Genomic DNA, 57,671 nt, shown 5'->3' on the forward strand with positions numbered 1-57,671 from the left:
CAAGACAATGTCGCCTTCGGCCTGAAACAGCGCGGCGTCTCCTCTGCCGACCGCGCCAAGCGGGCAACGGCGATGCTGGAACGCGTCGGCCTCGCAAACCTTGCCGATCGCCTTCCCGGTGCGCTTTCAGGCGGCCAGAAGCAGCGCGTCGCGCTCGCCCGCGCTCTGGTCATCGAGCCGCCGCTTTTGATGTTCGACGAGCCCCTCTCCAATCTCGATGCCAAACTGCGCGTCGACATGCGCGTCGAAATCCGCCAGTTGCAGAAGGCGAACGGCACGACCTCGCTCTACGTCACCCACGACCAGGAAGAGGCGTTTTCGATCTCCGACCGCGTCGCAATCATGAATGCCGGCCGCATCATGCAGCTCGATACGCCGGAAGTGCTTTACCAGAAGCCCGCCAACGCCTTCGTCGCCCGTTTCGTCGGCTTTGAAAACCTGATCCCGATGAAGACCGTTGCCCGCGACGGCGCGATCGTCACCGCGGAAGCCGCAGGCGGCGCAAAACTGCACCTGTCGCAGGATGTCTTCGGTCCGATCGCGGACGATTTCGTCCTCGCTACCCGCCCCGACGGCCTCGTTGTCCGCAGTCAGGGCGAAGGCATCCCGACGACGCTCGGCACCCGCACCTATCTCGGCCGCGCCTACCAGTACAAATGCGAGACGGCTGCCGGCGAAATCACCGCCAACGGCGCGCTGTCGGAACTCTTCGAGCCCGGCGCAAGCGCAGTCCTCGTTCCGGTGCCGGAACAGTGCTGCATCCTCTCCCCCGAGAACTGAAGCAATTCCAGCAAAAGTGGGAACCGGTTTTGCCTCCGGAATTGCGTTAAAACAAAGAGATAGAGCGGTTTCGCGTTTCGAAGAAAGGCGAAATTGCTCTAAGACCGCTGCTCGCGTCATAATTGAACCTGCGCCGCGCAAGCTTCGCTCAATATCGTGTCCTCTTGCCTTCCGCAGATGGAGGCATCGGGATACCGGCAAGGCTTTGTCTCCGGTATCCCCGATAACAAGGGAGAAAACATGGTCTACGAGTGGAATGCTCAAAAGGCGCGCCGGACAAAGCTCGTCAGGACGGCGATCGTTTGCCTTGCAATTACGATTGCTTTCCTGCCGCTGTCCTACATCACCCTGGGGTGAATGCGGCATCTATTGCAACCAAATCACCTGTTTGGGTGACGATTTCCTTATGTAACTATGCTGTCATAAAGGCGGAGTTACCTGAACTCCGATCTGACTTTCCAGCCTTTAGCCCCTTGCCTGACCAGCAAGGGGCTTTTTCTTTGCCGCCATCAGGGCGAATGGCCGACAGATTGCATTGGCAGAATATGCGCATATAATCTGCGTATGTCCTGGAGGTTCTCATGCCGACATCCGCACGCAAAGCCGCAAACCTTTCGCTCGACAGCGAACTGCTCTCCCAAGCCCGTGAGTTGGATATCAATCTCTCCCGCGCTGCCGAAGACGGCATCGCCAAGGCCGTCAAAGCCGAGCGCGAGCGACGCTGGCTGGAGGAGAATGCCGATGCGATCCAAGCCTATAACGAGTATATCGAGAAGAATGGCCTGCCACTCGAAGAATACCGCACGTTCTGATGGCTCGTTTCCATATCCATAAGCTCAAGAACCGTGATGGCTTTATCATGGATCTGCAGGCTGATCTTCTAGACTCCATCGAGACCCGCGTTGTCGCGCCCGTTGTTCCTATCGCCCAGATTGGGTCTTTATTCGTTAAATTGAGTCCTCGTGTCGAGATAGAAGGGCGGGCTTATTACATCCTTATCCCTTCGATGGCCTCATTACCGAAACGGCTCATTGGTGAATCCGTCCTTGATCTCTCTCAGCGGCGTGACGAAATCACCGCAGCCACGGATTTTCTTTTTCAGGGGTTTTGAGGGCCGTAAGCGGAAAAATTATCCCCTCACCGACAAAATCCAAGACTTGGCATGCGGCTAAGATCTTGATTTTGTATCCTCTCCCGCAAGGGGTGAGGACTGGTCGGCCAAGCCGACGAAACGATCCAGTGAATCGTTTCGAAGGACGAACGCTTTGAGCCCCAGCGAAAGGCCGGGGACGCTCCAGACCTCTCCCTCAACAAATCCAATCCCTTACATAAAATTTCATCCCCGCCCTCCAATCTCATGCCTACAATCCCCCCCGTCCCGCCACGGATACACCGGCAGTCGTGCCGGCGAGGCGGGATCGGCACTGGTAGTGGAGAGAGGACGTAAATCTCAACCACCGGAGTCCGCGGAAAATGGTCTCCCTCCGACGACACGGGGGAAGCGGATGAGGTTTCGGACCGGCCTTTCCGCTTCTGATGCCCGAACGGCGCGTCGGATGTGCCTGTGCGGCACACATGGTGGCCTCAAGGATGGTTTCACCGGGCATGCAAGTCCGTCCGCGAAAGCGGAAAACCCGGCGGTAAAGGTCATCCGGCAAGGCAACGGCAGAGGGACCGGAGTTGCGGATAAAAACTGCCGAACGGGGCGCTGAGAGGTGTCACCTATAAACTAAACTCAAGAGGCAGCTTTCAGCGCCCCGTCCGAGTTCTGGCCTAGGCCACAGACAAAAATCCCATGATCGCCAAGGGCTATTCCGTCTGGGAGCTTACCGGAAACAAAGCCTCCGCTCACTCCGCGCCACGCCGATAAGTATGACTTTATTGACATTTGTTCTCGACAGCCGCCCCGCCCGCGCGCTATCGAGGGGCGCAATCAATCTCGGGAGGAGATCCGAAAATGCCGAAGCCTGTGTCGATCATCCTTGACTGGGGCACGAGTTCGCTCAGGGCAGCGCTCGTGTCGGAAACAGGCGAAACGCTCGACACCCGAGACACGACAAGCGGCGGCATCCAGTTCGTCAAGGACGGCGCATTCGAAGCTGCCCTGATGGAAACCGTCGGCTCCTGGTTTGCCGAACACGGCCCCCTTCCGGTCATCGCTTCAGGCATGATCACCAGCCGCAACGGCTGGATCGAAGTGCCTTACGTCGATGCACCTGCCGGTGTCGCGGAGCTTGCCGCCGGCACGAAACAGCTGACGCTCGGCAATGGCGCGATCATCACCTTCCTGCCCGGCATGCGCGATCCGGCGGCAAAGCCGTTTCCGGATGTCATGCGCGGCGAGGAAACCCAGATCGTCGGCTTCGGGCTCGATAAGGATTACACCGTCGTCCTGCCCGGCACCCACAGCAAATGGGCACGCGTCGAGAATGGCCGTATCGCCGGTTTCCAGACCTATGCGACCGGCGAAGTCTTTTCGCTTCTGACCAAGCATTCCTTCATCGCCAAGGCGGTCGAGTCGGCTCCCGGAGCCGAACCCGTCTGGTCGGCCTTCGCTCGCGGTGCGGATTTTGCAGCCAGTGACGCCCGCGCAGCCGATGCCTTCCTGTCTTCCGTCTTTTCCGCCCGCACCGGCGTGCTCGCCGGCGTCCTGAAGGCTGAAGATATCGGCGATTACGTCTCCGGCCTCGTCATCGGCTCTGAATTCCGCCAGGCCCGCGCCGCCGGCTGGCTCATCCCCGGCGAAGCGATCGGCATCGTCGGCAACAATGTCTTGAACAGCCGCTACGGCCGTGTCGCACCGCTCTTCAATCTCACCGTGATCCCGAGCCCGGCGGATGCCGCCAAGCGCGGCGTGCAGCTGATCGCCAGCCAATTGCAATTGACGAAATAAGGACGTTTCCCATGAACCTCCACGACGCGCTGAACGAATGCAACCTGATCGCCATCCTTCGCGGCATCAAGCCGGAAGAGGTCGAGGCGGTCGGCGAGACACTGATCGAGGCCGGCTGGCGCATCCTCGAAGTGCCGCTCAACTCGCCCGATCCGCTGAAAAGCATCGAGAAGCTGCAGAAACGTTTCGGTGACAAGGCGCTGATCGGCGCCGGCACCGTGCTGACGCCTGCCCAGGTTGCCGATGTCGCCGCCACCGGCTCGAAGGTCATCATCTCGCCGAATGCCAACCTGTCGGTCATCGAGGCGAGTGTCGCCAAGGGCATGGTCAGCCTTCCCGGCGTCGCCACCCCGACAGAAGCCTTTGCCGCGATCGGCGCAGGCGCAACCGGCGTCAAAGCCTTCCCGGCCGAAGCCATTCCGCCGCATGTCATCAAGGCCTGGAAGGCCGTGCTGCCGAAGGATATTCCGGTGCTGGCCGTCGGCGGCGTCACGCCCGACAACATGAAGGCTTTCGTCGATGCCGGTGCTGCCGGTTTCGGCATTGGCGGTTCGCTCTACAAGCCCGGCGACAGCGCAGAGGTGGTCGGCGCGAAGGCCCGTCAGTTCATCGAGGCGATGCGCGCTATCAGATAGTCGTTTCAGCTCGCGCTTCCTTCTAGCTTCCGACGCAATCGGCGGATAATTTGACAGCCGATTCGTCGTCCTAGAGAGACGACAGGAAGATTTGAAGGAGCCTGAGCTTGACGGACATGAAAAGCGGCCTGGTCGAACTGAAACCGCAGATCACCGTCATCGGTGTCGGTGGTGGCGGCGGCAATGCCATCAACAACATGATCGAAGAGGAACTCCGCGGCGTGGAGTTCGTCGCCGCAAACACCGATGCCCAGGTTCTGGCGACATCGAAAGCTTCGCGCCGCATCCAGCTCGGCGCCCAGATCACCGAAGGTCTCGGCGCAGGATCGCTGCCCGATATCGGCCGTGCAGCCGCTGAAGAGTCCATCGACGAGATCATGGATCATCTTGCCGGCTCGCATATGTGCTTCGTTACCGCCGGCATGGGCGGCGGCACCGGCACGGGTGCGGCCCCTGCAATCGCCCGCGCCGCCCGCGCCGCCGGCATCCTCACCGTTGCCGTCGTCACAAAGCCCTTCACCTTCGAAGGCCAGCGGCGAATGAAGACCGCAGAAGCGGGCATCCTGGAACTGCGTGATGCGGCCGATACCGTCATCGTCATTCCGAACCAGAACCTTTTCCGCATCGCCGATGCCAAGACCAGCTTTGCCGACGCCTTCATGATCGCCGACCGCGTGCTTTATTCCGGCGTCGGCTGCATCACCGACCTGATCGTCAAGGAAGGCCTGATCAACCTCGATTTCGCCGACGTCAAATCGGTCATGCGCGGCATGGGCCGCGCCATGATGGGCACCGGCGAAGCCTCGGGCGACAATCGCGCGCTGGCTGCAGCGGAGCTGGCGATCGCCAATCCGCTTCTCGACGATATCTCGATGCGCGGCGCAAGAGGCGTGCTGATCTCGATTTCCGGCGGTTCCGACATGACCCTGTTCGAAGTCGATGAAGCCGCAAGCCGCATTCGCGACGAGGTGGAAGCGGATGCCGACATCGTCGTCGGTGCGATCTTCGACCGCAATCTCGACGGCAAGTTCCGCGTCTCGGTGGTCGCCACCGGCCTCGATGGCGATCGCGGCCCGGCGCCTTATCCCGCCGCGTAAAAACAATCTTCGTGGCGTCCCCGGACGTCACGCCCGTGATATTCTCTCACACCGAACAGGTCCCGCATCTGTTCGGTGTTTTTGTTTCGGCTTCTGTCCGCCGCTTGCGGCCGGCAGTTTCCTATTCAAGAATGACCGAGCCTGCCGAGGCAGGCCTGATGGGACAAAAACAAACGGGAACGTCCATGCCATTCGATGACAAGAAACTGGAAGAGCTGCGGGCAAAATACGAAAACAGCCCGGGCGGAGAGATTTTCGATCCGAAGTTCAAGAAGGTTGCCGACAAGATCTTCAACAAGGCCGGAACGCGCGTTGCTCCCTATGCCGGCATCCCTACCCTGCTCGATGCCCCCTACCTGCCCGTCGATGCGGAAAGCCCGGATTTCGGCGACCTGCAGGTGGCGATGATCGGCATGCCGATGGATCTCGGCGTGACCAACCGGCCTGGATCGCGCTTCGGGCCGCGGGCATTGCGCGCGATCGAACGGGTCGGCCCCTATAATCATGTGCTGGAATGCGCCCCGACGCATGAATTGCGGGTGGCCGATATCGGCGACGTTGCGTTCCGCAGCCGCTACCGGCTGGAAAAGAGCCATGACGACATCGAAAAACGCGTCAGTCAGATCGTCGATGCCGGCGTCATCCCGCTTTCCGTTGGCGGCGATCACTCGATCACCCATCCTATCCTCAAGGCAGTCGGCAGGAAGGCCCCGGTCGGCCTCATCCATATCGACGCCCATTGCGATACGAGTGGGCTTTTCGACGAGACGAAATTCCACCATGGCGGGCCGATGCGCAATGCCGTGCTGGACGGCGTTCTCGATCCGACGCGCACTATACAGATAGGCATTCGCGGCGCTGCCGAATATCTCTGGGAATTCTCCTACGAGTCCGGCATGACGGTCATCCATGCGGAAGAGGTCACAGGCTTGGGCATACCGGCGATCATAGAAAAGGCGCGCGCCATCGTTGGCGACGGGCCGACCTATGTCTCTTTCGATATCGATAGTCTCGACCCGAGTTTTGCGCCCGGAACCGGAACGCCGGAAATCGGTGGACTGACGACGAGAGAGGTTCTGGAGCTGATCCGTGGCCTGAAAGGCATCAACATCGTCGGCGGCGACGTGGTCGAAGTTGCCCCTCAATATGACGCAACCAACAACACCGCCCATGCCGGCGCGCAGATGCTGTTCGAAATCCTCAGCCTGATGGTTTTCAGTCCTTCATTGCGAACGACATGAATATGCAGGCTATCTAATTCTTCCTGTGGATGAGGCCTAAAAGACACCTCAACCGAACATGACTGTGAATTACAAAATCTTCATTTGACGCTGGCGCGCCAAATATCCACCGTTTGTTCCAGCCGCCATGATGGCGGTTAGAGGCCCGCACGATGTCATCATGTCATCGTGCGGGCTTCGTCCTCTGACCGCCTTCCAGCGCAGGTCAGATTTCCTTGATCAACTGCTCTGCAATGCGAACGCTGAGTGCCGCTCCCGTCAGTGTCGGGTTCATGCAGGATGCGGACGGCATGACGCTGGTGCCGGCGATGAACATGTTCGGATGGTCATGCGTGCGGCAATCGCGGTCGACGACCGAATCCGCCGGATCGTCGCCCATGCGGGTCGTGCCCATCACGTGCTGGCGGTTCTGCCATTTGACGTCGGTCGACAGCACTTCGGCATCCAGCAGTTCGGCGATCTTGTTCAGATCCTGCAGGCCACGGTCACGGCCGGCATTCCAGTAATCGGTGACGGAGTAATACAGAACCGGAACCGGGATGCCGAGCGCATCGAACTTGGTCTTCGACGGCGTGACGCGGTTTTCTGCGAGCGGCAGCGGTTCGAAATCGATCGCCCAATTGAGCGAGCGGGCTGAATATTTGCGGATCTGCTCGTCCAGCTTGGAGCCGAGAATGCCCTTCTTGATAAAACCCTCGGTCATCTGGGCGGTCGGCACGGTGTTGCGCACCTTGATCTTGTAGCTCGGATAATCCTTGCGGAACTCGCCGTCGCGCTGGTTCAGATACACCAGAAGCTCGGTCGGGCCTTCGCCCGGCCACATGTCTTCCTTGGTCAGCATGTTCATGCTGATGCCGGTATGGTCCATCAGGTTGCGGCCGACCTGATCGGAAGAGTTGGCGATGCCGTTCGGATATTTTTCCGAAGTCGAGATCAGAAGAAGCTTGGCGCTCTCGATGCCGTAAGCGGCAAGAACGAAATACTTTGCCGTCAGCCGATGTTCGGAATTGTCCGGCTTCTTGTACCAGATCGCCGTGATCTTGCCGTCGTCACCGGCTTCGATCTTATAAACCGGCGAATTGTCCAAGAGCTTGGCGCCATGGCGCTCGGCCTCGTCGATATGCATCGAGCCGTCATATTTGGCGCCGATCGGACAGACGGGGTTGCAATTGTTGTTGCCGGCGCAGACCGGGCGATTGCCATAGGGACGCGAGGCGCGGCCGTGCGGTTCGAGCACCGGGTTGAAGCCGCCGACCGAGAGCTTTTCCGCCAGCGTGTCGAACATGTAGCTGGTGTTGAGCTGCTTCATCGGGAAGGGCATGGAGCGTGGCGGCATCGGTCCGCCACCCTGGCCGCTCTCGTCCTGACCGTCCGTGCCGGTGACGCCGAGTTCCAGTTCGGCCTTGTTGTAATACTGCTCCAGATCGTCATAGCCGATCGGCCAGTCGCGACCGCGACCGTAGAGCGTCTGGATCTTGAAGTCGTTGGGGATCATCCGCCACAGCGCCGAGCCGAAATGCCAGGTCGTGCCACCGACGACGCGCAGATAGGAAGTGTTATACTTCACCGGCCCTTCATATTGCAGGTAATCGCCATAGGTGGATGGCGCCCAGGGCATGCTCGGGAAGGGCGAACCCGCGCCCTGCAGCTTGGCATTGGCGAGCGAAAGCTTCACCGGCGCATTGCGGTAGGTCTCGACGATCTCGCGGCGATTGACGCGCGGACCGGCCTCCAGAACGATAACCTTCTTGCCGGCCTTGGCGAGATTGGCGGCAACGATGCCGCCCATGACGCCCGAGCCGATAACGATCAGGTCCGCATCATAGGATGTGTTAGCCATTGTCTTTGTTCCTGTCAGATCTTGCTACCGGGCTTCGGTCCCCAGGCATTGGGGCCGGGACCATAAGACGGGACGGTAAGGAGGCCCTTGGTCGGGCGGTACATCAGCGAGTCGGCATAGGTGATCAGCTCGGCATCTTCCGGCTCGCCGACAACGCCGAGATACCAGGCGGAAACCACCTTGGTGGCGGTCTTCATCAGCGCCGGATCGGTACCGGTCAGCGCCAGAAAGCCGTCCATGTTCGGCACGCCGGATTGCTTGATGAGATCAGAAAGCGCCGCAAGGCTCTTATCCAGATCAGCATCGCGTTTCTTCAGCGCCGCAAGAAAGCGGGCGCCGAGAACCGGATCGAGCGTGTAGCCGGTCAGGAACTCCGACAGCTGGGTAAAGGACGCGACACTGTCGTCGGCAGCGAAGGCCGAGACCGGGCCGGCAAGGCTGGCGGCAATGGCCAGACCACCGAGGGCAGCAGTGCCGCGCAACAGGCTGCGACGGGAGAGATTGGGGCCGGACATGGCCGGAGAGGAAGGATCAAAAGGCATCAGGATCTCCGGGGGAGCGTTCAATGCGAAAAGGGAAAGCGATGCAGGGCTCAGCCGAGCGCCGGGCGCGAACGACGGCGGCGCGACAGTAGCCAGACGATCACGGCAAGCACGATGACGGCAGCGACGATCGCAGCGGGAGCCGCAAGCGGCGCGAGCTTGACGATCAGAGGCTTCTCGCCGCCATCACGGATGCGCGCCACATCGGCAGGCGTCACCTTGACCGACGGATTGCCGTAATTCGCCAGAACATAATTGCTGACATCGGCGATATCCTTGTCCGACAGACGATCCGTGTAGGACGCATCGGCACCGAAGGCCGGCATGAAGGCGACATGATCGCCGACAGTGCGATGCAGGCCGTAAAGGATGGTCGAGACGAGATTGTCGGGGCGATCTTCGCCGGTCGCGGTATTGTGGAACAGCGACGGATAATGATCGTTGCCCTGACCTTCCGCCTGGTGGCAGGCAGCACAGCTGCCGCTGAAGATGTGATAGCCGTTCTCTTCCGGCGACTGGCCCGGCAGGCCGCGCAGCGAGGCTTCAACCTCGACCGAAGCCTCGCCGAGATCGGCGCGCGAGGTCGTCTCAGCCGATCCGATCGCCGGCACGTCCTTGAGATAGGTAACGATCGCCTTGATGTCATCGTCGGCAAGATGCTGCAGGCTGTGTTCGACCGCTTCCGCCATCGGGCCGGCGGCCTGCGCCTTGCCGGGAACATTGCCGGTCTTCAGATACTGGACCAGCTGATCGTCGGACCAGCCGCCGATGCCGGCAACCTTGTCGGAGGTGATGTTCGGCGCATACCAGGAGCCGACAGAACCGCCGGCAAGCGCCTGGCTCGCGTCCTCGGCCATGAAGGCGTTACGCGGCGTGTGGCAGGTGGCGCAGTGCTCCAGCGCATCGGCGAGATAAGCGCCGCGGTTCCATTCGGCAGACTTGGCCGGGTTCGGCTGGAAGCGGGTCTTGTCGAGAAAGAGCAGGTTCCAGACCGCCATCGAGGTGCGGATCGAGAAGGGGAAAGGCAGCTCGGTCTTTTGCGGCTTGTGGTCGTCCGGCTTCACCTCCTGCATGAAATAGGCATAGAGCGCCTTCATGTCGTCGTCGGTGATCTTGGCATAGGCGGTGTAGGGCATTGCCGGATAGAGATGGCTGCCATCCTTGGCCACGCCTTCACGCACGGCGCGCGAAAAATCTTCTTCGCTGTAATTGCCGATACCATCCTGCTTCGACGGCGTGATGTTGGTCGAGAAAATCTTGCCGAGCGGCGTGTCGATGCCGTAGCCGCCGGCAAAGGGCGTGCCCCCATGCGGCGCGGTGTGACAGGCGGCACAGTCGGCAGCAGTCGCGAGATAACGGCCGCGCGCCACGAGATCGGAAGTCTCATCCGCAAGGCTCGCGCCGGTCGTTGCGACCAACGCGGAAAGACAGAGAATTGCGGGGCGGAGCGAAGCGGAAATCGGCGCAAACAAAGTGCTGCCGAAAGACGTACCGGGCAAGACAGGAGGCTTAGGCATATATCCCCGTGCTTTCATCAAGCATGAACAATCAATATCGGTTCCAGACGTGCCTCCCACACGCAGGGCCGATCTTCATCGCCGCGAACCGAGCTGGCACATCGGGAAAATGCCACTCGTTCCGAAGCAATTCTTGAACAAAAAGCTTGATTTACGGGTTCAGGATTAAACCTGAGGCGTGTCGATGTGTCGCGTAGCGACTTGATTTGTGTCATAGCGCCGCAAAAGATGGCTTGTGTAGTCAGTTTGTCGTACAAACAGCCTTCACCAATTGTGAAAGCTTGAGCTGATGAAATTCGACCTCACAGATCTCCGGATATTTCTCTCGGCCGTCGAGGGTGGCAGCCTGACCGCAGCGGCCTTTCAGAACAATGTCGTGGTGGCGGCGGTCAGCGCGCGGTTGCGGAAAATGGAAGAGACTTTCGGGCTTCCGCTGGTGGAGCGAACCGGGCGCGGCATCAGACCGACGCTTGCCGGCGACATTCTGGTCGGCCATGCGCGCAAGGTTCTTGATGATACGAGAAAGCTCGAAGTGGAACTCGAAGCATTCTCGGAGGGGCGCGGCGGTACAATTCGTCTTCTATCCAACACCAACATGCTGTCCGAGCACATGCCGCAACTTCTCGGATCATTCCTGCGGCAGAACCCGGACATATTCGTCACCGTGAAGGACAAGCCCAGCCTTGAGGTTGTCAATCTGCTGAGAAACGGCGAGGCGGATATCGGCATTGTTGCATCATCGGCGGACATGACCGGTCTCGAACGCTGGCGCTTCGTCCCGGATCGGCTTGTGCTGATCGTTCCGGAAGACGCCTCCCTCGAAGGACCGGTTACCTATGCCCGCGTCCTGGATCATCCGCTTATCTCGCTCAACGCGACGGTGGCTCTCTCACAATTCCTGCGGCGGCTGGCGAATGAACTTGGCAGGCGCGCGAATATCCGCATCCGCGTGGAGAATTTCGAATCCCTGTGCCGTATCGTCGAATGCGGTGCAGGGCTCGGGATCGTGCCGGAGAGCGCGGCAAGGCGATATGCCCGCGACATGCGCTTTCGTACGCTGGAAATCGCGGAAGGATGGGCAGAGCGTGAGCTTTACGTCTGCGTGAGAAACGAAACGCAACTTCCACTCTACGCTCAAAAACTCCTGCAGCATTTTCGCAGCTATGCCGACGAAGTGATTGCGACCGCATCAACCGAGCTTTGATGTGTTCCACCTTACCGACGGCATGCCGGTTTACGCCCACTTACGATCATTAAACTTTGAAATATTGTCGCAGATTTGATGTTCATCAACTTCGACCAAAAACAGGCATGACAGTAGAATTTTTCGATGCAAGAAACCCCATAGAGAAGGGGGGATCTTTCTTGCGGCGAAAGTTTAACTCATGGACTATTCAGAGACATCCGAACAATCATATTTATATCGCGAAATAGAAATTCCTTTCGGCTTTCCGGAGATATTCTTCTCTCGAACCGATACGCGTGGCAAAATTCAGGCCGGCAATGAGGTCTTCCAGCGTATCAGCGGCTATTCCTGGAGCGAACTCGCAGGAAAACCCCACAACATTATCCGGCACGAAGGAGTGCCGCGCGCCGTCTTCTGGTTGCTTTGGGATCGCCTGAGACAAGGTTTGCAGACGGGCGCCTATGTAAAGAACAAGAGCAAGGACGGGCGTTTTTATTGGGTCTACGCCATCATAACGCCATGCGAGGGCGGCTTTCTTTCCGTCCGTATCAAGCCCAGCAGCGCCTTATTCGGCGTCGTTCAGGCCGAATATGCATCGCTGGTCCAGATTGAAGCAGAGGAGAAATTGCCGCCGGCGGAAAGCGCTGCGCGGTTGATGGCACGCTTGGCCGTGCTCGGCTTTGAAAGCTACGATGCCTTCATGGCGACGAGCCTGGCTGCGGAGTTTTCCGGTCGCGACGAAAGCCTGCAGAAACCGCCTCGGCAAACACTTGCGCTCTATGAACGGTTAATGCCGGCTGCGGCACGGCTGCTGGCTGCGGCCCGCCAGATCTCTGAAGGCTACCTGACCTACAGGTTCGTTCCGCTCAATCTGCTCGTTCATGCCGGCCAGATCGGCGAGACCGGTGCCGCGATCGCCACTATTTCGACGAACTACAACACATTGTCCGAGGAGATAGAGCAAGGCCTGGAGAGGTTCCTGGATGCCGCTCTCAAAGTATCCCACACGATCAATGTGGGAGCGTTCCTGCTTGCCACCTCCTATGTCCAGCAGGAAATCGCCAGCAGTTTCAGGGAAGAGGTGCCCATCGAGGGCGTCGACCATGCGACAGAGAAGAACTATCTCGACCAGCAGCAATCGACCTATCAGAGTGAGGCACTAAAGAGCCTGACCGGGATCGAACAGGAACTGAAGAGTTTCTTCGAGATGGTCTCCGAGATGAAGCGGCTGGCTTCCGGCCTGGCTGCGATCCGCATCATGGGAAAAGTGGAATCCGGTCGCCTCAGTGTCGCCGTGGTGAACGATCTCATCATGGATCTGGAAGCGTTTCAGGATATCGTTCAGGCCAGTCTTTCCGACATCCTACAGGCTAACGACGCCTTGAGAATGGGGACCTCGCGCCTGCTGGAGGCCTACGCAACCGAAGGCGTTTGATTGTCCATTATTGCAATGGGACTGCGGGCCAGAAAGTCCCTCGCTGATCGTAGATGAGCGAGGGACTATACTGTCATGATCCGAGAGCGAGATCGAAGACGTGGTGGTGGATATGCCCGTCGAACATCTCAAGCAGGCCTCTGGTCATCTCACGGCTCTCGTAACGGACAGGAGAGTCCAGCGCAGCGGCAAGCGCCTCGCGACTGTCATAGGCGGTCCAGAGCACCATCGGAAAAGATGGGGCGCCCTCGTCCCGCTCGACTGCGTAAAGAACCTTGACTTCACGGATTCCGGGAAAAGCCAGCCACATCGGCATCAGCTTTTCTGCGACATAAGCCTTGAAGGCGCTTTCCTTGCGGGCATGGATCGAGCCTTCGAAAAAGGCCTGACGGATGATCATGGCTGGCTGTCCTCAGTTGACCGTGGTCGGCGGCTTCTCGCCGGCGAAATAGGCGGCGAGGTTTTTCAGGACCATTTCACCCATGCCCAGACGCGTCTCGACCGTCGCGCTGCCAACATGCGGAAGAAGCACGGTATTGGGTGCGGTAAAGAATTCTTCGCGGATGTTCGGCTCGTTGACAAAGACGTCGAGGCCGGCGCCGGCGATCTTGCCGGAGGTGAGTGCGGCCAGCAGCGCATCTTCATCGACGACCGTGCCGCGGGCGATATTGATGAGATACCCCTTCGGTCCAAGCGCTTCGAGCATTTCGGCATTGACTATATTGAAGGTCTCGGCATTGGCGGAGATCACGACGCAGAGCACGTCGCTGTCCTTGGCGAGGTCAATGGGTGTGGCGCAAGCTTTCCAGCTCGTGTCCTTTACCGGCGAGCGGTTCCAGTAGCGAACCTCCATGCCGAAAGCTTCCGCCTTGCGGCCGACAGCCTTGCCAATTTGGCCGAGGCCGAGAATGCCGAGACGCTTGCCTTTGGGGCTGGTGGCAAGCGGAAACCCGCCCTTCTTCCAGTTGCCGCTGCGGACATAGGCGTCGCCGGCCACGACCTGGCGCAGAGTGGCGAGGATGAGTGCGATGCCGACATCTGCAACATCATCCGTCAACACGCCGAGCGTGGTCGCGACATCGATATTGCGTTCGCGGGCGAATTTCAGGTCGATCTTGTCGGTACCCACGCCATTGACGGCGACAACGCCGAGGTTTGGCAGCTTTTCGATCCATTCGTTGGAGATACCGCCGCCGCCGCCGGTGGCCGCCGCGCGTATACGCGGCAGGGCCTCGTCGATCGCCTGTTTCTGGCCTGGATCAAAGGCACGATGCACGGTGTAGAGCGCATCGAGCCGTTCCTCGATCGGCTTCATCATCGGTTCGAGAAGCAGGAGGTCGGGTTTCATCTGTCTTTTCCTTGTAATGCGTGGATCAGGAGATCTGGCCGAGGAAGTTCTTCAGACGCTCGTTCTTCGGATTGTCGAAGAACGTATCCGGCGGGCCCATTTCCAGAATTTCACCGCGATCCATGAAGATCACCCGGTCGGCCACCTGACGCGCGAATCCCATCTCGTGGGTTACGCAGAGCATGGTCATGCCTTCCTTGGCAAGGTCGATCATGGTGTCCAGCACCTCCTTGACCATTTCCGGGTCAAGCGCCGAGGTCGGCTCGTCGAACAGCATGATCTTCGGATTCATGCAGAGCGCGCGGGCAATCGCCACACGCTGCTGCTGGCCACCGGACAGCTGAGCCGGGTATTTCTCGGCCTGCTCGGGAATGCGAACACGCTCAAGGAAGCGGCGGGCCGTTTTCTCGGCTTCGACCTTGGAAATGCCGCGCACCTTCATCGGCGCGAGCGTGCAGTTTTCAAGAACCGTCATATGCGGGAAGAGATTGAAGCTCTGGAACACCATGCCGGTTTCCTGGCGCACCAGATCGACATTCTTGCCGCCGGCCGTCAGGTCGTGACCATCGACGACAATGCGGCCCTGCTGGATGACTTCCAGTTGGTTGATGCAGCGGATCAGCGTCGACTTGCCGGACCCGGAAGGGCCGCAGATGACGATACGCTCGCCGCGGGTCACTTCCAGATTGACGTTATTGAGGGCGTGGAAGGCGCCATACCACTTGTTGACGCCTTCCATATGCACGGCGAGATCGGAAGTCCCGCGCACGGCCGCAGTTGCGTTCGCTTTTGCCTCGGTCATGCGAGGAACTCCTTCACGTCTGACTTACTTCTTGGCTTCCGACACGAATTCCGGCAGCGGCGAACCGAGCCACTTTTCGTGGATCTTGTTCAACTCGCCATCGGCCTTGGCCTTTTCGACAAAGGCGTTGACGGCGGTCAGCAATTCGGCAGAACCCTTGCGAACGGCGATGCCCTGAACCTGCTGGCTGAGCTGCAGTTTCTGGTCGAAACGACCCGGAGCTGCCTGTTCGATCTGGGTGGCGACGACGTTGGAAACACCGATCAGTTCGACCTGGCCAGAGAGCAGAGCCTGCACGGCGCTGGCATCGTCATCGAAACGCTGGATCTTGGCATCCTTCGGAGCGACCTTGGTGACAGCCGTATCCTGGGTCGATGCACGGGCGACGCCGATCGTCTTGCCCGACAGGTCTTCCGGCTTGGAAACGGCGGTATCGGCTGCGCCGAACACGCCGATCGAGATGCCGGCATAGGGCTGCGAGAAGTCGACATTCTTGGCGCGCTCTTCGGTGATGCCGAGCGAGGCTACGAGCAGATCGACCTGATTGCTCTGCAGATAGGGAATGCGGTTCGGGCCGGTGACCGGAACGATCTGGACCTTGACGCCCCATTCGGCGCCGAGCAGCTTGGCGACGTCAGCGTCATAGCCGTCCGGCTCGTTCGACGTATTCATGATGCCGAATGGCGGGAAATCCACCATCATGCCGATCTTGACCGTGCCGGCCTGCTTGATCGTTTCGACCGTCTGTGCCGATGCGAACGAAGCGGTCGCCCCGATCACCAGTGCGGCGCCGATGCCGGCCATTGCCATGCGTCTCGAAATATTCATGTTCCTACCCTTTCTTGTCCACCGGCATCCTCCCGCCGGTAAAGGACCGGTCAACGTGTCGTCGACCGGGAAAACTTTACTTCCATGCGACGTGCAAGCAGCGAAAGCGGCCAGCACAGAACGAAATAAACTGCAGCCACGGTGCCGAACACCATAAACGGGCTGAATGTCGCATTGTTGATGATCTGGCCCTGACGCGTGAGTTCGGTAAAGCCGATGATCGCGGCAAGCGAGGTGCCCTTGATCAACTGCACCAGGAAGCCGACCGTCGGCGCGACCGCGATGCGGCTTGCCTGCGGCAGGATGATGTAGCGCATTCGGTTGACGTAGCGCAGGCCGAGTGCGGTTGCCGCTTCACGCTGGCCGGGCGGGATCGCCTCGATACAGCCGCGCCAGATTTCACCCAGAAAGGCGCTGGCATGCAGGGTGAGAGCGACAGCCGCCGCGATCCACGGGTTGATGGCAAAGCCCAAAATGTTCATGCCGAAGAACACCAGGAAGAGCTGCATCAAAAGCGGCGTTCCCTGGAAGACGCGGATGAAGCCCGTGGCGAGCAGGCGTGGCAATTTCGCATCCGAGACGCGTGCAAGCGCGATCAGCAGGCCACCGACACCGCCGCCGGCAAAGGCGATTGCGGAAAGCGCAATCGTCCACTGCGCCGCCATGACGATGATCCAGAACTCGTTGATGCCAAAAGGTCTGATAAGCATGATCCGGCCCTCCTCAGCGGCTCAACGGATATCGGAATGCAGCCCTCTCGATCATCGAGAAGATCGCGGAGAACCCGATCGACATGATGAGATACATGGCTGTGATGACGATATAGACCTCGAAGCTGGCGAAGGTCGCAGACTGCAGATCGTTGCCGGCAGCGGCCAGATCGTCGGCAGAGATGGCGGAGACCACGCTTGAGGTCAGCATCAGATAGATGAACTGGCTGGTCAGCGCCGGATAGACCGTCCGGAGCGCCGGTTTCATGATGATGTAGCGGAAGATCTGCAGCTTGGAGAGGCCGAGCGCGGTACCGGCCTCGACCTGGCCCTTCTGGATCGACTCGATGCCGGCGCGAATGATTTCCGTGCCATAGGCGCCGAAATTCACCACCAGAGCGACCAATGCGGCGCTGTTCGGCGACAGCCTTATGCCAAGCGCCGGAAGGCCGAAGAAGATGAAGAAGATCTGCACCAGGAAGGGCGTATTGCGGATGATCTCGATATAGGCATCGATCACCCAGCGCAGCGGCGCGACCCGCGAGGTCTTGCCGGCGGCACAGAGGATCGACACGATCAGGCCGATCAGCATCGCCGCACAGGACAGCTGTACGGTCACCCAGGCGCCGAGCAAGAGCTTGTCAAAACCCGCGAGGACGGGTTCGAAATTGAAATTGTACAAGGGCTCCTCCGCGCTCTTCGGCCGCACCTCCATGCGACCATTTAGATCGATCTAATTCGGTTGTCGGACAACGTCAACCCGCATTTTTGGTTCGACCGCCAACGCTCCCCTGCCAAAAGGTACTTGATTGACGAATATGCAGCTGCGGCGCATTCACAAGTTTGCGAGGCGCCAAATCCGGCTTGTCCAGCCGGTCCAGAAGCAGCCTTGCGGCCCCCTCGCCGATGGCTTCCGGGAATGTGGCAACGGAGGTGAGACGTGGACGCATTGCCTCGGCATCCGCAACATCGTCGAAGCCGACCAGGGAAAAGTCACGGCCGATCGTCATGCCTAGATCGTAGAGCCCGGCGGAAAGACCAAGGGCAACGACATCATTGAAGCAGACCACAGCGCTTGACCGGCTGGTTCCGGAGACGAACAGAGGGGCCGCTTCGGCAATTGCCGCAATCTGGTTCGGGACGCGAATGATGTTTCCCGGATCCAACCCGCGCGCGTCCATTGCCTCTCGAAAACCGTCGATCCGCTCCTGATAGGCCGAATGAACCGGACCATGAAGGGCAAAGGCGATATCGCGATGCCCCAGACCGGCCAGATGGTCGACCGCCTGGCGCATCCCCAAAGCGTAGTCGACACCGGCATAATCGCAGTCATCCGAAACGCGGCGCAGGACCTGCACGAGAGGAAGTTCCCACTCAACCATCCGCTCGACCAGCGACATCTCCGTTTCTGCCGCGGGGCAGAGAATGATGCCATCGACGCCGTGCTCTCGCATGCGCGTCAGCAACATTTCCTGACGGGTGACGAGATCGCGGCTATTGACGAGAATCACCACCATTCCGGCCGCATCGAGGATCCGATCGATCCCTGCCAGCAATTCAGTGAAAAACGGATTGACGAGGTTGGGGATCACCACGCCGATCGTCAGGCTCCTGTCGGCCCTTAAGCGCGCTGCCCCCATATTGTAGACATAGCCCAACTCCTTCATCGCGGCTTCGACCTTGGTGCGGGTCTCGGTACTGACCAGCGGGCTCTTGCGGATGACGAGCGACGCAGTAGCGCGCGAGACGCCTGCATAGCGGGCGACATCAAGCAGCGTGACGCGGTTTTTCTTTCGGCTTTCGGATAAGATAGGCATGCATCGTCCTCCCGAGCCGAAGCAGTATTTTCGCCTATAGATTGATCGCTATCAATCTCCGGTCAATCCTTCGGCGAACACGAAAATCGGTTACCCTCAGTTTCCGACAGTGTATCCTATCGCTCCAGAGCGACCGTTTTGATGACCGCGAAGACGGATTTGCCAATGGCAAGCTGCAAACGCTCGACCGAGAGCGTGGTGATACGGGCAAGCACGATATCGTCACCGGCCCGGATATGGACACGCGCCATTCCCTCGCCATCTGTCTCGATTGCCGACACATGACCTTCGATTATGTTGAGCGCGCTCAGGCCTTCCGGGCGGATCGTCGCGACCATTACATCCCGTTCGGGAATATGGATACGCACGTTCTGTCGGGTGACCAGCCGGGCTGTCGGCACGGTCATGCCGGCCGCCGAAAGGCTGACCGTTGAAAGCCCGTGCGCAGGGTCTACCATCTGGACTATGCCGGATAGTACGGAACCGGCCTCTCGCCGGTCGGTGGACGGCAGGGAGAGAATTTCGGACGGCGTTCCGGTCGCTTCGACCCGGCCGTCCGTCATCATCACAACCTTGTCGGCCAGCTGCGCCACTTCCGCGACCGAATGGCTGACATAAACAATCGGCGTTGCCATCCCGTCGCGCAGCCGTTGCAGATAGGGAAGTATTTCGGCCTTGCGGGCCTCATCAAGCGCGGCAAGCGGCTCATCCATCAACAGCAGGCGCGGTGCCGAGAGCAGGGCACGGCCGATTGCCACGCGCTGCTTTTCCCCGCCGGACAGCCCGCCGGGGCGGCGATCCAGCAGCGCATCGATGCCAAGCATATCGACGATGCGGTCGAACTCGGCTGACTGTGCAATCTTCGGCGCGAACCAGCGCCCATAGGTGAGGTTTTGGCGAACCGAGAGATGCGGGAAAAGCCGGCCTTCCTGAAAGACATACCCGAAGCGCCGCTTGTGCTTCGGCACGAAGATGCGCCTTTGCGTATCGACGAGCACTTCGCCATCGACCACCAGACGCCCGTGATCGGGTCTTGCCAGTCCCGCAATGATCCGGACCATCGATGTCTTGCCGGAACCCGAACGGCCGAAGAGCGCGGTGACGCCACCTTCGGATGAAAAGCCTGCATCGAGCGAAAAGGCGCCAAGTTTCTGTTTTGCTTCGACAAGAAGGGTCATTGCGGGCTCACCCTTTTTCCGACGACATGGGCCAGCAGTTCCGAGGCGAGCAATGCGGCAAAGGAAATGGCGATCGCGACAATGGTGAGGCGCATCGCTCCGAGATCGCCGCCAGGCACCTGGGTGAAGGTGTAGATGGCAGCCGACAGCGTCTGCGTCTCGCCCGGAATGTTGGAGACGAAGGTGATCGTTGCGCCGAATTCACCCATCGCCTTGGCAAATGCGAGGATCATGCCTGCGATGATGCCGGGCAGGATCAGCGGCAGCGTGACGGTGAGGAACACCCAGGCGGGGCTTGCACCGAGCGTTCCGGCGGCTTCCTCCAGCTTGCGATCGACGCTCTCAATCGACAGGCGGATGGAGCGCACCATCAGCGGAAAGCCCATGACGCCGCAAGCAAGCGCAGCCCCTGTCCAGCGGAAGGAGAGAACGATGCCGAGATATTCGTTGAGGAAAGAGCCTATGACGCCGCGACGGCCGAAAAGCACAAGCAGGATGAAACCGGTAACGACCGGCGGCAGGATCAATGGCAGATGGACGATGCCGTTGAGGATCGACTTGCCCCAGAATTTTCCGCGCGCCAGGAGATAGGCAGTAATGATGCCGAAGGGCAGGCTGACGATCATGGCAATGCTGGAGACCCACAGACTAAGCCTGATCGCCACCCATTCCTCATCGCTCAATATCAGCCAGTCCAATGATCCACTCCGCATGAAAACGGCCTCCGCTGAAGCGGAGGCCGCGATTTCCTGTCGCTCAAGATGTTACTTCAGAACCGTAAAACCTTCCTTCTCGAAGAAGGGGGCGGCTTTGGCGGACTTCAGATATTCGAGATAGGCGTTCGCATCCGGGGCCTTGGATTCCGACAGGATGGCGATCGGATAGATGATCGGCGCATGGCTTTCTTCCGGGAAGGTGCCGACGACAGCAACACCCGGATCGGCAGCGGCATCGGTCGCGTAGACGATGCCGTAAGGCGCTTCACCGCGAGAGACGAGTGCGAGTGCGGCGCGCACGCTTTCGGCACCGGCAACGCTCTTTTCGACCGACGCCCAGGTGCCGAGCTTTTCGAGTGCAGCCTTGCCGTATTTACCGGCCGGAACGCTGTCCGGCGCGCCCATGGCAAGCTTGCCGCCATTCAGAAGGCTGGCGAGATCGAAGCCTTGGCTGATATCGACCGGCCTGGCATTTTCCTTCGGTGCGACCAGCACGATGCGGTTACCAAGCCAGTTGGATTTGGTGTCTTCCTTCACCAGCTTCTTGTCGGAGACGTATTTCATCCAGTCGAGATCAGCCGAGATGAAGATGTCTGCCGGTGCGCCGGCCTCGATCTGCTTGGCAAGCGCCGAGCTTGCGGCGTAGGAAGCTGTCACTTCCTTGCCCGCTTCAGCACTCCAGGCCTTATTGGCCGCATCGAGCGCGTTCTTCATGCTGGCGGCAGCGAAAACTGTCACTTTTTCCTGTGCGGCGGCCGGCACGACGGCTGATCCGACGACGACAAAGGCAAATGCGGCCGCTGTCACCGCCCTGTTGATCCAGCGACGATCGACAAACTTCATTGTGAGACTCCCTCGATATGCGAAATATTGATCGAAATATATCGATAGCAGTCCGTTTGGCCAGCGTTATGTTCTGCCGGATATAATGAAAATCACCGACAATCATGCTGTCAATTGCCGCATGTGGGTCTCGCGCTGCATGGCTTTCGTGGCAGAAGTCGTGAAGTTTTTTGGAGAATGCGGTCCAGTTCGGCTCCGGTCGCGCATGAAATGCGTCCAAATTCGAGATCGGCAACCGATGACATCAATGGCTACCTTACTGCTCCTTCCAGCCGTGTTGATTTTGTTGCCTTGTCGCGATAGCCGAAAGGTGGAGCCAAAGCGTGCGGAGCCACCATGTCGAAAATTGACTCTCGGAAAACAATAGTGGAACGCGTGCAAGCGATAGCTGGCAGCCTGACCTTGACCGAGCAGAAGCTGATTTCCGAACTTCTGCGGGCACCGCGTGATGTGGCGATTGGCACATCCAGCGAGTTCGCAGCTCGGATCGGCGTGCACGAAGCAACAACTTCGCGTCTCGCACGCAAGCTGGGTTTCACTTCCTATGCCGAATTCCGCGATGGACTGCGCCACGAGTTCCTGAAAGTTGCAGACCCCGCCGAGCGTATTTCCGCAACGCTGAACGATGCCCGCGCCAAAGGCTTTCTGCCGCTGCTGGTGGCGAGCGAGCTTTCTGCGCTGACGGCGATGACCGACCATATTTCCGATGCACGCATTCTCGAAGCGGCAGAAAAGCTCGATTGCCGGCGCGTGTTCATCTACGGCCATGGTAACGCCGAGGTTCTGTCCGTGCTGATGGAGCGGCGATTGCGGCGCCTTGGCATAGACAGCCATCCACTTTCCGGCAGTCCGCGCGATCTCGCCGAACAGATGTTGACGCTCTCGTCCGACGACGCCCTCCTCCTCTTTGCATTTCGCCGCCAGCCACCGGATTATCAGAGGCTGATGCAGGTGGCGGCTGAAACGAAGGCGCGCACGATCGTGGTATCCGGCACGATCGGCCCATCGCTTAGCCCAAGCCCTGACGTCCTTCTTTCCGCCCCCCGTGCCGGCATGCCGGACAGTTTTCAGACCCTCACCGTACCCATGGCGATCTGCAATGCCGTCATTCTGGCGCTGGCGGAACGCAGAGGCCCGGATGCGCTTGCTACACTCGACCGCTTGGGCGAGCTGATTGCAAAATTCGAAGGCTGACCTGCAAGAAAACTTGCACGTCATAAAACTGTAGCAAGAACACCTTACAGGACACTCCGAACCCAACAACGGAGCCACGTCCATGCGCCGCATCCTGACCGCAACCGCTGCATTTCTGATGACCACTGCCGCCTTTGCGCAAGACCTTGATACCAAATCCGCCGCCGACCTGCTGCCGCAGGCCAAGCAGGAGGGCAAGGTAACGGTTTACGCCTTCACCAGCCGTATCGGCCGCGTCGAAAAGGCTTTTGAAGCCGCTTATCCGGGCATCGATATGGTGACCTTCGACATGTCCTCCACAGAGCAGATCGCCCGCATCAAGAGCGAGGCGCAGGCCGGCTTGCCGGGTGCCGACGTGATCTACATTTCCGACGCTCCGGTCGTGCTGACCGAGCTTTTTGCCAACAAGCTGGTTGCCCCTTACGTGCCGCCGCGCGTTGCAGGCGATCTTGCAGACCAGTTCAAATCACCGCTTCTGGCCCAGCGTCTGTCCACCAAGGTACTGATGTACAACGAGGAAGCCCATCCAGACGGCTCGCCAGTCAAGAACCTCTGGGATCTGACCAAGCCGGAGTGGAAAGGCCGCGTGATCATGGTCGATCCGCTGCAGCGCGGCGATTACCTGGACCTGATGACCGAGATCGTGCTGAAATCCGACGAGATGGCAACGGCCTACGAAGCCGCCTTCGGCAAGAAGATCGAACTGACCGACGGCAATGAAAATGCCGGCCAGCAGTTCATCACCGACCTGTTTGCCAATGATCTCGTTCTGGTCGGCTCGACCGACGACGTGAACAAGGCCATCGGCGCCAAGGGTCAGGAAAAGCCGCCAATCGGCTTCACCAGCTATTCCGACCGTCGCGACAACGAGGACGAAGGCTGGGCGCTGCAGGTGGCAAACGACGTGGCACCGGCTAACGGCATCGTTTTCCCGGCTCTGCTGGCGCTCAACCCGAAACCGGCAAGCCCTGCCGCTGCACGCCTTGCCGTCGATTTCATGATGGGTGACGAGACGGAAACCGGTGGTGACGGCTTCAAGCCCTTCTACGTGGCCGGCGACTGGGCGACCCGTTCCGACATCAAGCCGCACAAGGATGCCATTCCGCTTGCCGACTTCAAGGGCTGGCAGATGGCTCCGGAAGAGACCGCAAAGATCCGGGCCGAGGTGGCGGATTTCATTCTCGCTCTGCAGTGATGGTTGGGGTTGGAGATGGGTGGTCTGTTCGTCTGTTTCCATCGTCTCCAGACACGGTGCTGAGGCGCTTGTGTCTGGATCCTCGGGTCAAGCCCGAGGATGACGGAGGTTGGGGTAAGCGTTGAGCATTTCAGCGAACGCCTCGCGACTGGTGTCATTCCTCAGGCTAAAGCGCCGACCTCACCTCGTCCTGCGCCCCAGGATGAGGGGCCCTTGAAGCCAGCACACACTTTCAAGATCGTCATCCTCGGGCTTGACCCGAGGATTCATACACAAACAGCACATTCTGGCGAGCGGCAACACTCTGCCCTCGTCATCCGGAGTACGATATGACTACCCTGCTCGGGCCGATCGGTTCAGCACTCAACAAACGCGGCCTGACACTTGCGGTGGCACTGGCGCTCGTCGTGCTGGTGGCGGCACCGCTTGCGACGATCCTTGTCCAGACGCTCTATCCATCGTCTGCCGCCTGGGGCGATGTGCTGGCGAGCCGCCTGTCGCAGAACCTGTTCTGGCGTCCGACCATCAACACGATGATCATCGGCCTCGGCGTCGCCGCCGGCTGCGTGCTGCTGGGTGGTTTTCTGGCCTGGCTGGTTGTCATGACCGACGTGCCGGGTCGTCCCGCCATTGCTTTCATGGCGACATTGCCCTTCATGATCCCGAGCTTTGCTACAGCGCTTGCCTGGGGCACGGTGTTTCGCAACGGTCGCGTCGGCGGTGGCGGCGGCCTCCTGGAAGGGTTGGGCTTTTCCGTGCCTGACTGGCTGTCCTGGGGCATGACGCCGACGATCATCGTGCTGATCGCCCATTATTATGCGCTGGCCTTCACCGTCATTGCCGCAGCATTGGCCACCGTCAACGGCGACCTCGTGGAAGCCGCGCAGATGACCGGTGCCTCGCGCAAACGTATCCTGTTCGGCATTGTATTGCCGGTCGTCACGCCTGCCATCATCGCCGGTGGCTCGCTCGCCTTTGCCGGCGCCGTTTCCAACTTTGCTGCCCCTGCACTTCTCGGCCTGCCGGTGCGCATGCAGACGCTCTCCACCCGCCTGTTCGGCATGATCGAGATCGGCCAGACCGAGCGTGGTTATGTGCTCGCCATCCTGCTGATCGGCATTTCGGCGATTTTCCTCGGCCTCGGCAACCGCATGCTTTCCGGCCGCCGCAGCTTTGCGACGATCGGCGGCAAGGGGGCAAAGCCGCGCCGCTTCGCACTCGGCGGCGCACGCCTGCCGCTGGCTCTGGCCGCATGGGCGATCTGCATTCTCACCACCATTCTGCCGATCCTGCTGCTGGTTGCGGCCAGTCTCGCCCCGTCGTCGCTCGCGCTCTTTTCCGACTGGACGTTGCATTACTGGATCGGCGATGCCGACCCGGCCTTTGCCCGTGGCCAGCCCGGCATCTTTCACAATCCGCAGCTTCTGTCGGCGCTGACGACGACGCTGATCCTTGGTGCTTCGGTGGCACTTGCCGCCAATATCGTCGGCATCCTGATTGCCGTCGCTCTTACCCGCCAGAAGGTGCCGGTGCTGAGCAACCTCGTTTCGCAGCTCAGCTTTCTGCCCATGCTTTTGCCCGGCATCGCCTTTGCGGCGGCCTATATCGCGCTTTACGGCGCGCCGATCGGCCCGCTGCCGGCGCTTTACGGCACCAAACTGCTGCTCGCCCTGGCACTGACCGCCGCCATGCTGCCCTTTGCGGTGCAGACGGGACGCGCAACGGTCTCACAGATCTCCGGCGATATAGACGAGGCCGCGAAGATGACCGGTGCCGGTTTCTTCCGCAGGCTCGGCGCCATCACGCTGCCGCTGGCGGCCCGTGGCCTCGCCGCCGGATTGCTGATCACTTTCGTCAATGTCATCGGCGATCTGGCGATCACCATCCTTCTCTACACGCCGACCTCGCCGCTTCTGGCCGTCTTATCCTATTCCTATGCATCCGATGGGTTCCATCAGTTCGCCAATGCGGTGACGCTGGTCATCCTGATCATTTCCATGCTGGCCACCGGTGCCGCCACGCTTCTGCGCGGCCGCCGTCGCCAGTCCTTTACCTGAGGCAGACCCCGTGATTTCCCTCGACAAGATCACAAAATCCTTCGGCACATCCAACGCCGTTTCCGATGTCAGCTTTTCGGTGCCGGAAGGCTCGTTTCTCGTGTTGCTTGGGCCCTCCGGCTGCGGCAAAAGCACGATGCTGCGCATGCTGGCCGGGCTCGACCAGCCGACATCGGGCAAAATGCAGTTCGGCGATACGCTGGTGGCCGATGGCATTAGGGGGCTTTCGCTGCCGCCTGCAGACCGTAATGCCGGCCTTGTTTTCCAGTCCTATGCGCTGTGGCCGCACATGACGGTGGCCGGCAATATCGAGTGGCCGTTGAAGGTAGCGAAACTATCGACGGAAGAACGGCGCGCCCGTGTGCTGGAAGCGATGGAAATGCTCAGCATCGAAAAGCTTGCCAACCGTTATCCCGGTGAAATTTCCGGCGGCCAGCAGCAGCGCGTGGCACTTGCCCGCATGATCGCGCCGCGCCCGAAGGTGATGCTGTTCGACGAGCCGCTCTCCAATCTCGATGCGACGCTGCGTGTGGAAATGCGCTTCGAACTTTTGAAAGTTCACGCCGCGACAGGTGCTACCGCCGTCTACGTGACCCACGACCAGGTCGAGGCGATGACCATGGCGACCCATGTGGCGGTGATGAACAATGGCCGGATCGAACAGTTCGACGCGCCGGACAGGCTGCTTGCTGAACCGGCCTCGGCCTTTGTGGCCGGCTTTGTCGGCACACCGGCGGCCAACCTGATCCCGATCGAAAACGGAAACTGGTTCGGCACCATGCCCAATCCGCTGCTACGGGATTACTCCGGCCACGCCATGGTTCGCGCCGAGCAGATCAAGCTTGCCGATGAGGATGGACCGCACACGTTCGAGGCGATCCTGGCCGAGGTCGTGCCGATGGCCGGCCGCTTTCTGGTGACCGGCATCGTCAACGGCATCCGGGTCACCGCCGTCTCCGATCAGGTCGCTCGCCCCTCGGGCAGATTGCGCTTCCGTTTTCCATCCGCCCCGGCCGCAATTTTTGATAAACAGGGAACACGCATTTCATGAAACGCATCCTTCTGGTCCGCCACGGCGAAAGCGAATGGAACGCCATCCGTCGGCTACAGGGACAGGCCGATATCGAACTCTCAGCCCGTGGCAGAGAACAGGCGAGCGCATTGGCCCCAATGGTGGCGAGTTTCAACCCCGGTCTGGTGATGACTTCGGACCTCAAGCGCGCGGCAAACACCGCAGCTCTTCTTGGCCATGAAGATGCGGTGCATGAGCCGCTCTTGCGCGAACAGAATGTCGGAGCATGGACGGGCATGGAAATCGCCCAGCTGATGGCCGATGCTCCGGGTGCCTATGCAGGCTGGCGCGCCGGCACGTTTGCGCCGGAGAATGGCGAGATCTGGGCTGATTTTCGCACCCGTGTCGGCAAGGCGCTCGACAGGGCAATCACCGCGGACGCTGAAACGGTATTGTTGGTCTGCCATGGCGGCGTCATTCGCGCTGCGCTCGACGGCGTGTTGGGACTGGCACCGGCGCGTATCATTCCAGTCGGCCCGGCAAGCCTGACGATCCTTGCTTTCCCGAAGGACGAGCCGCGGCTGGAAGTGTTCAACGCAACGACATTTGCGCCGGAAATCAACGCGCCGGACTGAGTAGGTCTTTCAGGATCTACGAGCGCATGAACGCGAATGAGGCGGGTTTAACATCCCGCTCCTCAATGGAGGTAAAGTCATGACCTATGGACCGGTCGTGATTGCTTCATCCTGCGTAGAAGCTCCACCATCCGGATTGGAGCCAGATAAGCCATTGTTTCAAAGATCTTTTGGGCCTCGATATCGTAGCGGAACATATTTTCTATAAATTCAGTAGAATTAGAAAGACCAGTCTTTCTGTATCTGATCACGCTGACTAGGCTTCCCCCATGCAGTTGGACATCGGTCCGATTGCCCTCGCACAGAGCCGCCAGGGGACCTGAATGACCAGATCAGTTTTTTCATCCAAGCATCATCTCGGCCGCCGCCACGCACTCGCTCTCTTGGGGTCGGTGACAGGTAGCCTCTTATTAGCCGGCATAGACATTGGCTCTGTCGCAAGCGCTGAAGCCGCCGAACAGCAGACAATAACAATCACGGACGAGCTTGGGCGCGAGGTCACCCTCAAGGCGCCTGTAAAAGCGGTCTATACCGACCTCTGGTATCAGACCGAAATTGTGCGGGCGATCGGCGCCGCGGACAAGATCGTCTCCATCGACCAGACATCCAACCCTGACAAGAACACGGCGAACAAAGACTATTTCGCCAAGTTCGCCGGCCTTCCGGATGCAGGCAACTTCAACAGCCCGAACTGGGAAACGATCGCCGCGTCCGGTGCGGAAGTCTTTTTCACCCGCCGCAACGCGCCTTGGCAGGATGCGGTCGAGAAGCTTAAACCTTTCGGCATTGAGGTCGTTGTCGTCAGCACCTGGGACCCGAAGGTCCTAAGGGCGCAATTACCGAACATCGGCAAGATCTTCGGCGCGGAGAAAGGCGCAGCCGATCTTGCGGCTCTTTACGACGATATCGAAAAGCTTCTCGCCGAGCGACTGAAAGGCGTCGAGCCGAAGACCGTATTCTTCGAAAACAACGCCGATTTTGTCACCTCGCTTCCCGGCTCCGGTTGGCACGACACGATCGTGCTCGGCGGCGGCAAGAATATTTTCGGCGACATCGCGATCGCCAATACCGGCAGCGCCTCGGTGCACACCTACACGGTCGACCCGGTCGAGATCATCAATCGCAATCCGGATGTGATCATTCACAACGGCGTCGATGGACAGGCCTCCGGTTACGCGCCCTGGGATCAGGAACTGCTCGCAGAACAGGCACATAGGGTCGTGGATCGTCCGGGCTGGAACTCGATCAAGGCGGTAGAGGACAAGAACGTCTTCGTCATCAACAATTTCTTCTTCTCCGCACTCGGCAAACAGATCGGCGCTCTGGCTGTCGCCAAGTGGTTGCACCCCGATCGCTTCGAAGACGTCGAGATCGACACCTATTTTTCCAGGTGGCTTCAGGCGCAGGGCGTCGAGACGAGGCCGGTAGCCGATTACGCCTACAAGCTCGGCGGCTAGCCTGCGCCGCATCATCGAAGCCTTTCAAAACAACACGAGAGAGACAATGAGCTCAGTGCATTCGGACCCCCTGCACCCCATTGCCCCCACCGGCTCGAAACCACAGACGGACCATTACACCAGCCAGAAACTGGCGATAACCATCGGCTTTGCGGCGGTCATCATCACCGCACTGATCGGTATCCGGATCGGCACATCGGGCGCTACGCTTCTCGATGTACTGGAGACATTCTGGTCCAAGATCGCCGGAACAACCCCGACCGATCGCGCCACGCTGCTCAAGCACAATGTCATCTGGGAGCTGCGCCTGCCGCGTGTTCTTCTGGCAATCCTCGGCGGGGCGGCGCTGGCTGTTGCGGGCGTCCTGTTCCAGGGCCTGCTGCGCAATCCACTGGTCAGCCCCTATACGCTCGGCATCGCGCCGGCTGCCGCTTTCGGCGCTTCACTTGCCATCGTTCTCTTCGGTGCGACGGCGGGAAGTGCGGCGATATCGCTGGTCATCGGCGCACTTCTCTTTTCGTTTCTCAATACGGCTTTGGTACTTTCACTTGCTTCAGCCAGACAGCTGCACGCGACGACGCTCATCCTCGTCGGCATCGCGCTCTCTCAGCTTTTCGGAGCCCTGACCGCCTGCATCCAGTATTTTGCCGAGGATGAAGTACTTGCCGCCATCGTCCGCTGGACCTGGGGCTCGGTCAACAATTCGGCCTGGTATCAGGTTCTTGCGCTCTTTGTGCTCCTAGCACTTGCCTTTCCCTATATCCGCTTCCGCAGCAGCGCCTTGAATGCCATTGCCTTCGCCGGTGATGATTCCGCCAAAAGCCTCGGCGTCGCCGTCTCGCAGGTACGGCTTCAGACGATTGCAATCGCTGCGACGCTGACTGCCGTCACGATCGCCTTTACCGGGATCATCGGCTTCGTCGGGCTGGTCGCGCCGCATATCGCGCGGCTGGTGGTAGGTGCCAACCATCGTTTTCTCATCGCGTTTTCGGCCATCATCGGCGCGCTGCTTCTCGTCATTGCCGATGCCGTCGGCAGGCTGGTCATCAATCCGGGCGTCATACCTGTCGGCATCATCGATGCCTTGGTCGGCGCACCGATCTTCCTCTACCTCATCCTCACTCGACAAAAGGCAATCGAATGACCCTCCAGATTTCCTCACTCGAAGTTGGCTATGGCAAAAGACAGGTCGTCAAAGGCGCCAACCTGACCGTCGAAAAAGGCGAACTCATCGGCCTTCTCGGCTCCAACGGCTCCGGCAAGTCGACGCTGATCAAGACCATTGCCGGGATCAACAGCCAGACGAAAGGCACGATCACCTGGAACGGCGGCACCGACCTGACGAAGCTTCCGCGCAAGGACCTTGCCAAGATCGTCGCCTATGTGCCGCAGTCCATCGGGCTTTCCTTCGGGCTCGATATTCGTGAAGCGGTTCTGCTGGGACGCACACCCTATTTCGGCACCCGCCCGCGTGACGAGGACTGGGCGCATGTCGATGCGGCCATGCAGCGGATGGGCCTTGATGAACTGGGCGACCGAGCCGTGACAGAGCTTTCCGGCGGACAGGGCCAGCGTGTGCTGATCGCCCGGGCTCTGGCCCAGGATCCAGAAATCCTGCTTCTCGACGAGCCAACCAGCGCACTTGATATCCGCTACCAGTGGCAGACGCTGGAAGTGGCACGCGACGTGACGCGCAAGAACAATGTTGCCGCAGTGATTGCCATCCACGACCTCAATCAGGCGGCGCGTTTCACCGATCGCGTGGTGTTTCTCCAGGATGGTGTGATCATCGCTGAAGGACGACCTGCCGACGTCTATTCACCGGAGCTGATCAAGCGCGTCTATGGGGTGGATGTGGAATTGTCGGTCCACAAGGGTTTCGTCCAGGTCCATCCCCTTTCCGAGCATGGTCATGCCCAGCTCGGCCTGCAAAGCGGATCATCCGGTCCCATCAGGGAGCATCGCCCGGTGACACAGCGCGAATATGCAACAGCCTGATATTCTTTTCGAGGATAACCAAGATGACGAACAAATGGGCGGGCCGCCAGAGCGAACGCGGCCAGGGACTGGTGCTTGGACTTCTGCTGGGTGGAACGGGACAGGCAAAGAAAAAGGGGCGTGATGGCCCGACCGACAACCTTCTCGACATCGACGCCTATATCGAGCAGGCGCAACAGGCCGAGCGCGGCAAGATCCACACGATCTTCCTGGCAGATGCGCTCGTCACCAGCGAGACAGCACCGAAGCCGGGGCTGGAGCCGGTCACGTTACTGAGTGCGCTGGCGGCGAAAACCTCGCGCATCGGCCTGATCGGCTCGATCTCGACCTCGTTCACCGAACCCTACAATCTCGCCCGCCAGGTGCTGTCGCTCGATCATATTTCCGGCGGGCGCGCAGGTTGGAACCTCGTTACATCCTCGGCGGGAGAGAAGAATTTCGGCAAGCCCCTTCCCGCCCATGACGACCGCTATGCCGTCGCCGAGGAATTCGCCGGCGTGGTGCAGGCGCTTTGGGAAAGCTGGGAGCCGGATGCAGTCAGCTATGACGATCGGGGGCGGCAGGTCGTCGATGCGGGCAAAGTTCATCGCATCGACTGGAACAGCCGGCACTTTTCCGTGCAGGGACCGCTCAACGTTTCCCGCAGCCCACAGGACCGGCCGATCCTGGCTCAGGCGGGGTCATCCACCGAGGGCAGGCAACTCGGCGCGCGCGTTGCCGATGTGATCTTCACCACGGGGTTGACGGAAACGGAGCCGTCGATCGATCTCTATCGCGACTTCAAGGCGCGTGCTTCCGCCTATGGCCGCTCGCCGGATTCGATCAAGATTCTGCCCGGCGTCGCACCGGTCATCGGTTCAACGGACGAAGAGGCAAAGCGTTTCTGGCAGAAGGTGATAGACGACATCGACTTCGAAGAGGGACGCAAGTCGCTTGCCGGCCAGTTCGGCGGGATCGATCTCGCCGAACTCGATCTCGATGATGAAATCCTGGTCGATGATCTGCCACAGACTGCAGATATTCAGGGACGCCGCTCACGCTTCGGCGTGTTCCGCGATCTCATCGAAAGCGGCAAGGTGCGCACCGTGCGCGACCTGATCATCTATCACTCCAGCGGCGCCGGTCACTGGTTCCCGATCGGCTCGGTGGAGAACGTCGCCGACCAGCTGCAGGATCGTTACGAGCGTGGTGCGACGGATGGCTTCAACTTCCTCGCTTTCACGCTGAAATATGAACTCGGGCTTTCCGCCGTGACGGATCACCTGATCCCGGAACTGCAGCGACGCGGCATATTCCATCACGACTATCAGCACGAGACGTTACGGCAAAACCTCGGCGTGTGAGCCGGAAGACAAGGAAGATCAGATGACACGCTACGTTATAATCGGGGCCGGCGCAGTAGGCGCAAGCCTTGCGGCCCAGTTCGAACAATCAGGCATCGACTATGCTCTCGTCGGTCGTGGTGCACAAATCGGCCATATCAGGCAACACGGGCTCAGCTACCAGCGACCATCGGGAGTGAGGCAGATCAGCCTCAACGCCTTCGATCTGTCCGAACCGCCGAAATTGACACCGGACGACATACTGCTTCTCACTGTGAAAGCGCAGGATGCGGTCAGCGCTCTGGCCCTCTGGTCATGGAGAAACGTCACCGGTTCCTCCTTGCCCGTTGCGGCGAGCCTGCCGGTTGTAACCTTCCAGAACGGCCTTGCCACCGAGGAGGCGGCGCTTCGGACATTCTCGCACGTCTACGCGGCCAGCATACTCACGCCGGCGCGTTTCACAGAAACCGGCAAGGTCGTTGTCGGTGGAGATCCCTATGTGGGCATCGTCACCGTTGGTCGTTTCCCGTCCGGGCGAGATGAAACAAGCGACCGTATCGTTCTGGATCTCAATCGTGCGGAATATCTCGCCGAGGCGAGTGCCGACATTCGCCGATGGAAATCGGCAAAGCTTCTTCACAATGTTCGTAACGCCCTCGAACTGTTCGAGGGGCCGACGGCTGTCAAGGATGAGATCGGTGGCGCTTTGGTAGATGAAGCGCGGCATGCGTTGCAGGCTGCAGGTTACAGGCTTGCATCCCCCTCCGAGCGGACCATCGATATCTCGAACTGGGGGACGGCGCAAAACAGCGGCATCCAGCCGGGCCAACAATCGACCTGGCAAAGTTTTACGCGCGGCGCGTCGAGCGAGGTCGATTTTCTCAATGGCGAGATCGTCTTGCTCGGTCGTCTTCATGGCGTGGCGACGCCCTATAACGATGCCGTCCAACGACTGGCGGGGACGCTGGCTCAAAAAGGTGGCTTCTCTGCTCCGCTTTCGCTTGACGTAATCCTCTCACTCGTCGACAACTCGGAACCAACAAGACAGACCGGTCTTGCTGCCGCAATTTAAACTGCATCACCGGTCATGGATCTCGAAACGATCAATTCGAAGCGGAACAATGAGAGAAGCCATATCAGACCAGATCCTTACCGCTGCCGGCGCGCTTTTTTATCGCGAAGGCATAAGGGCGGTGGGGATCGATCGCATCATCGAGGAAGCCAATGTTGCCAAGGCAACGCTCTATCGGCATTTCCCTTCGAAGGACCACCTTGTCGCCGCCTATCTGCAGGCACGTCACGACCGGGTCATCCGCGCCCTGCGTGAGGTGCAGGACGCGGTGATGGCGCCGCGGGACCAGATAAAGCTGATCTTCGAGCGCCTGCATGAAAAGGCCGACAGCCCGGAGTTTCGTGGCTGTGCCTTCGCGCTTGCCGTTGCCGAACATGGCGATTCGGAACGTGTGGTCACGGTCGCGAGAACCCACAAGACGATGGTGAAAGACATATTCACCGCCATCATCGCCAAAACCGGCGCTCAGCCGGATCAGGCCGCCGCGCATCTTTCGCTGCTTTATGAGGGCGCGCTCGCCACCGTCGCGGTCAACCGCGATCCGAATGCCGTCCTCGTCGCGCGCGATTGCGCGCTCGCAGTCTTCGATACCACGGCACCCGCAAATCAGCCTTCCTGAAAGCATACATACCATGACAAAGACCATCGACTACTTCTTCAGCATCGGCTCTCCCTGGGCGTTCATCGGCCTTGAGCCCTTTGCTGCCCTGGCAAAAGAGTACGGAGCGACGATCCGCCCGCATGTCATCCCACTGATCGAGGACAATGGCGGCATCTATTCGCGCAACCGGCCGGAAGCGCGCCGCGCCTACTGGACGAAAGACCTGAAGCGCTGGGCGGCACTGCGCGGCAAGCTGCTCAGTTTCGACAATCGCGCTGCCCTGTCCGATCCTGCGCCTGCCGGTTCCATGGTCGTTGCCGCAAGTGAGGCGGGCGAAGACTGGTTTAAACTGACGCTGGCGCTGCAGGAGGCTTTCTGGGGCCGCGGGGAAGATATCGGCAATGCCGATATTCGACAGGCTATCGCGAATTCCGCAGGTTTAGATGGCGCGGCTCTGGACGAAAAAGGCCAGAGCGATGCGGTTAAGGCTGTCCGTCAGGCCAGCTACGAAACCGCCAAGGCGGCTGGCGTCTTCGGACTGCCGACCTTCCTCTATGACGGCGAACTCTATTGGGGGCAGGACAGCCTGCCGTTCCTGGAGCGCCATCTCAAGGGCGAGAAACTGGTCGCCTGACCTCATCCGGAGAGGGCGGTGTTTCTCTGACATGCTGCCTCTCCAAACATATTTCCGGAGTTGTTCATGTCTCTTTCCCTGCCGGGCCCGCTCGTCTCCACGGATTGGCTTGCCGCCCATCTCGACCACCCCGATCTCGTCATCCTTGACGGATCCTTCAAACTGCCGGGTGTAACGCCGATTGCCGCCGATGATTTCAAGGCGCGCCACATCGAGAATGCCCGGTTCTTCGATATCGACGCGATCGCCGATCACGATACCGAGCTTCCCCACATGCTGCCGTCCGCCGAAGCTTTCGAGGCCCATGCGGCAGACCTCGGGTTATCGAACAGCAGCGTGGTCGTGGTCTATGACACACCCGGTTTGATGTCGGCAGGTCGCGTCTGGTGGACGCTGCGGACCTTCGGTCACGACAAAGTTGCAGTTCTCGACGGCGGGCTGCGCAAATGGCTGGCGGAAGGCCGACCGGTCACGGATGCGATCCCCCATTTCGCAAAGGGAAGCTTTCGCGCGACCTTCAATGCGACGGCCGTGCGTTCGAAAGCCGACGTGCTCGCTAATCTGAAAAGCAGTGCCGAACAGGTGATCGATGCCCGTTCCGCCGCCCGCTTCACGGCGGAAGAGAAGGAGGCGCGTCCGGGCCTTCGCTCCGGCCACATCCCCGGAAGTTTCAACCTGCCGTTCAATGCGCTGACCGATCCGGAAACCGGCGAACTTCGCGACACCGCAACGATCCGCGACGCCTTCGAAAAGGCAGGGCTTGATCTGTCCGCCCCGGTTATTGCCAGCTGCGGTTCGGGAGTGACTGCCGGCGCACTGGCATTCGGTCTGCATCTCATCGGCAAGGGCGATGTCGCCATCTATGACGGCGCGTGGACGGAATGGGGGCAGCCGGGAGATACTCCCGTCGATACGGGTCCGGCATCTCGCGAGGGTGCGAAATGAGCGCCCTTCCCACCTCGCTTTCCGAGACGCTGAGCCACCGCTTTGCCGATCGTTTTTCCGTGTCGCAGGCCTTGCGCGAACAGCATGGGCGCGGTGAATCCCACCATACGCCGGCGATCCCGGATGCGGTCATCTTTGCCGAAACCACCGAGGAAGTGGCCGAAATCGTCCGCCTGTGTGCCGCGGAAGCCGTACCTGTCATCGCCTTCGGTGCCGGTACCTCGCTCGAAGGGCACCTGACGGCGGTGCGCGGCGGTGTTTCGATCGACCTTTCGCGCATGGCGAATATTGCCCGCATCAGCGCCGAGGATCTCGATTGCACCGTTGAGGCGGGCGTGACCCGCGAACAATTGAATACGCATCTGCGCGACCTCGGCCTTTTCTTCCCCATCGATCCGGGTGCCAATGCCTCGATCGGCGGCATGGCTTCCACCCGCGCATCGGGCACCAATGCCGTGCGCTACGGAACCATGCGTGAAAACGTGTTGGGACTGACGGTTGTCCTGCCGAATGGAAACATCATCCGCACCGGCGGCCGGGCACGCAAATCCTCGGCAGGTTATGATCTGACGCGGCTTTTCGTCGGCTCGGAAGGTACGCTCGGCATCATCACCGAAGTGACGCTGCGACTTTACGGCATTCCGGAAACGATCTCGGCTGCGCTCTGCTCGTTCGAAAGCGTCGAGCAGGCGGTTGCTGCGGCCATTCAGGTCGTCCAGCTTGGCATTCCGGTCGCCCGTATGGAGCTGATGGACCGGGGCCTGATAAAGGCCGTCAACGCCTATTCCAGCCTGTCGTTGAAGATCGAGGATACGCTCGCCTTCGAATTCCACGGCTCGCCAGCCGGTGTGCAGGAACAGGTGGAGATGGTTGCCGCCATCGTGGATGAGAATGGCGGTCGTGATTTCGAATGGGCCAACGCTCCCGAAGACCGGAACCGCCTGTGGAAGGCACGCCACAACGCCTTCTATGCCGTCGTTTCTCAGCGTGAAAATGCCAAGGGCTGGTCGTCGGACGTGTGCGTGCCCGTTTCGCAATTGAGCGGCTGCATCCTGAAGACGCGCGAACTGCTTGCAGGTTGCAGCGTTCCCGCCGCTATTCTCGGCCATGTCGGCGACGGCAATTATCATGTCGTCTTCGCTGTCGATCCAGCCAATCAGGCCGAACTCGACGAGGTGGCGGCCATCAATTCCAAGATGGTGGAACATGCCATTTCGGTCGGAGGAACATCGACCGGCGAGCATGGTGTCGGTACCGGCAAGATCAAATATCTGCGGGCAGAACATGGCGATGCGGTGGACCTCATGGCCGTGATCAAGGATGCGATCGATCCGGCCGGGATCATGAACCCCGGCAAGGTCTTGCCGAGTTAGCTCGGTGCAGACACTATTGGAATGATGCCGATCACAGGGATATTGCGATGAATGCTTTCAAACCTCACAGTTCGCATTGGGGCGCCTTTTCCGGGCGGTATGAAGGCGGCAAGCTGGAAATTCTGCCACATCCCGGTGATCCCGATCCGTCTCCGCTGCTCGGCAATCTGCCCGCGGTGGCCGACAGTCCGGCACGTGTGAGACAGCCGGCGGTACGCCGCGGCTGGCTAGAGGGCAAGCCGGGCAATGCCGATATGCGCGGCATGGACGAGTATGTGGAAATAGGCTGGCCCCAAGCGCTCGATCTCGTGGCGAAGGAACTCGGCCGGGTGTATGGCGAATACGGTGCGAAAGCCGTCTTCGGCGGCTCCTACGGCTGGTCGAGCGCCGGTCGCTTCCATCACGCGCAGAGCCAGATTCACCGCTTCCTCAATGTGCTGGGCGGCTATGTGCGATCGGTCAATACCTACAGCTCCGGCGCGGCCTCCGTCATCATCCCGCACGTGCTCGGACCTTACGACACGTTCGACCGCAAGAGCGTGACCTGGGATGCGATCGAGCGCAGCACCGGGCTGGTCATGGCCTTTGGTGGCATGGCGATCAAGAATGCCGACGTGCATGGCGGCGGCATCAGCAAACACGTCGTGCGGCAGAAGCTGTCAGGTGCTGCGGCACGCGGCGCGCGCTTCATCTCGGTCAGCCCGTTGAAGGACGATTTTCCGCACGGATTGGAGGTCGAATGGCTACCGATGACGCCGGGGACCGATGTGGCACTGATGCTGGGCCTTGCCCATGTTCTGGTCACGGAGGGGCTTCACGATCGCGGCTTTCTCGATCGCTACACGGTCGGCTACGACCATTTCGAAAACTATCTTCTCGGCCGCAGCGATGGCCAGCCGAAAGACGCGGAGTGGGCCGCGAAAATATGCTCGATCGAGGCCGGCACGATCCGCGAAATCGCCCGCGCCATGGCGCGCTCGAGAACGCTGATCACCGTCAGCCACTCGCTGCAGCGTGCCGATTATGGCGAGCAGCCCGTCTGGATGGGCATCGTGCTTGCCTCGATGCTCGGGCAGATGGGGCTGGATGGCGGCGGTTATTCCTATTCGCTCGGTGCGCTCGGCAATATCGGCAAAAGCCAGCTGGCGGCGCCACTGCCGACGCTCAGCCAATTCAGGAATGCCGTAGCGGATTTCATTCCGGTCGCCCGCATTGCCGACATGCTGCTCAATCCGGGAGCCGGATTTCATTATAACGGCCAGTTGCTCCACTATCCCGATATCCGGCTCGTCTACTGGGTCGGCGGCAATCCGTTCCATCATCATCAGGATCTGAACAGGCTGCGCACCGCCTTCCGCCGTCCCGAAACGATCATTGTCCACGAGACCGCATGGACTTCAACCGCCCGCCACGCCGACATCGTGTTGCCGGCGACGACCACGCTGGAGCGTGACGACATCGGCGCCGCCGACCGCGACGATCTGATGATCGCGATGAAGAAGCTGATCGAGCCGGTTGGCGAAGCGCGTGACGACTATGACATCTTTTCCGAGATCGCGCGTCGGCTTGGACAGTTCGAGAGTTTTACCGAAAACCGGACGAGCCGGGAATGGCTGTCTTATCTTTTCGAGACCACGCGGGCAGCGCTCGACGCCGGTGGATACGATGCACCTGATTTCGAAGCGTTCTGGCAGCGGGGAGAATTGCGTCTACCGCTCAAGCCCGATGAAGGCGGCCCGGCGCGCGCCTTTCGCGACGATCCGTCAGCGTCTCCATTGCCGACGCCATCCGGCAGGATCGAGATTTTCTCAAAGACGATCGACGATTTCGGTTACGACGACTGCGCAGGTCATCCGCGGTGGTATCCGGCGCGCATAGAAGCCAACCATGTCTATCCGCTGCATCTCGTCTGCAACCAGCCGCATCAGCGGCTGCACAGCCAGCTCGATTATGGTGCGTTCAGCCGCTCGACGAAGATAAGCGGCCGCGAGCCTGTCCGCATCAATCCCGCCGACGCGCAGGCGCGCGGCATCGCGGATGGCGATATCGTGCGGCTGTTCAACGAGCGCGGCAGTTGCCTTGCCGCTGCCGTCCTCAGCGCGGATGTGCGCCAGGGCGTGATGCAGCTTGCAACCGGAGCATGGTTCGAACCGCACGAGGCGTCCGCAGAAAACGCCATGTGCATTCATGGCAACCCGAACATACTGACGCGTGACATCGGCACCTCGAAACTGGCTCAGGGCTGCACCGGACAGATTACGACGGTCGAAGCCGAACGATACGCAGGAGAGCTGCCGCCTGTGCGGATCCTCGACCGTATGACTTTCGCGCAATAGGCGGGAACAGCGCGGGCAAGGTGGTGGAAAGCTAATCCTAACCTTCGTCAGAGAGTGCAGCAAAATAATCCACAAATCCGATAGAAAAAGAATAACCAGTCTTTCTCTGAAGCGCCCACCTGCTAGGCTGTCGATCGTGATATTTATCAAGAACGAGAGGCTCGCTTCATGACCGGCATCAGTATCAGGATGTGCTCTGCAAAACGCGCTCCTTGTTTGATGCAGCCTGCTTGTAGCTGCGCGATCTCGGCAATGTCCCGGTAGCCCTTTGTCGGCCGGACAGCCTGACCAATAAGTTTCGAAAATCAATCAGTTGTTCCAGCCTCTCGGCAGAATGCCGGGCGGATACGGCTCGGTGCGCCCGGTTTGCAGCGCCTGCAGAGCGGGTCGGTGCGTGATGCCTGAAAGCGCTGGAGCAGCAGAAAATTTCCCCATTCTCCAGGAGATCCCAATGACCGAACGTTCCTCCCTGCTTTCTCTTTCCCGGCGCCGCCTTCTCATTACGACATCGGTGGCCGCGGCCGCCGCTCTTGTTGCGACGACCGGCTTCAACCCGGCTCAGGCTGCCGATAGCCCGCGCGAAGGTGGCGACATCACCTTCCTGATCGATTCTCTCGGCGACACCTGGATCCCGAACAACAGCGCGATCTCCAGTTTCCAGGGGCATATCTGGGGCCATGTCACGGACAAGCTTCTTTATGTCGATGCCGACGGCAAAGTGACACCCTGGCTGGCGGAACGTTGGGAACAGAACGACAAGGCCACGGAATTCACGCTTCATCTGAAGAGCGGCGTGACCTTCTCCGATGGCGCTCCGCTCGATGCGACCGCAGTCGTCGCCAATCTCGACATCTGGTATGCCGGACGCAAGGCCGAGGGCATCAATCCGATCGGCCTATTCCCCAAGACCTACGATCGTGCCGAAGCGGTCGATGCATCAACGGTCAAGGTCTTCTTCAAGAAGCCGACGCTCGGTTTCATCCCGACACTTGGTTATCACGGCTCGATCCTCATTTCGCCGAAGAGTATCGCGCAACCGGCATCCGAACAGGCCGACCTCAGCAAGACCTCCGGCAGCGGACCTTACGTGGTCGAAAGCTGGAAGGAGGGCGATCACGTCACGCTGGTCAAGCGCAAGGACTATAACTGGGGACCGGCAGCCGTCGGCCATACCGGACCGGCCTTCCTAGATACGATCACCTACAAGCTCGTCTCCGAGCCGTCTCTGCGCGTGGCCTCCGTCCAGTCAGGGCAGGCCGATGTCGCCTACAACGCTTCTCCCCAGGAATTGAAGTCGCTGAAGGAGGAAGGCTTTGGCATCTCGACACCGCGCTATCTCGGTTTCGTCAATGGCTGGGCCGTCAACACCACACTCGCCCCTTATGACGACGTGAAGGTGCGCCAGGCGCTGCAGGCAGGCATCGATCGGCAGGAGATCATCGATACGGTCTATACTCCCGACTGGAAGCTGCCGACATCCTTCATCCAGAGCAACGTGCCGGGTGCTACCGATCAGAGCGCGCTTCTGGCCTATGATCCGGCCAAGGCCGAAAAGCTTCTCGACGAGGCAGGCTGGTCGAAGGGCGCAAACGGCCTTCGCACCAAGGATGGCAAGCCTTTGGAGATAACGCTCCATTCCAATCCCTATCTGGCGACCTCGAAATCCGTGGATGAGTTGATCGCCCAGCAGCTCGGCAAGCTTGGCTGGAAGGTCAATATCCGCGCCTACGACGTCGTGACCTACGGGGAGAAGGTGAAATATGCCGGGCCTGCCGTCCCGACCTACGAAGTCACCCGCAGCTTCATCGATGCCGGCACCGTCGCCAGCATTCTGACCAATGCCAACAATGGCGAGAACTGGTTCGGCCTGGGCGAGAGCGATGCGAAGCTCAATGACCTGCGCGACAAGATTGCGGGTGCTGCGTCTTTGGACGAGCGCAATCCGCTTCTCGATGAACTGCAGCATTACATACTCGAGCAGGGCTATTTCGTGCCGCGCACGCAGATCGTCCAGCGCATCTATGTGCAGTCGCCGACGCTGAAGGGCGAGGTCTATAACGGCGTCGCCTATGCCAGCTATTACACGGCCTTCATCGCCGACTGACGCTAGTTGCAACCGATCAATGTGAGAGGGGTACCGGCGTGAGCAATGCCTACCTGACCTATGCCGCAAAGCGGCTCGGGCAAGCGGTCGTGGTGATCTTGCTTGCGTATGTATTCACCTTCGTGGTCGTCAGCATCCTGCCTGGCGACCCGATCACCAGCGTGTTGCGCAATCCTCAAAATGGCTTTTCCGAGGAGGAGATCGCCGAGATCATTGCAGCCCAGGGGCTGGACAAGCCGATCGCCGTGCAGCTGTGGAATTCTCTCTCCGGATTCCTGACGGGTGATCTCGGCGTATCAATGCGTTCCGGCAGGCCTGTATCGACGTTGATCGCAGAAGTTCTCCCTTCGACATTGATCCTTGCCTCCACCGGCCTTGCCGTCGCCATCATATTGGCGATGGCGGTTGCCTACGGCACGCAGTTCGTGCCGAAACGCTATGGCCAGGGATTGCTGCGCGGTTTTCCCTCGCTCTTCCTCTCCGTACCGAATTTCGTCATCGGCCTCGTGCTGATCCACGTCTTCGGCTTCCAGATCGGCCTCTTCCGCGTCATCAACCCGGACAGTTTCTGGGCGACGCTGTTTGCGGCGATTGCACTCGGCATCCCCGTCTCGGCGCAGATTGCCGAAGTCCTGATCGCCAATCTCGATCGCGAGGCAGAGCAGGAATATGCGGCAGTCGCCCGCAGCCGCGGGATCGGCCGTGCGAGGCTGTTTGCCACGCATCTCTTGAAACCCGCATCGCTGCCGGTCGTCACGGTCGTGGCACTCACCATCGGCGAGCTTCTCGGCGGATCGCTGATCACCGAGACGGTATTCGGCCGCACCGGTATCGGCAGCCTTGTGCAGCGCTCGGTCAGCACGCAGGACCTGCCAGTGCTGCAGGCCGTCGTGTCACTCGGCGCCGTCGTCTTCGTCATCGTCAACCTGATCGCTGACCTGCTCTATCCGCTGCTCGACCCGCGCGTGAAAATCCTCGGCGGTAAAAAGCGGACCCCGACCACGGCTGACGAAGTATCGATCAACACGACCAAGGCGGTGGCATCATGAGTTTTGTTACGACCTCCGTGATTTCCGGTTCCAGATCGAGAGCCTGGCTGTCGGCCTTCCGCGTACCGCCCACCGTTGCAATCTCGTTTCTGGTCGTCGCCATCGTCATTGCATGGTCCCTGGCTCCTGGCCTTTTCACGCAATACAGCCCGGTCGTCGGGATACCGGCAGACAAGTTGCTTGGGCCGAACCTCAACCACTGGTTCGGAACCGACCATCTCGGGCGCGATGTCTATGCGCGTGTGGTCTATGGCACCGCATCGTCGGTTTCCAGCGCGCTGGTGGCGGTGGTGATCGGCGTGGTTGCCGGAGGATTGGTCGGCCTTCTGGCCGGGTTCTTCGGCGGCTGGCTCGATATCGTTCTCGCCCGGCTGGTAGACGTGCTTTTGGCGATCCCCAAATTCCTGCTGGCCGTGATCGTCGTGACCGCCATTGGCTTCGAAACGATCAATGCCGCAATCGCCACCGGCGTGTCGGCGGTGGCGATCTTCGCTCGTGTCACCCGCGCGGAAGTGATCAAGACACGGCAGGCGACATTCGTTGAGGCTGCATTCCTCTCCGGCGGTTCGCGCAGCTTCATTCTATGGCGACACATCCTGCCGAATGCCTCGCGCTCGGTTCTGCCGCTGGCGGTGCTGCAATTCGGCGAGTCCATTCTGGTGATCGCCAGCCTCGCCTTCCTCGGTTACGGCGATCCTCCGCCGGCCTCGGATTGGGGCCTGCTGATCTCGATCGGCAAGGATTACCTCAAATGGCCGTGGCTCGTTTACGCGCCGGCCTTCATCACCATCCTCACCGTCCTCTCCGTGAACAGGATCAGCCGATGGCTTCGCAAAACAGACTGACCAACACACTCATTCACGCCATCACGGTACCGCCCTCGCCGCAGCCGGTGAAACCGTTGCTGCAGGTCGATGGTCTGTCGGTTTCCTATGGCAGACAGGAGGTCGTTCGCGGCGTCGGGTTCGAACTGGGGCGGGGGAAGAGCCTTGCACTGATCGGCGAATCCGGTTCCGGAAAATCGACCATCGCGCGTGCCGTGCTTCGGCTTCTTCCCAGCGGCGCCAGCGCCTCCGGTCAGCTGACATTCGAAGGACAGGATCTTCTGGCCCTGCCGGAACGTCGTTTCCGCCCCTTGCGGGGACGTGCCATCGGTTTTGTGCCGCAGGATCCGGGCAATGCGCTCAATCCGGTCCGTACGATCGGCGCGCAGGCGATGGAGGCCGCAGCATTGACGGAAGAGCCGAGTGCCGCCATCCGCAAGGCACTCATTCTCGAAACCTTCTCGCAGGTTGGGCTCGAAAATCCGCAGCGGGTCTACGATTCCTATCCGCATCAACTGTCCGGCGGCATGTTGCAGCGCGTGCTGATCGGCCTCGCCGTCCTGCCGCGCCCCGCCCTGCTCGTCGCCGACGAGCCGACATCGGCGCTCGACGTGACGATCCAGAAGCGAATTCTTGACCTGCTTTCCCGCTTGCAGAGCGATCTCGATATCAGTCTCCTGCTGATCACCCACGATCTGGCAATCGCGGCCGAACGGACGGACAGTCTCGTCGTTCTGAAGAACGGTGTCGTCCAGGAGACCGGCAGGACCTCCGCGGTCTTCTCGTCGCCCAATTCCGCCTATGCCAGAAAGCTGCATGCCGATGTCCCGGCACTCAACCCCGATCGTTATGCGCGGCTGCGCGATCCGGCTCTGCGGCTACGCAATGCAGGCGAAGCGCCGAAGATCGACGTCAGTTCCGTCACAAAGACGTTTACGGTCGACGGCAAGGTGTTGACCGCCGTCAACGACGTGTCCTTCGCCGTTCCGGCAGGCACCACCCATGCACTGGTCGGCGAATCCGGTTCGGGCAAGACGACGACGATCCGTCTTCTGCTCGGGCTGGAGGAACCGGATCACGGCGAAATCTCGGTGGCCGGAGAGCGCCTGTCCGGTCGTTCGCCCCAATCGCTGCGCTCCGCCTGGCGGCATCTGCAGCTGGTCTACCAGAACCCGTTCACCTCTCTGGACCCGACCTGGAGCGTCGAAAATCTGGTGCGCGAACCTCTCGACCGGTTCAAGATCGGCAGCCCGAAGGAGAGAGCGCAGCAGGTGCGCGAAGCGCTCGCCAATGTCGGGCTCGGAGAACACCTTCTTGCCCGCAAGCCTTCGGCGCTGTCGGGCGGCCAGCGCCAGCGTGTGGCGATCGCTCGCTCATTGGTGTTGAAACCGGATGTGATCGTGCTCGACGAACCGACCTCGGCGCTCGATGTCAGCGTTCAGGCCGATATCGTCGAAGTCCTGTTGTCGCTGCAGGCGAAGCTCGGCCTCACCTATATCTTCGTGTCGCATGATCTGGCGCTCGTTCGCCAGCTTGCTCACACGGTCTCGGTCATGCAGCGGGGCAGTATCGTCGAACATGGTGCAGTCGCCGACATTTTCAGCAATCCGCAGCACCCCTATACGGCCACCCTGCTGCAATCGATCCCTTCGGGAGTGACAGCCTCCGTCCCTGCCGTTCCGCAGAAATCCCGGCACATCTTGAGAGAGGAACGGATCGCATGACCATCGCTGTTCCGCTCGACACCCCGCACGCAGCATTTCGTCCCAAACAACGTCTCGGCTTCAACACGCGGGTCTCGTTCAACGACGATGCGGGACCGACACAGGGCCTGAGGGATGGTATCGAACTGTTCAGGCAGGCCGAACAGCTCGGCTACCAGTCCGGCTGGGCCTATCAACGGCATTTCGATCACTATCTGTCATCGCCGCTACCCTTCTTTGCCGCTGCCGGCCAGCATACCAGCCGCATCACGCTCGGGTCCGCCGTCATCCCCATGCGCTATCAGGATCCGATCCTGCTTGCCGAAGCGGCTGGGACGACGGACCTGCTGATTGGCGGCCGGCTGGAACTTGCCATCTCGACAGGCGCCAATGGCGCATTCGATGCAGTGTTCGGCACCGTCGACAGCGACGCGCGGACTGAAGCAAAGCGCCGTCAGGCCCGGTTCCTCTCCGCAATATCAGGCGACGTTCTGCATACGGTAAAGGAACCGGGTCAGGGCGCGCCACTGGGGGCGGATCTACGTGTCACGCCATACAGCCCCACTCTTCGCTCCCGCATACGCCAGGGCTCAGCCAGCATCGGCTCCGCGATACAGGCTGCCGAACTCGGGATCGGGCTGATCTCCGGCACCGTCCAGCACGATCAGGCTGAGGGTGAGACGTTCGGGCAGTATCAGGCCCGCATCATCGAGACCTTCCGATCAAACTGGCGCCGGATATGGGCAACGGAGCCCCCGCCGGTCGCGGTCGCTGCCTCCATCCTTGTCGGCACGACGCCGGAACTGCGGGAAAAATACGCAGCCTATGATCTGGAGCGCCGTACCAAAGGCATTGCAGCCTCCCGCCCCAAGGGTGCGCTCGAACCACCCGGCACACCGGCAGGCGCACAGATTTCGCCGGTATTTCAGGGCACGCCCGATCAGGTCATAGAAGCAGTCTTCAACGATCCGGGTCTCGCCGCTGCGGATGAGATCGTGCTGTTCCTGCCTCCCGGCTTCGGGCTTGCCGAGAATCTGAGGCTGCTCGCCGATCTTGCCCAGACCGTTGCGCCCGCCTTCGGATGGTCGCCAACGCCCGTTTGATCATCATATGCAGCCGTCTGCGGTCGGAGCATCTACATCCCGCGCTTCAGCGGAGAATATTTTCTACACAATCGATAGAAAAAGAAAGACCTGTCTTCCTCACGCGCTCACCTCGACCTAACCTCATCCCCATACTCGGAAACCTCAAGGAGCTACCATGGCCGCGGAATTTATCAGCGTAAGTTTTCCCAACGCTTCCAACGACCTGACCCCACTTCCCGATGCCCCGGTGGACCCTCTCTTTCTGGAACGTTATGCGCGTGCGCTCGACGACTACGGTTTCAACTATACCCTGATCCCCTATTCCTCGTCGTCGTTCGATCCCTTTACGCTCGGCGCGACGGTTCTGGCGCACACGAAGAACATCAAGATCATCGTGGCATTGAGGCCGAACACCGTCTATCCAACGGTTGCGGCCAAATCTCTAGCGACGCTCGACCAGCTGAGCGGTGGCCGTGTCGTCGTCCACTTCATCGCCGGCGGCAGCGATGAAGAGCAGGCGCGCGAAGGCGACTTCCTCAACAAGGAAGAGCGTTACGAGCGTCAGGAAGAGTATATCCGCATCCTGCGCCTTGCCTGGACGTCGAAGGAGCCCTTCGATTTCGACGGGAAATATTATCAGTTCAAGCAGTTCCGCAGCGCCGTGCGCCCGACCAACGGCACAATCCCGATCTCGCTCGGCGGGTCGTCCGATGCTGCCTACCGGATCGGCGGATCGCTCTGCGACATCTTCGGTCTGTGGGGCGAACCACTGGCGGAAACCAAGCAGCAGATCGACCGCATCTATGCGGAAGCCGAGAAGGCCGGTCGCACGGATCGTCCGCGCATCTGGGTAACCTTCCGCCCGATCGTTGCCGAAACCGACGAACTGGCCTGGCAGAAGGCGCATAAGGTGCTCGACCAGTTGAACGCAAACCGCCAGAAGGGACTGGCGCGCGCACCGATCAATGCTGCTACCCCGGCCAATGTCGGCTCACAACGGCTCCTAGACATCGCCAAGCGCGGCGACGTGCATGACCGTGCCCTCTGGTATCCGACCGTCACCGCCACCAATGCCAGCGGCGCCACCACTGCACTCGTCGGTTCGCCACGCACGATTGCCGATTCCATCCTCGACTACATCGATCTCGGTGCCGACCTGATTTCCATCCGCGGATACGACAATTACAACGATGCGGTGGATTACGGCCGCTATGTTCTGCCTTTGGTGCGGGAAGGCATTCGCGAGCGCGAAGAAGCCAAGCGTAAGACCGCCGCATAACATGGATGATCCGGGTGATTGCCGGATCATACCTTCTTCATACCGCTCCTTCTCATCGATAGTCAGAAAGCGTTGAGCCGCATGTCCTATGATCCAGCCATTCTTGAGGCGACCGTTCGCGTGGTTGCAGAAGCCGCACCGGAGGCCGATCAGACCGGCGATTTTCCCTGGAAAGGGATCCGCGCGGTTCACGAGAACGGGCTGCTCGAAAGCACCGTCGCAACGCGCTACGGAGGCAAAGGCGGCACACTCGCCGATGCAGCCCATATCCTGGCAGCACTCGGCCGGGGAGACCCATCGGTTGCGCTGATCAGCGCCATGACGATCTTCAATCATCTCGGTCAGGCGACAAAGAGCCATTGGCCGGATGATCTCTACCGACGTCTCCTCGATGAGGCGAAGCAGAAACCGTTGCTGCTCAACGCCGCCCGCGTCGAGCCGGAGCTCGGCTCGCCGGCCCGTGGCGGCCTGCCTGCAACGCGTGCCCGTCGTACCGCAAGCGGATGGTCGATCAGCGGTCGCAAACGTTTCGTCACCGGCGCGCATGGCCTCACGCATTTTCTCGTCTGGGCTCATACCGATGAGACGCCAAGCCGCGTCGGCACCTTCGTCGTTCCCAACGGCTTGCCCGGTATCAAGGTCATCGAGAACTGGAAGAGCCTCGGCATGCGGGCCAGCGGCTCCCACGATGTCGAATATACCGATGTCGAGATCCCGGCGGAGAATGTGCTGGAACTCGTCGATCCATCCATCGCCCAACAGGACAATCGCGCCCATGCCGCAATCACGCTTGCTCTGACAACCATCTATCTCGGTGCTGCGGAGGCGGCGCAGGAGGTTTTCACCCGTTTCGCCCATGAGCGGGTGCCCGCCAATCTCGGCCATCCTATCGCCCGGACAGAACGGTTCGTGACGCTTTCGGGCGAAATCGATCTGCTTGTCAGCGGTGCCCGGCAGATCATTTTCGGCGCGCTGGAAAACAATCTGGACGATGCGGAGGCGTTGATCAGAGCCAAACTGCTTGCCGGCCGTCAGATTCGTGAGGCTGTCGAGATTGCTGTGCGCGGCATCGGCAATCCCGGCCTCAATGCCGATCTCGGTCTGGAGCGGCATTTTCGGGACATCCAGTCGGTGCTGGTCCATGCACCGCAGGAAGACACATCGGTCGCCATTCTCGGCCGCGCCGCCTTCGAACGGTGGAACCGCAATCAACCGGCTCAACAGAATTATCGCGACAACCTCTCCATTCTCAAGACCGCCTGACGGGGCTTGGCCAAAACCCACGACTCGAACGCTTATGAAAAGGATCTGAAATGAGCAACAATCTGATCGTCGGCTTTTCGGGAAACCTCTCCCGACCCTCCAGCACGCGGCGCTTTGTCGAGACCGTGACGGAATCGCTGGCAAGACAGTCGGGCTTGAGCCATGCCGTTTTCGATATCGAGGATCTCGGCGCATCGCTGGCGGCTGCCCGATCCGTGGCAGATCTCGATCCGGCGGCGCGCAAGGTGGTGCGAACGATCATCGAAGCCGAAGCGCTTGTCATTGGATCGCCCACCTACAAGGGCAGCTATACCGGTCTCTTCAAGCATGTCTTCGATCTGCTCGATCCGGCGGATCTGCGCGGTAAGCCGATCGTGCTGACCGCGACCGGCGGCGGCGACCGGCATTCTCTGGTCGTCGAACATCAGTTACGCCCGCTCTTCGCCTTCTTCGAAGCCTTCGTGACGCCGACTGCCATCTATGCCTCGGGCCGCGACTTCATCGAGGGAGCACCGTCTCCCGCCATCCAGGGCCGGGTAAGCCAGGCGCTGAACGAAGCGTCGCTGCTGATCAGCGCACGCTCGATCTCGGCGGCGATTGCCGCCGAATAAGCAATGACGGCAGGCCGGAGATACGTGGTCGGCATAACCGATCACATGATCGGCACGCCCGATCTGGAAGCGGACGTGCTGGGAGACGATGTCGAGATCGATTTTTTCGCCAGCACGGATGAGGCTTCCTTTGATCCGGACCGCCTAAGAAAGCTCGATGCCTTGATGGTATGGGGTGCACGGCTTGGACCCGGAAGCATTGCCCACCTTGCTCGCTGCAAGGGGGTAGTGCGCTACGGCGTCGGGTACGAGAAAATCGACCTTGCCGCACTAAAAGTCGCGGGAATTCCCTTCGCCAACAATCCTGATTACGGGACTGAGGAAGTCGCCGACCATGCGCTGGCGATGATCCTTTCCCTGCATCGGCGGCTCTTCGAGCATGATGCGCGTGCCCGTGCCTACACGTCCGGCTGGCAGGTCCACAGTCTGAAGCCGCTTTCCCGGTCAAACAGGGCGACCGTGGGCGTCGTCGGTGTCGGGCGGATCGGCACGGCGGTGGTAAACCGCCTTAAACCGTTCGGCTACCGTATTCTCGCCTACGACCCCGGCCAGCCGCCGGGACATGAAAAGGCGATCGGTTACGAGCGCACCGACCAACTGGGAGACCTTTTCGCCCAGTCCGATATCGTTACCCTCCATTGCCCGGCGAATGCCCAGACTCGCGGTCTTCTGAATGCAGAGAGCCTCGCGCGGCTGAAACCCGGCACCATCATCGTCAATACGGCCCGAGGCGAATTGATGGAAGATCTCGATGCGCTGGAGGCCGCGTTGCGGAGCGGGCAGCTGGCGGCTGCGGCCATCGACACACTGGTCAAGGAGCCTCCCGGCGACCATCCGCTCCTGACGGCATGGCGCGACCGCGACGAATGGCTCGCAGGCCGTCTGGTGATCACCCCGCACAATGCCTTCTACTCCGATCACGCAGCAATCGAGATGCGTCGCAATGCGGCAAAAACGGTGAGAATACTGCTCGACGAAGGCAGGCTTCGAAATCAGGTAACGGACGGATCATGACACCCGTGCGCGACGCGACGAAACGCATGGGCGGATGCGAGGCGAAGGTTTTGACCGAGTGAGGGCGCAAGTCTGCAGCTACCTTTCCAACCGGCACGACGAGCAAAATATCGCTCCGTCAGCTCCCTTATTTGAAGGTTTCTTTCTTCTCCAACGATCATTCGCGTGGCTGAATATCCGCATTGGCGCAGGAGATCACGATGAGCAAGCTCATTCAGTTGGCAGGCAAGCTCAAGGCGGTGGCGCCTTATATCAGGACCGAGGACGAAGCGATCGCGCTTGCCAAGGTGTTGGCGGCAGACCTACGCTCGGGTTCCAGCATTCGCGACCGGCAGCGGCTATTGCCGCATGACGAGATGGCGCTTATCGCCCAATCGGGGCTTCTCGGTGTAACGGTGCCGGCCGATTATGGTGGCGCCGACATCTCCAACCCGTTCCTGGCGGAGGTTCTTGCTATACTTTCAGAGGCCGACAGTTCCATCGGCCAGATCCCGCAGAACCATTTCTACATTCTTGAAGTCCTGCGTCTGGCTGGTACGGAAGAGCAGAAACGCTACTTCTTCACCCGAGCACTGGCCGGCGATCACTTTGCCAATGCGCTGGCGGAGCGTAACGGCAATGCAGCGGGTGTGATCAGCACGCGCCTGACGCCGGATGGGCCGGGCTTTCGCATCTCCGGTCAGAAGTACTATTCGACCGGCGCCCTTTTCGCCGATTGGGTGGCCGTTTTTGCGCTCAATGCACAAGAGCGAACGGTCATGGCGATCATTCCCCGCAAGAGCGAGGGGCTGACCGTCACAGACGACTGGCCCGGCTTTGGCCAGCGTACGACGGCCAGCGGGACGGTGACGTTTTCGAATGTCTATGTGGCTGCCGATTCCGTTGTTGATTACGACAAGGCTTTCGACCAGCCGACGCCACTCGGCTCGCTTGGCCAGTTGCTGCATGCAGCCGTCGATCTCGGTATCGCACGCGCCGCCTTCGTCGATATGATCGATTTCGTCAGGACGAAGTCCCGCGGCAACAGCAATCTTGCGATCGAAGTCGCGAGCGACGATCCTCTGGCGATTGCGAAAGCCGGTTCAATCGCCGTGAAGATCGAGGCTGCCTCCGCCATTATCGAGCGGGCTGGACGCAAGATAGACATGGCACAGGTCTCGCCATCTCCAGAGGCCGCAAGCGAAGCGTCACTTGCGGTCGCAACGGCAAAGATCCTGACGACGGAGGCGGCGCTGGAGGCGACGAATGCCCTTTTCGAGTTGGCCGGCACATCGGCAACCGACGAAAGCCTGAACCTCGATCGTCACTGGCGCAACGCCCGAACGCATACGGTGCACGATCCGGTGCGCTGGAAACACCACGCGATCGGTGACTACCACCTGAATGGCAGGCTGCCGAAACCTAACGGCCAGTTCTGAGCAGCTCTTTGTTTCACCGCAATTACGGACGCAAAACCGGTCCTCGCTTTTGCTGGAATTGCTTTACTGGACCAGCTTTTCGACGGAAATCGTACCACGCTTGGTGACCATCTGTTCGAGCGTCATCGTGTCGAGCACGGCGGAAATGGCATCCCTGACCTCGGTCATCGAATGCCTGACCTGACAGTCTTCCGGATCGTCGCAATCGTCACAGGCTTCGAAGGCCGTCTTGCTGGCACAGCGGATTGGCGCCAGCGGCCCATCAAGGATACGCACGGCCTGACCGATCGATATCTCCGCTGCCGGCTTGGAAAGGGCGTAGCCGCCGCCAGGCCCCTTCTTGGATCGCAGAATGCCGCCCTTGCGCAGCTCCAGCAGGATCGCATCGAGGAATTTCTTGGAAATGTTGTTCTTCTCGGCAATCTCGCTCACGAAAGCTGTCTTGCCCGGTTCGAGCTGCGCCAGATGCACCAGCGCCTTCAAACCGTATTTTCCCTTTTTGGTCAGCATCGGACGTCCAGCTCGGCCGAAATGCGACCGTGATCAAATTCCCAGTGAAAGAATTCGATACAGGACGTCAGGGAAAGCTTCAATCTGAGATGGGAGCAATCTGCGTCACAATGCTATATGACGGGAAGCCGCCTCGCCGGAAGGCGAGCTCTGCAGCCAAGGCTCGATCGTCGTGGCGCGACTGACCAGCCTTTCGAAGAAATCATGCCCTTCGGGCCAATGGCCAAAGCCGCTGGCAATGTTGATATGGCCGGCAAGGCCGATTGTTGCCAGCTCACTGCCCCATGCCTTCACATAACGCTCCAGCTGCTCGACGCTCATATAGGGGTCGTTGAGACTACCGATGACAAGGCTTGGAAATGGCAATCTCTCCAGCGGTTCAGCGCCGAAATCGATCATGCACGGGTGCAAGCCGACAGTTGTCTCCAGCGAACACGGGGCAACGAGAAGCGCGCCGCGGATCAGGCCTGCCTCGGCGCGGGTGGCATAACTTGCCGCAAGAAGACACCCGAGACTGTGTGCAACAAGAAAGGCGCCGTCGGTTTGCGAAAGCGCCTTATCGAGCCTTGTCTGCCATTCCTCCAGAACCGGACATGACCAGTCCCGCTGCTCGACTACGCGCGAGCCCGGATATTCTTTCGCCCATATTCGCTGCCAATGCTCATCCGGAGAACCGTTTAAACCTGGAATTATAAGCGTCTGGACCATGACCGACCTTGCTGACGTTCCGAAGCAACGAGATGATAGGCAGCCCGCGGCGCGAAGTCGGCAAAAGTGCGTTTAAAATCTACAATAAAAGTAGATTATTTTGCTGCCCGAATTGCCTCAAGCTCGGCAATCTTCTCCATGCTTGCGTCAGCTCAATAACGAATGGCCGTGAGCAGGATAATGGCTACGGCGGCCTTACTGAAATGAAGAGTTTGAATACTCGCTACCGGCCAGATGAAATGCCTCGGGTCTGGATTGCCGCATGGATAGCCAAAAACCGGAAGCCTGCTCTCTCGGATTGACCACCGTCGATATCGTCGTAACGGGCGTGGTGCAGGGTGTTGGCTTCAGACCCTTCGTCTACCGGATCGCGAACCAATTGGGTGTTCGCGGAACGGTCTTCAATGATGGCAGAGGTGTGGTGATCGTCGCGCAAGCATCTGAGCGGCAGCTGGAGGCTTTTGTCGATGCACTGCGTCAGAAACACCCACCACTTGCAAAGATCGCCTCATTGGAGGTTTCGCCCAGACAACAGTCTTCAGTAATCGAAAGCTTCGGAATCGTTGCCAGCGGCACGGCCGCGACAAGGGCAAGCGCGTGGATACCTGCCGACACTTTCGTCTGTGACGACTGCCTGCATGAAATGCACGATCCGGCCGATCGCCGCTATCGCTACCCTTTCATCAACTGCACCAATTGCGGTCCACGCTACTCGATCATAGAAAGAATGCCCTATGATCGTGCAACGACAACCATGAGCCGCTTCGCCATGTGTCCGGCATGTCTTGGCGAGTACGAGGATCCTGGTGACCGCCGTTTCCATGCCCAGCCCAATGCCTGCCCTATCTGTGGCCCGCGCCTCCAGCTGGTGGACAATACCGGTGCGGATGTCACAACCGACGATATTCCAGCTTTTGTCAGATGGGCCCTGCGTGAAGGCAAGATCGTCGCAATCAAGAGCGTTGGAGGCTTTCACCTCGCCGTCACATCCTTCGATGAACGTGCAGTCGGTGAACTGAGGAGAAGAAAAAGGCGGGACGCCAAACCCTTTGCCCTCATGGCGCCCACGATCGACGTCGTCAGGCGATACGCGCATGTTTCATCGGACGAGGCAGATGTTCTGATCTCGCCCGCCCGCCCGATCGTGCTGCTCTCGCGCTTTTCCGATGCCGCCATCGCCAAGGCCGTCGCGCCGAGGAGCCCGATGCTCGGCTTCATGCTGCCTTCGGCTCCTCTGCATTACCTGCTTCTTGAAGAGCCTGATTTGCCGGCCATCGTCATGACCAGCGGCAATATTTCGGGCCAGCCTATCTGCCGCAGCAATGAAGACGCGCTGCGCGACCTGACGCGTATCGCGGATTATGTCCTGCTGCATGATCGCGACATTCACACCCGCGTAGATGATAGCGTCATGCGGGTATCGCCAATGAACGAGCAGGGACGATCAGGCCTCACCTTTTTGCGGCGCTCCCGGGGATTTGCGCCAAACCCGATCCATCTGCCGGGAAAACCCGGCGCCTCCATTCTCGCCTGCGGGGCGGAACTGAAGACGACGGTTGCAGTTTCGCGCGGCAATGAGGTTTTCCTCAGCCAGCATATTGGAGACATCAAGAACGAGGATACGTTTGCGGCCCATCAGACAATTGCCGGTGAGCTTGCGCGCCTCAACGGTATCCGGCCACAGGTGATCGCCTGTGACCTGCATCCACAGTTCCGCGCGACGCAAGAGGCATTGGCGCAGACTACGCTTTCGGTCGAACTCGTTCAGCACCATCATGCTCACATGGCCTCCTGCATGGCGGAAAACGGACTGACCGGACAGACGATCGGAGTGATTTTCGACGGCACCGGATACGGAACGGACGGCACGATCTGGGGCGGGGAATTTCTCGTCGGTGATTACGAGACTTTCGAGCGCGGCGCCCATCTGCGGCCCTCCCTGTTGCTGGGAGGCGAGCAGGCCATCCACGAGCCTGTCAGGACTGCGATCGCATTGTTGCTGGAGACATTCGGCACGCTTGAGGCCGCCCCACCGATCCTGCCGCCACTACGCTTTCTCGATACGCAAAAGAAGCGCATTTTCGAGACGATGTTTTCAAGGCGCATCAACGCAATGCCGCATACCAGCATGGGCAGGTTGTTCGATGGCGTCGCCTCCTTGCTGGGGCTCTGCCACATTGCCGAATATGAGGGACACGGCCCGATCGACCTCGAGGCGACCCTCGACCGTGATCACAACGTGGCTGAACCATTCGAATACGCCATCCATGTCAACGAAGGGGGACGACTGGAGATCGATTTTCGTCCCATCGTCCGGTGCCTTGTCGACGACGTGGCAAAGAATGTGCCGACAGCCCAGCTCAGCCGCCGTTTCCACTCGACGGTCGTCAATATCGTCAGCGATGTCTGCGAGCGCCTGTCTGAACGTTTTGGCACACGACAGGTGGTGTTGAGCGGTGGCGTATTCCTGAACGAGTTTCTGCTCGTCAATACCTTTGCCCGCCTGCAGTCTCTGGGCTACGCAGTCCACCACCAGAGCGCGGTTCCGCCCAATGACGGCGGCATCTCTCTCGGTCAGGTGGCCGTTGCCAATGCAAGGGCTCTGCGTCGTGCTGCGGCATTGTCGCAGTGACCCTATGGACCGCTGAATTGTCCGCTGGCTGACGGAATTTCCGCGGCAACCGCCCTATCCATAGTCCGATCGCCCGGAAGGGCAGGTACGAACGACGGTTGCGGTTCATGGACAATATTTCAATCATAGGCTGGATCGGCCTTTTTCTCACTCTGGCGAGTGAAATCGCTGCATTGCTTATGATCCGGGACATAAGGCGGATGCTTGCCGCCTCCTGCCTCGCCGAAATCGGCTATGTGCTGATGGGGATCGGTGCGGGAACACTGATCGGCGATACCGGCGCGGTGATGCATCTCGGTTATCAGGTCGTCATGCGTCTCCTGGTGATCACTGCCGCCGCTCATCTGATCCGGCGCACCGGCTCTTCGAAGCTCGACGATCTTGTCGGCAGTTCCGAGCGATTGTCTTTCGCCTCGCTGATGTTCGGTTTCGGCATGTTCTCGGTCATGGGTCTGTCGCCGTTCAAGGGTGCTTTCTCGAAATTCGTCATCCTCTACGCCGGTATCGAGAACGGCGCGTGGGTGCTGGCGCTCGGCGGCACCATCGCCAGCATGATCAGCGCGGTCTATTTCATCCGTGCCGTCCAGGCGATCTGTCTTCAACGGCAGAGCCACGGCATCCTGCAGGACAAGCCGATCTCGTTCTTCAAACTGACCGCGGCCGATATTCCGATGGCGGTACTGGCCGTGATCACGATCGGGCTCAGCCTGTTTCCAGAACCGTTTCTCGATGCAGCGGCCCATGTGGCAGGCATGGCCGATCTCTCGCAGCTGCCCGAATTCGAGACCGGCTGGAGCGCTCAGGTCCTCCTGCCCTATCTCGGCGGATTCCTGCTCTTTGTCCTGGGCCGTTTCTCACCGAAGCTGCGAAGCGTCGGAGCCGTCACGATTGCCCTTGCGACGCTGGTTCTGATGTCAGCATCGTTGAGACTGGGTGATGTTGGTGACTATTTCGCCCTTATTTTCGCAGGTATCGGACTTGCCGTGACTGTCTATTCGGTCCGCTACATGGCGCATTCGCATGCGGCCAACCGATATTATTTCTTTCTCTTCATCATGATCGGCTCGCTGATCGGCGTGGCGACCTCCGATCATCTCGGCAATTTCTATCTGTTCTGGGAGCTGATGACCTGGAGTTCCTACCTGCTCGTCATCCATGAGCAGACTGATAAGGCACTCAAGGCCGGCAAGACATATTTCCTCATCTGCGCGTCCGGCGCCTATGTCATGCATCTGGGCATCCTCATACTTCATGCCCAGCTCGGCACGTTCGAGCTTGCAGAGATCGCCGAACGCATGCCGCGGCTGGCGCCAGTCATGAGCAGCCTGATCGCAGTCCTTTTCCTGATCGGCCTCGGCTCCAAGGCCGGCCTCTTTCCGCTGCACAGCTGGCTGCCTGAAGCGCATCCGGTGGCGCCGTCCTCCATCTCCGGGCCGATGTCGGGTATCCTCACCAAGGCCGGCCTTCTCGGCATCGTCAAGATCCTGTTCGTCGCCTTCGGCGGCGCGGCCATTCTGCATCAGGATCTTTTTGGCGGCGTAACAGGCCCCGGCCTGGTTCTGATCCTGCTCGGCGCCGTCACATTCCTGATCGGCGAGATCCAGGCTTACCGGCAGACCGACCTGAAGCGAATGCTTGCCTATTCGACGCTCGCCCAGATCGGCGAGATCACCATGATCATCGGCGTCGGCACCTATCTCGCGCTTGCGGGTGCCCTTACCCATGTCGCCAATCACGCGATCATGAAGACCATGCTGTTCTTCTGCGCGGGCGCTTTCATCATGCGTGCTGCAGGCCATGCCCAGAGCGTGAACGCGCTGAAGGGCATCGGTCGCAAAATGCCGTTCACGGCGTTTTGCATGGGCATCGGCTTGCTTTCGATTATGAGCGTGCCGCCGTTCAGCGGTTTCGTCAGCAAGTTCATGATGATCTATGCCAGCGTCGAGGCCGGGCTTTATCCGGTTGCCGTCGTGATGCTGATCGGCGGTGTGATCGGCGCCATCTATTATGCCCGCATCCTGCGCGTGATATTCTTCGAACCTTATAACGGGCCTGAGATTGCCGAAGCGCCGCTTCCCATGCGCTGCGTCGTCGGTGTTCTTGCAGCACTCACCGTTTTCAACGGCCTCTATCCCGATGCGCTGCTGCAGCTGGTCACGCCGGTGATCGATCGGCTTGCAGCTTCCAGTGATCTGGTTTCCGCGACCTTGCCGCCGGTCACCATGCAATGGT

General features: G+C 60.0%; 51 protein-coding genes (2 of these 51 running past the window's edge). 36 read left to right on the plus strand and 15 right to left on the minus strand.

The genetic code is table 11. From position 1 onward, the window contains the following. From JNB91_RS13045 to speB, 7 genes are all read left to right on the plus strand, one after another. Positions 1-780, plus strand: partial view of an ABC transporter ATP-binding protein gene (locus tag JNB91_RS13045; RefSeq protein ID WP_220325948.1) — the 3' portion only. The gene continues 279 nt to the left of window position 1, outside the view; the window shows 780 of its 1,059 coding nt (coding positions 280-1,059); the start codon falls outside the window, past its left edge; it ends in the stop codon at positions 778-780. 581 nt (positions 781-1,361) lie between these two features. Further along, the gene (locus JNB91_RS13050; protein WP_220325949.1) at positions 1,362-1,592 is read left to right on the plus strand and encodes a type II toxin-antitoxin system CcdA family antitoxin; all 231 of its coding nucleotides are present in this window, start codon (positions 1,362-1,364) and stop codon (positions 1,590-1,592) included. After that, positions 1,592-1,891, plus strand: a complete 300-nt coding sequence (locus tag JNB91_RS13055; protein WP_220325950.1) for a CcdB family protein — start codon at positions 1,592-1,594, stop codon at positions 1,889-1,891. Before JNB91_RS13050 ends, JNB91_RS13055 begins: the two co-directional genes overlap by 1 nt. A gap of 846 nt (positions 1,892-2,737) precedes the next feature. After that, positions 2,738-3,673, plus strand: a complete 936-nt coding sequence (locus tag JNB91_RS13060; protein ID WP_220325951.1) for a 2-dehydro-3-deoxygalactonokinase — start codon at positions 2,738-2,740, stop codon at positions 3,671-3,673. Between the two features lie 11 nt (positions 3,674-3,684). After that, positions 3,685-4,308 carry a 2-dehydro-3-deoxy-6-phosphogalactonate aldolase gene (locus tag JNB91_RS13065; protein ID WP_220325952.1) on the plus strand — a complete coding sequence of 208 codons (624 nt, stop codon included), beginning with the start codon at positions 3,685-3,687 and terminating at the stop codon, positions 4,306-4,308. Positions 4,309-4,424: 116 nt separating this feature from the next. After that, the gene (gene ftsZ / locus JNB91_RS13070) at positions 4,425-5,405 is read left to right on the plus strand and encodes a cell division protein FtsZ (RefSeq protein WP_430736275.1); all 981 of its coding nucleotides are present in this window, start codon (positions 4,425-4,427) and stop codon (positions 5,403-5,405) included. 185 nt (positions 5,406-5,590) lie between these two features. After that, entirely contained in the window at positions 5,591-6,646 is a 1,056-nt protein-coding gene (gene speB, locus JNB91_RS13075) for an agmatinase (protein ID WP_220325954.1), read from the plus strand. A 205-nt stretch (positions 6,647-6,851) separates the two neighbouring features. Here speB and JNB91_RS13080 read toward each other — a convergent pair whose 3' ends face one another. The 3 genes from JNB91_RS13080 to JNB91_RS13090 are packed head-to-tail and all read right to left on the minus strand — an operon-like array spanning position 6,852 to position 10,545. Continuing rightward, positions 6,852-8,486 (minus strand): GMC family oxidoreductase, encoded by a 1,635-nt coding sequence (locus JNB91_RS13080; RefSeq protein ID WP_220325955.1) that lies wholly within the window; start codon positions 8,484-8,486, stop codon positions 6,852-6,854. A 14-nt stretch (positions 8,487-8,500) separates the two neighbouring features. After that, on the minus strand, positions 8,501-9,028 hold the full coding sequence (locus tag JNB91_RS13085) for a sorbitol dehydrogenase family protein (protein ID WP_220325956.1): 528 nt from the start codon (positions 9,026-9,028) through the stop codon (positions 8,501-8,503). Between the two features lie 50 nt (positions 9,029-9,078). Next, positions 9,079-10,545 (minus strand): c-type cytochrome, encoded by a 1,467-nt coding sequence (locus JNB91_RS13090; protein ID WP_220325957.1) that lies wholly within the window; start codon positions 10,543-10,545, stop codon positions 9,079-9,081. A 289-nt stretch (positions 10,546-10,834) separates the two neighbouring features. On the opposite strand from JNB91_RS13090, the gene JNB91_RS13095 reads away from it, so the two are divergent. Beyond that, positions 10,835-11,749 (plus strand): LysR family transcriptional regulator, encoded by a 915-nt coding sequence (locus JNB91_RS13095; protein ID WP_220325958.1) that lies wholly within the window; start codon positions 10,835-10,837, stop codon positions 11,747-11,749. A gap of 181 nt (positions 11,750-11,930) precedes the next feature. Further along, entirely contained in the window at positions 11,931-13,166 is a 1,236-nt protein-coding gene (locus JNB91_RS13100; RefSeq protein WP_220325959.1) for a PAS domain S-box protein, read from the plus strand. Positions 13,167-13,239: 73 nt separating this feature from the next. Here the strand turns inward: JNB91_RS13100 and JNB91_RS13105 are convergent, their stop codons facing one another. From JNB91_RS13105 to modA, 10 genes are all read right to left on the minus strand, one after another. After that, positions 13,240-13,566 carry an EthD domain-containing protein gene (locus JNB91_RS13105; RefSeq protein ID WP_220325960.1) on the minus strand — a complete coding sequence of 109 codons (327 nt, stop codon included), beginning with the start codon at positions 13,564-13,566 and terminating at the stop codon, positions 13,240-13,242. Positions 13,567-13,578: 12 nt separating this feature from the next. Then, on the minus strand, positions 13,579-14,514 hold the full coding sequence (locus JNB91_RS13110) for a 2-hydroxyacid dehydrogenase (RefSeq protein ID WP_430736274.1): 936 nt from the start codon (positions 14,512-14,514) through the stop codon (positions 13,579-13,581). A 25-nt stretch (positions 14,515-14,539) separates the two neighbouring features. After that, complete coding sequence (locus tag JNB91_RS13115) at positions 14,540-15,316, minus strand: amino acid ABC transporter ATP-binding protein (RefSeq protein ID WP_220325961.1); 777 nt, start codon at positions 15,314-15,316, stop codon at positions 14,540-14,542. A gap of 24 nt (positions 15,317-15,340) precedes the next feature. Further along, on the minus strand, positions 15,341-16,144 hold the full coding sequence (locus JNB91_RS13120) for a transporter substrate-binding domain-containing protein (protein WP_220325962.1): 804 nt from the start codon (positions 16,142-16,144) through the stop codon (positions 15,341-15,343). 50 nt (positions 16,145-16,194) lie between these two features. Beyond that, positions 16,195-16,854 carry an amino acid ABC transporter permease gene (locus JNB91_RS13125; protein WP_220325963.1) on the minus strand — a complete coding sequence of 220 codons (660 nt, stop codon included), beginning with the start codon at positions 16,852-16,854 and terminating at the stop codon, positions 16,195-16,197. A 13-nt stretch (positions 16,855-16,867) separates the two neighbouring features. Continuing rightward, entirely contained in the window at positions 16,868-17,536 is a 669-nt protein-coding gene (locus tag JNB91_RS13130) for an amino acid ABC transporter permease (RefSeq protein ID WP_220325964.1), read from the minus strand. Between the two features lie 73 nt (positions 17,537-17,609). Further along, positions 17,610-18,665 (minus strand): LacI family DNA-binding transcriptional regulator, encoded by a 1,056-nt coding sequence (locus tag JNB91_RS13135; RefSeq protein ID WP_220326059.1) that lies wholly within the window; start codon positions 18,663-18,665, stop codon positions 17,610-17,612. Between the two features lie 122 nt (positions 18,666-18,787). Further along, positions 18,788-19,849: a molybdenum ABC transporter ATP-binding protein gene (gene modC, locus JNB91_RS13140; RefSeq protein ID WP_220325965.1), complete on the minus strand. Its 1,062-nt coding sequence runs from the start codon at positions 19,847-19,849 to the stop codon at positions 18,788-18,790. After that, a complete protein-coding gene (gene modB / locus JNB91_RS13145) occupies positions 19,846-20,562 on the minus strand; it encodes a molybdate ABC transporter permease subunit (RefSeq protein ID WP_220325966.1) in 717 nt (238 codons plus the stop codon). The genes modC and modB overlap by 4 nt, the downstream gene beginning before the upstream one ends. A 51-nt stretch (positions 20,563-20,613) precedes the next feature. Further along, on the minus strand, positions 20,614-21,408 hold the full coding sequence (gene modA / locus JNB91_RS13150) for a molybdate ABC transporter substrate-binding protein (protein ID WP_220325967.1): 795 nt from the start codon (positions 21,406-21,408) through the stop codon (positions 20,614-20,616). A 366-nt stretch (positions 21,409-21,774) separates the two neighbouring features. Between modA and JNB91_RS13155 the strand changes: the two genes are divergently transcribed. The 25 genes from JNB91_RS13155 (at position 21,775) to JNB91_RS13275 (ending at position 51,589) form a co-directional block, all read left to right on the plus strand. Continuing rightward, positions 21,775-22,602 carry a MurR/RpiR family transcriptional regulator gene (locus tag JNB91_RS13155; RefSeq protein ID WP_346269321.1) on the plus strand — a complete coding sequence of 276 codons (828 nt, stop codon included), beginning with the start codon at positions 21,775-21,777 and terminating at the stop codon, positions 22,600-22,602. A gap of 82 nt (positions 22,603-22,684) precedes the next feature. Further along, complete coding sequence (locus tag JNB91_RS13160; RefSeq protein ID WP_220325969.1) at positions 22,685-23,797, plus strand: ABC transporter substrate-binding protein; 1,113 nt, start codon at positions 22,685-22,687, stop codon at positions 23,795-23,797. 329 nt (positions 23,798-24,126) lie between these two features. Beyond that, a complete protein-coding gene (locus JNB91_RS13165; protein WP_220325970.1) occupies positions 24,127-25,854 on the plus strand; it encodes an ABC transporter permease in 1,728 nt (575 codons plus the stop codon). A 10-nt stretch (positions 25,855-25,864) separates the two neighbouring features. Beyond that, a complete protein-coding gene (locus tag JNB91_RS13170) occupies positions 25,865-26,905 on the plus strand; it encodes an ABC transporter ATP-binding protein (RefSeq protein ID WP_220325971.1) in 1,041 nt (346 codons plus the stop codon). Next, positions 26,902-27,501, plus strand: a complete 600-nt coding sequence (locus tag JNB91_RS13175) for a histidine phosphatase family protein (RefSeq protein ID WP_220325972.1) — start codon at positions 26,902-26,904, stop codon at positions 27,499-27,501. Before JNB91_RS13170 ends, JNB91_RS13175 begins: the two co-directional genes overlap by 4 nt. Positions 27,502-27,824: 323 nt before the next feature. Continuing rightward, the gene (locus JNB91_RS13180) at positions 27,825-28,958 is read left to right on the plus strand and encodes an ABC transporter substrate-binding protein (protein ID WP_220325973.1); all 1,134 of its coding nucleotides are present in this window, start codon (positions 27,825-27,827) and stop codon (positions 28,956-28,958) included. Positions 28,959-29,004: 46 nt separating this feature from the next. Beyond that, on the plus strand, positions 29,005-30,102 hold the full coding sequence (locus JNB91_RS13185) for a FecCD family ABC transporter permease (RefSeq protein ID WP_220325974.1): 1,098 nt from the start codon (positions 29,005-29,007) through the stop codon (positions 30,100-30,102). Further along, the gene (locus tag JNB91_RS13190; RefSeq protein WP_223218166.1) at positions 30,099-30,956 is read left to right on the plus strand and encodes an ABC transporter ATP-binding protein; all 858 of its coding nucleotides are present in this window, start codon (positions 30,099-30,101) and stop codon (positions 30,954-30,956) included. The genes JNB91_RS13185 and JNB91_RS13190 overlap by 4 nt, the downstream gene beginning before the upstream one ends. Positions 30,957-30,979: 23 nt before the next feature. Then, positions 30,980-32,299, plus strand: coding sequence for an NtaA/DmoA family FMN-dependent monooxygenase (locus JNB91_RS13195; protein WP_220325975.1), 1,320 nt, complete (start codon positions 30,980-30,982; stop codon positions 32,297-32,299). 22 nt (positions 32,300-32,321) lie between these two features. Next, positions 32,322-33,350 carry a ketopantoate reductase family protein gene (locus JNB91_RS13200; RefSeq protein ID WP_220325976.1) on the plus strand — a complete coding sequence of 343 codons (1,029 nt, stop codon included), beginning with the start codon at positions 32,322-32,324 and terminating at the stop codon, positions 33,348-33,350. Between the two features lie 49 nt (positions 33,351-33,399). Further along, a complete protein-coding gene (locus JNB91_RS13205; protein WP_220325977.1) occupies positions 33,400-33,969 on the plus strand; it encodes a TetR/AcrR family transcriptional regulator in 570 nt (189 codons plus the stop codon). Between the two features lie 13 nt (positions 33,970-33,982). Beyond that, positions 33,983-34,585, plus strand: coding sequence for a 2-hydroxychromene-2-carboxylate isomerase (locus JNB91_RS13210; RefSeq protein ID WP_220325978.1), 603 nt, complete (start codon positions 33,983-33,985; stop codon positions 34,583-34,585). 66 nt (positions 34,586-34,651) lie between these two features. Next, positions 34,652-35,530 carry a 3-mercaptopyruvate sulfurtransferase gene (sseA, locus tag JNB91_RS13215; protein ID WP_220325979.1) on the plus strand — a complete coding sequence of 293 codons (879 nt, stop codon included), beginning with the start codon at positions 34,652-34,654 and terminating at the stop codon, positions 35,528-35,530. After that, positions 35,527-36,903, plus strand: coding sequence for an FAD-binding oxidoreductase (locus JNB91_RS13220; RefSeq protein ID WP_220325980.1), 1,377 nt, complete (start codon positions 35,527-35,529; stop codon positions 36,901-36,903). The genes sseA and JNB91_RS13220 overlap by 4 nt, the downstream gene beginning before the upstream one ends. Positions 36,904-36,950: 47 nt before the next feature. Then, on the plus strand, positions 36,951-39,239 hold the full coding sequence (locus tag JNB91_RS13225) for a molybdopterin guanine dinucleotide-containing S/N-oxide reductase (RefSeq protein WP_220325981.1): 2,289 nt from the start codon (positions 36,951-36,953) through the stop codon (positions 39,237-39,239). A 451-nt stretch (positions 39,240-39,690) separates the two neighbouring features. After that, complete coding sequence (locus tag JNB91_RS13230; RefSeq protein ID WP_220325982.1) at positions 39,691-41,343, plus strand: ABC transporter substrate-binding protein; 1,653 nt, start codon at positions 39,691-39,693, stop codon at positions 41,341-41,343. Between the two features lie 38 nt (positions 41,344-41,381). Next, positions 41,382-42,392 carry an ABC transporter permease gene (locus JNB91_RS13235; RefSeq protein WP_220325983.1) on the plus strand — a complete coding sequence of 337 codons (1,011 nt, stop codon included), beginning with the start codon at positions 41,382-41,384 and terminating at the stop codon, positions 42,390-42,392. Beyond that, positions 42,389-43,237: an ABC transporter permease gene (locus JNB91_RS13240; protein WP_220325984.1), complete on the plus strand. Its 849-nt coding sequence runs from the start codon at positions 42,389-42,391 to the stop codon at positions 43,235-43,237. Before JNB91_RS13235 ends, JNB91_RS13240 begins: the two co-directional genes overlap by 4 nt. After that, the gene (locus JNB91_RS13245; RefSeq protein ID WP_220325985.1) at positions 43,216-44,940 is read left to right on the plus strand and encodes a dipeptide ABC transporter ATP-binding protein; all 1,725 of its coding nucleotides are present in this window, start codon (positions 43,216-43,218) and stop codon (positions 44,938-44,940) included. Before JNB91_RS13240 ends, JNB91_RS13245 begins: the two co-directional genes overlap by 22 nt. Next, positions 44,937-46,022: an LLM class flavin-dependent oxidoreductase gene (locus JNB91_RS13250; protein WP_220325986.1), complete on the plus strand. Its 1,086-nt coding sequence runs from the start codon at positions 44,937-44,939 to the stop codon at positions 46,020-46,022. Before JNB91_RS13245 ends, JNB91_RS13250 begins: the two co-directional genes overlap by 4 nt. Positions 46,023-46,179: 157 nt before the next feature. Beyond that, complete coding sequence (locus tag JNB91_RS13255; RefSeq protein ID WP_220325987.1) at positions 46,180-47,283, plus strand: LLM class flavin-dependent oxidoreductase; 1,104 nt, start codon at positions 46,180-46,182, stop codon at positions 47,281-47,283. Between the two features lie 81 nt (positions 47,284-47,364). Beyond that, complete coding sequence (locus JNB91_RS13260; protein WP_220325988.1) at positions 47,365-48,546, plus strand: acyl-CoA dehydrogenase family protein; 1,182 nt, start codon at positions 47,365-47,367, stop codon at positions 48,544-48,546. A gap of 50 nt (positions 48,547-48,596) precedes the next feature. Further along, positions 48,597-49,157, plus strand: coding sequence for an FMN reductase (msuE, locus tag JNB91_RS13265; protein WP_220325989.1), 561 nt, complete (start codon positions 48,597-48,599; stop codon positions 49,155-49,157). A 3-nt stretch (positions 49,158-49,160) separates the two neighbouring features. Then, positions 49,161-50,171, plus strand: a complete 1,011-nt coding sequence (locus JNB91_RS13270; RefSeq protein WP_220325990.1) for a C-terminal binding protein — start codon at positions 49,161-49,163, stop codon at positions 50,169-50,171. Between the two features lie 200 nt (positions 50,172-50,371). Next, positions 50,372-51,589: an SfnB family sulfur acquisition oxidoreductase gene (locus JNB91_RS13275; protein WP_220325991.1), complete on the plus strand. Its 1,218-nt coding sequence runs from the start codon at positions 50,372-50,374 to the stop codon at positions 51,587-51,589. A 63-nt stretch (positions 51,590-51,652) separates the two neighbouring features. On the opposite strand, the gene JNB91_RS13280 is transcribed toward JNB91_RS13275, so the two are convergent. After that, complete coding sequence (locus tag JNB91_RS13280; protein ID WP_220325992.1) at positions 51,653-52,099, minus strand: RrF2 family transcriptional regulator; 447 nt, start codon at positions 52,097-52,099, stop codon at positions 51,653-51,655. 105 nt (positions 52,100-52,204) lie between these two features. Then, the gene (locus JNB91_RS13285) at positions 52,205-52,807 is read right to left on the minus strand and encodes an RBBP9/YdeN family alpha/beta hydrolase (protein WP_220325993.1); all 603 of its coding nucleotides are present in this window, start codon (positions 52,805-52,807) and stop codon (positions 52,205-52,207) included. A gap of 262 nt (positions 52,808-53,069) precedes the next feature. On the opposite strand from JNB91_RS13285, the gene hypF reads away from it, so the two are divergent. Together hypF and JNB91_RS13295 are read left to right on the plus strand one after the other, a co-directional pair. Further along, positions 53,070-55,439 carry a carbamoyltransferase HypF gene (gene hypF, locus JNB91_RS13290; protein ID WP_220325994.1) on the plus strand — a complete coding sequence of 790 codons (2,370 nt, stop codon included), beginning with the start codon at positions 53,070-53,072 and terminating at the stop codon, positions 55,437-55,439. 107 nt (positions 55,440-55,546) lie between these two features. Beyond that, on the plus strand, positions 55,547-57,671 hold the 5' portion of the coding sequence (locus JNB91_RS13295) for a proton-conducting transporter transmembrane domain-containing protein (protein WP_220325995.1). 959 nt of this gene lie beyond the right edge of the window; only the first 2,125 of its 3,084 coding nucleotides appear in the window; the start codon lies at positions 55,547-55,549; the stop codon falls past the right edge of the window.

The organism is Aliirhizobium wenxiniae (genome assembly GCF_019511445.1).
In the GTDB taxonomy this organism is placed as follows: domain Bacteria; phylum Pseudomonadota; class Alphaproteobacteria; order Rhizobiales; family Rhizobiaceae; genus Neorhizobium; species Neorhizobium wenxiniae_A.

Excerpts from the sequence above, each read along its gene's own strand:
- JNB91_RS13060 (WP_220325951.1), top strand. The coding sequence starts at position 2,738 with ATGCCGAAGCCTGTGTCGATCATCCTTGACTGGGGCACGAGTTCGCTC.
- JNB91_RS13055 (WP_220325950.1), top strand. The coding sequence starts at position 1,592 with ATGGCTCGTTTCCATATCCATAAGCTCAAGAACCGTGATGGCTTTATC.
- JNB91_RS13085 (WP_220325956.1), bottom strand. The coding sequence starts at position 9,028 with ATGCCTTTTGATCCTTCCTCTCCGGCCATGTCCGGCCCCAATCTCTCC.
- JNB91_RS13255 (WP_220325987.1), top strand. The coding sequence starts at position 46,180 with ATGGCCGCGGAATTTATCAGCGTAAGTTTTCCCAACGCTTCCAACGAC.
- JNB91_RS13225 (WP_220325981.1), top strand. The coding sequence starts at position 36,951 with ATGAATGCTTTCAAACCTCACAGTTCGCATTGGGGCGCCTTTTCCGGG.
- JNB91_RS13270 (WP_220325990.1), top strand. The coding sequence starts at position 49,161 with ATGACGGCAGGCCGGAGATACGTGGTCGGCATAACCGATCACATGATC.
- JNB91_RS13260 (WP_220325988.1), top strand. The coding sequence starts at position 47,365 with ATGTCCTATGATCCAGCCATTCTTGAGGCGACCGTTCGCGTGGTTGCA.
- JNB91_RS13165 (WP_220325970.1), top strand. The coding sequence starts at position 24,127 with ATGACTACCCTGCTCGGGCCGATCGGTTCAGCACTCAACAAACGCGGC.
- JNB91_RS13280 (WP_220325992.1), bottom strand. The coding sequence starts at position 52,099 with ATGCTGACCAAAAAGGGAAAATACGGTTTGAAGGCGCTGGTGCATCTG.
- JNB91_RS13110 (WP_430736274.1), bottom strand. The coding sequence starts at position 14,514 with ATGAAACCCGACCTCCTGCTTCTCGAACCGATGATGAAGCCGATCGAG.
- JNB91_RS13100 (WP_220325959.1), top strand. The coding sequence starts at position 11,931 with ATGGACTATTCAGAGACATCCGAACAATCATATTTATATCGCGAAATA.
- JNB91_RS13050 (WP_220325949.1), top strand. The coding sequence starts at position 1,362 with ATGCCGACATCCGCACGCAAAGCCGCAAACCTTTCGCTCGACAGCGAA.
- JNB91_RS13205 (WP_220325977.1), top strand. The coding sequence starts at position 33,400 with ATGAGAGAAGCCATATCAGACCAGATCCTTACCGCTGCCGGCGCGCTT.
- speB (WP_220325954.1), top strand. The coding sequence starts at position 5,591 with ATGCCATTCGATGACAAGAAACTGGAAGAGCTGCGGGCAAAATACGAA.
- JNB91_RS13285 (WP_220325993.1), bottom strand. The coding sequence starts at position 52,807 with ATGGTCCAGACGCTTATAATTCCAGGTTTAAACGGTTCTCCGGATGAG.
- modB (WP_220325966.1), bottom strand. The coding sequence starts at position 20,562 with ATGCGGAGTGGATCATTGGACTGGCTGATATTGAGCGATGAGGAATGG.
- JNB91_RS13115 (WP_220325961.1), bottom strand. The coding sequence starts at position 15,316 with ATGACCGAGGCAAAAGCGAACGCAACTGCGGCCGTGCGCGGGACTTCC.
- JNB91_RS13120 (WP_220325962.1), bottom strand. The coding sequence starts at position 16,144 with ATGAATATTTCGAGACGCATGGCAATGGCCGGCATCGGCGCCGCACTG.
- hypF (WP_220325994.1), top strand. The coding sequence starts at position 53,070 with ATGGATAGCCAAAAACCGGAAGCCTGCTCTCTCGGATTGACCACCGTC.
- JNB91_RS13275 (WP_220325991.1), top strand. The coding sequence starts at position 50,372 with ATGAGCAAGCTCATTCAGTTGGCAGGCAAGCTCAAGGCGGTGGCGCCT.
- JNB91_RS13180 (WP_220325973.1), top strand. The coding sequence starts at position 27,825 with ATGACCAGATCAGTTTTTTCATCCAAGCATCATCTCGGCCGCCGCCAC.
- modA (WP_220325967.1), bottom strand. The coding sequence starts at position 21,408 with ATGAAGTTTGTCGATCGTCGCTGGATCAACAGGGCGGTGACAGCGGCC.
- JNB91_RS13245 (WP_220325985.1), top strand. The coding sequence starts at position 43,216 with ATGGCTTCGCAAAACAGACTGACCAACACACTCATTCACGCCATCACG.
- JNB91_RS13200 (WP_220325976.1), top strand. The coding sequence starts at position 32,322 with ATGACACGCTACGTTATAATCGGGGCCGGCGCAGTAGGCGCAAGCCTT.
- sseA (WP_220325979.1), top strand. The coding sequence starts at position 34,652 with ATGTCTCTTTCCCTGCCGGGCCCGCTCGTCTCCACGGATTGGCTTGCC.
- JNB91_RS13095 (WP_220325958.1), top strand. The coding sequence starts at position 10,835 with ATGAAATTCGACCTCACAGATCTCCGGATATTTCTCTCGGCCGTCGAG.
- JNB91_RS13250 (WP_220325986.1), top strand. The coding sequence starts at position 44,937 with ATGACCATCGCTGTTCCGCTCGACACCCCGCACGCAGCATTTCGTCCC.
- JNB91_RS13240 (WP_220325984.1), top strand. The coding sequence starts at position 42,389 with ATGAGTTTTGTTACGACCTCCGTGATTTCCGGTTCCAGATCGAGAGCC.
- JNB91_RS13210 (WP_220325978.1), top strand. The coding sequence starts at position 33,983 with ATGACAAAGACCATCGACTACTTCTTCAGCATCGGCTCTCCCTGGGCG.
- JNB91_RS13230 (WP_220325982.1), top strand. The coding sequence starts at position 39,691 with ATGACCGAACGTTCCTCCCTGCTTTCTCTTTCCCGGCGCCGCCTTCTC.
- JNB91_RS13160 (WP_220325969.1), top strand. The coding sequence starts at position 22,685 with ATGCGCCGCATCCTGACCGCAACCGCTGCATTTCTGATGACCACTGCC.
- JNB91_RS13195 (WP_220325975.1), top strand. The coding sequence starts at position 30,980 with ATGACGAACAAATGGGCGGGCCGCCAGAGCGAACGCGGCCAGGGACTG.
- JNB91_RS13190 (WP_223218166.1), top strand. The coding sequence starts at position 30,099 with ATGACCCTCCAGATTTCCTCACTCGAAGTTGGCTATGGCAAAAGACAG.
- JNB91_RS13065 (WP_220325952.1), top strand. The coding sequence starts at position 3,685 with ATGAACCTCCACGACGCGCTGAACGAATGCAACCTGATCGCCATCCTT.
- JNB91_RS13220 (WP_220325980.1), top strand. The coding sequence starts at position 35,527 with ATGAGCGCCCTTCCCACCTCGCTTTCCGAGACGCTGAGCCACCGCTTT.
- JNB91_RS13185 (WP_220325974.1), top strand. The coding sequence starts at position 29,005 with ATGAGCTCAGTGCATTCGGACCCCCTGCACCCCATTGCCCCCACCGGC.
- modC (WP_220325965.1), bottom strand. The coding sequence starts at position 19,849 with ATGACCCTTCTTGTCGAAGCAAAACAGAAACTTGGCGCCTTTTCGCTC.
- JNB91_RS13090 (WP_220325957.1), bottom strand. The coding sequence starts at position 10,545 with ATGCCTAAGCCTCCTGTCTTGCCCGGTACGTCTTTCGGCAGCACTTTG.
- JNB91_RS13105 (WP_220325960.1), bottom strand. The coding sequence starts at position 13,566 with ATGATCATCCGTCAGGCCTTTTTCGAAGGCTCGATCCATGCCCGCAAG.
- ftsZ (WP_430736275.1), top strand. The coding sequence starts at position 4,425 with ATGAAAAGCGGCCTGGTCGAACTGAAACCGCAGATCACCGTCATCGGT.
- JNB91_RS13175 (WP_220325972.1), top strand. The coding sequence starts at position 26,902 with ATGAAACGCATCCTTCTGGTCCGCCACGGCGAAAGCGAATGGAACGCC.
- JNB91_RS13080 (WP_220325955.1), bottom strand. The coding sequence starts at position 8,486 with ATGGCTAACACATCCTATGATGCGGACCTGATCGTTATCGGCTCGGGC.
- msuE (WP_220325989.1), top strand. The coding sequence starts at position 48,597 with ATGAGCAACAATCTGATCGTCGGCTTTTCGGGAAACCTCTCCCGACCC.
- JNB91_RS13125 (WP_220325963.1), bottom strand. The coding sequence starts at position 16,854 with ATGCTTATCAGACCTTTTGGCATCAACGAGTTCTGGATCATCGTCATG.